This window comes from Roseomonas indoligenes, from assembly GCF_017813365.1.
Lineage (GTDB): Bacteria > Pseudomonadota > Alphaproteobacteria > Acetobacterales > Acetobacteraceae > Roseomonas > Roseomonas indoligenes.
Genome location: NZ_JAGIZA010000005.1, coordinates 1 through 53,310, shown reverse-complemented (window position 1 = coordinate 53,310; position 53,310 = coordinate 1). Strand labels below are relative to the sequence as shown.

The window sequence follows — 53,310 nt, the reverse complement described above, 5'->3', positions numbered from 1 at the left end:
GAGCCCGGTCGTCGGGCTGGAGGTGGCCGGCGAGGTGGCGGCGGTTGGGGAAGGGGTGGACCGCTTCCGGATCGGCGATCGCGTCTGCGCCCTGGCGAATGGCGGCGGCTACGCCGAGTTCGCCGTTGCCCCCGCCACCCAGTGCCTGCCCTGGCCGGAGGGCTACGACGCCGTGCGCGCCGCGGCCCTGCCGGAGACCTTCTTCACCGTCTGGGCCAACCTGTTCGGCCATGGGCGGCTCTCGTCGGGGGAGGTGATGCTGGTGCATGGCGGCACCTCCGGCATCGGCTCCACCGCCCTGCAGCTGGCGCGGGAGTTCGGTGCGCGCCCCTTCGCCACCGCCGGCAGCCCGGAGAAGGTCGCGGCCTGCCTGGAGTTCGGGGCTGAGGAGGCCTTCGACTACAGGACGCAGGACTTCGCGGCGGAGATGAAGCGCGCGACGGACGGGAAGGGCGCCGACGTAATCCTGGACATGATCGGGGCGGACTATTTCCAGCGGAACCTGCGCGTGCTGGGGCAGGATGGGCGGCTGGTGATCATTGCGCTGATGGGCGGCTACGAGGTGGAGAAGGCCGATATCCGCCCGATCATGCTCAAGCGCCTCGTCGTCACCGGCAGCACGATGCGTCCGCGCACGGCGGCGGAGAAGGGCGTGATTGCACGGGAGCTGGAGAAGAAGGTCTGGCCCGTGCTCTCGGCCGGGCGCTGCGGGCCCCGCATCCATGCCACCTTCCCGCTGCGCGAGGCGGCGGCGGCGCATCGGCTGATGGAGAGCAGCGCGCATATCGGCAAGATCGTGCTGACGGTGGCCTAGGCCCGGATCTTGAACCCGCGCGATCTTTGGCTGCTGGCCGTCGCCGTTGTCCTCTTCGGCGGCGTCTGGCCCATCGCGAAGGACGCGCTGCGGGACGCCACGCCCGTCTGGTTTGGCGCCAGCCGGGCGGGACTGGCCGCGCTCGCCTCAACCTTAATTCTGCTGTGCCTCGGTCGGCTGCACCTGCCAGGGCGGCGGGACCTGCCATCCGTCCTGGCGCTCGGTCTGCTCCAGATCGGCGGCTTCTTCGCGCTGACGCATATCGCGCTCGGCGTGCTGCCGGCCGGGCGCATCGCCGTGCTCTCCAACGTGACGATCTACTCCCTCGTCCCGCTCTCGGTGCTCGTGCTGGGGGAGCGCGTGTCCCCGCTGCGCTGGGCGGCGGCGGGGCTGGGGCTGGCCGGGGCGCTGGTCCTCGTGGGGCCCTGGGCTGTGGACTGGTCGGATCCGGCGGTCCTCGCGGGGAACGGGCTGCTCGTCGGCGCCTCCGTGCTCTGGAGCATCGCCATCGTGATCACGCGCCGCTTCCCGCCGCAGCGGCCGATGCTGGAGCTGCTGCCCTTCTTCTTCGGTCTGGCGACGCTGCTCCTGCTCGCGCTGGCGGCCTTCCGGGAACCGGATGGCGGGATCGGGCGGGGCGCCCTGCCGCATGCCGCCTTCATCGGCCTGGTCGCCGCGCCGCTGGGCACCTGGAGCGTGATCGAGGCCGGCCGGCGCCTGCCCTCCACCGTGGCCTCCGTCGGGTTCATGCTGGTGCCCGTCCTCGGCGTGACGCTGGGGGCGCTATGGCTGGGGGAGCCGGTGGGGTGGGACATCCTGGCGGGCGGCGCGCTGGTCTTCGCGAGCGTCGTGCTGGCGGTGCGCGGGTGACGGGTGCTGGCGGTGCGCGGGTGATGGGTGCTGGCGGTGCGCGGGTAGGGGAGAAGGCATGATCCTGAACGCGGTCGAGGCCGGCGAGGGGCCGGTGCTGGTACTGCTGCACGGGCTCTTCGGCCAGGCCCGCAACTTCGGGGTGCTGCAGCGGCGTTTGGCGGCGGGCGGGCGGCGGGTGGTCGCGCTCGACATGCCCAATCACGGGGCCAGCCCGCACGCAGCGGCGATGGACTACCGCCTCATGGCCGATGCGGTGGCGAAGACGCTGGCCGCGATGGGAATTCCGCGCGCGGCGGTGATGGGCCACTCCATGGGCGGCAAGGCCGCGATGATGCTGGCCCTGACACGGCCGGAGCTGGTGGCCCGCTTGCTGGTCGCGGACATCGCACCTGTCTCCTATCCCTCCCGCTGGGTGCCGCTGGTGGAGGCGATGCGCGGCGTGCCGCCGGGCATGCCCCGGGCCGAGGTGGACGCCGCGCTGGCCTCCGCGGAGCCGGATGCGGGGGTTCGCGCCTTCATCCTGACGAACCGCAAGCCCGATGCTTCCGGCTGGAGGATCGGGCTGGAGGAGATCTCGGCCACCCTACCGGCGATCATGGGGTGGGAAGCACCGGACAACGCGACCTTTGACGGGCCGACCCTGGTCGTCGCCGGCGAGCACTCCCGCTACATCCGGACGGAGAACCGGCCCACCTTCCGCGCGCTGTTCCCCCATGCGCGCTTCCTGACCTTGAAGGGCGCCAGCCACTGGCTTCATGCGGACCAGCCGGACGCCTTCGCGGCCGTGGTGGAGGGCTTCGCGCCGGTCTGACGGCCGCGCTCAGATCGCGCTCGGCGCCTTGAAGCTGTTCGTCTTGTTCAGGTCCGCCGCGCGCCAGAGATACCATGCGGCCGCGGACCGGAACGGTGCCCAGCGCGCGCCGATCGCGGCCAGCTCCTTCGGCTTCGGCTGCAGTTCCAGCCCGGCCGCGACGCGGTATCCCTCCCGCACGCCGAAATCATCCACGGGCAGGATGTCCGGGCGGCCGAGGGTGAACATCAGCAGCATTTCCACCGTCCAGCGGCCCACGCCGCGCAGCGCCACCAGCCGCTCGATCAGCGCCTCGTCGGAGAGGCGCGCGGCGGCGCGGCGGGTGGGCACCCACCCGGCGGCGGACTTGTGGGCGATGTCCAGGATGGCCGCCTGCTTGGCGCCCGAGAAGCCGCAGGCCCGCAGCGCGCCGTCCGGCAGGGCCAGCACGCGCTCCGGCGGGGGAAAGGGGTGTTCCGGCGTGTGCGCGATCAGGCGGTTCAGCATCGCCTCCGCCGCGCGGCCATGCACCTGCTGATGGGCGATGGCGCGCACCAGCGCCTCATAGGGCTCGCGGTCCTTTACCGGCTTCAGCCCCATGGCCCCGACCTGGGCGATAACGGGGCCGAGCACGGGATCGGCGGAGAGGTGCTTGCGGGCGGCGCGGGCGCTCATGCCACCCGGCTTACGCCAGCGCGCGCAGGATCGCCACGGCCGCCCAGCCGACGAGAAGGGCGATAACGATCAGCGGCCAGACGCCGCGCCAGATCGCCGGCGGGCGCGTGCCGTCCGCCAGGAGCCCGCAGACCATGGCCGTCATTGCGAAGGAGTAGGCGGCGCCGACGCCGGAGGCGAAGTTGTGGATGCCCGGCGCCAGCCAGGGCGGCAGCCCGGCGGCGAGTCCGAGATCCGCCTGCACGCTCATCATGGAGGAGGCGGCGCCGACGCCGCTGCCCGTCAGCAGCCCGCCGATGAAGCCCAGCGGCGGGATCGCGAAGGGCGCCAGGGGGCCGAGCCCGGCAGCGATCCCGTGCGCCAGTCCCGTCGCCGCGCCGGAGCCCGCCAGCCAGCGCCCGAGCAGGACATAGAGCAGCATGGCGGCCGCGGGGCGGCGCATCCGGCGCATCGCCTCTCCAAAACGGGAGGGACCGTCCTGGCGCAGCGCCAGGAAGCCGAGGGAGACGCACCAGAGCACCACCGCCACATGGGTCAGCCCAAAGGCCGGGAGGTCGGCATAGGGCCGCCAGCCCGGCGCGGACTGCCAGGCGCGGGCGAGGAGGAGCACGAAGGTCAGCAGCGCCCAGGGCCCGATCGCCGCCAGCGCGTGGTCCCGCGACACCGCGTCTCGCGGCGGGGCGAAGCGCCAGAGCGCGGGCAGCAGGACGATCCCGGAGGAGAGAAAGCCCACCGTCTCGGCGGGCATGAACCGGCCGAGGAGCACGACGAGGGCGGCGACGGCGGCCTGCATCCCGAACTGCACCAACCGCTCCGCCCGCGGCACCGGCAGCCCGGCCCGGGCCAGCAGCGCCCAGAGCACGGGCGGCGCGGCGAGCATCCAGGCGGCGTGCGGCATGGCAGTCACGAAGGAGACCTCGTGCGACGGCCGGTGTGCCAGGGCCGCGCCGAGCGCCAGCCCCGGACCCAGCCCGCCCCAGGGCGCGAGCCAGAGGGAGAGCACGGCCATCCCGCCCGCCGGGGCGGCGGCGATCCCCATGGCCCGGAGCGCGCCAACGGTGAAGACGGCGCCGACGCCGAACCCCGTCACGCTCTCCACGAAGGAGCCGGCGAGGATCATCAGATAAGCCCGGCGGGGGGACGGGGGGACGGCCTCCGTCGCGCGGGGGGCGGCCGCGAGGCTGAAGAGCAGGCCGCCCGAGAGGGTGGCCACCGGCAGCAGGCCGAGGAAAAGGGCGCGCAGGCTCTCCGTGCCGAGAAAACGGGGCAGTGGTAGGCCCGGCGGCAGCGCGGCCGAGACGGCGGGCAGGGAGGCGGCGAGGGCGGCCAGGCAGGCCGGCACCGGCGCCACCCGCCCGGAACCCAGGAGGGCAAGCAGCACCAGCAGGGGTAGGGCCTGGAGGAGGATGTCCATGCGCGCCCGTGCAACCCCTTCCCTGCCCGTGGCGGCCCGGCGGGGCCGTGACCGTCCGGCCACGGCCCTGCCACATTGCAGTGCGAGAGGAAACCATCCCCGCCCACCCCGTTCTAGGCCCGACGCCCAACCTTCGTTAAGGCGCCCCCTTTAGGAGATCCTCTTGCACCGCCGCGCCCTGATCGCCGGACTGGCCATGGCCGGGCTCATGCCCCGCATTCCCGGCACGCTCTACGAGCGCGCGGAGGCCGCGGACGACCCCGTGCGCCCCTTCGACGACACCACCGTCCGCACCATGGCGCGCGAGTTGGCCGCCAAGCCCTATGCCGCGCCGGATGAGCGGCTGCCCGCCCCCTTCGCGGATCTGAGCTACGACGCCTACCGAACCATCCGCTTCGCTCCGCAACGGGCCATGTGGCGGGCGGAAGGATTGCCCTTCCAGATGCAGCCCTTCCACCGGGGCTTCCTGTTCAAGGCGAAGGTCGGCCTCTTCGAGGTGGCCGACGGCCGGGCGACGCCGATCCCCTACGACCCGACCGCCTTCACCTTGTCGGAACTCGGCGGCGCCCCGCCCATCCAGGCGCCCGATCTCGGCTTCGCGGGCTTCCGGCTCACCAACCCGATGAACCGGCAGGACCACTACGACGAGGTGGCCGCCTTTGTCGGCGCCTCCTACTTCCGTGCCATCGGCAAGGGTCATGTCTACGGCCTCTCGGCTCGCGGCCTGGCGATCGCAACGGCGGAGCGGTCCGGGGAGGAGTTCCCGCTCTTCCGCGCCTTCTGGCTGGAGCGGCCGCGCGCTGGGGTGAATTCCACCGTGGTCCACGCGCTGCTGGACAGCCCGAGCACGACCGGCGCCTTCCGCTTCACCATCCGCCCGGGCGAGGAGACGGTGTTCGACGTCGAATCCCGCCTCTATCCGAGGGTCGAGATGCCGACCGTCGGCGTGGCGCCGCTGACGAGCATGTTCCTGCACTCCGCGCTCGACCATGTTGGGGCGGACGACTACCGCCCGGCCGTGCACGACTCCGACGGGCTGATGCTCTCGACCGGCCGCGGCGAGGCGATCTGGCGGCCGCTGGCGAACCCGCGTGAGCTGCAAATCAGCGTCTTCGGTGACGTCAATCCGCGCGCCTTCGGCCTGATGCAGCGCGCCCGCAGCTTCCGCGACTACCTCGACCTGGAAGCGCATTACGAGCGCCGGCCCGGGGCCTGGGTGGAGCCGATCGGCGACTGGGGCGAAGGCGCGGTGCATCTGGTGGAAATCCCGACGCGGGAGGAGATCCACGACAACATCGCCGCCTTCTGGCGCCCCAAGGTGCCGCTGAAGCCCGGCCAGGAATATAGTTACGTCTACCGCCTGCACTGGACCGGCGGTGCGGCCTTCGGCGCGCCCAACACCCCGCCGCCCGCGCAGTTCACCGGCGGGCGCCAGGGTGCGAAGCCATCGGTGCAGGGCACACGCCTCTTTGTCCTGGAGGCGGCCGGCGGACGGCTGGCGGCCTTGCCGGCAGGCGAGATGCCGGTGCTGGACGTGACCGCCAGCACCGGGCGGATCGAGAACGCCGTGCTGCAGCGCAACCCAGAGACGGAGGGCTGGCGCCTTTCGTTCGAACTGGTCCCCGGCGGGGAAAAGCTCGTCGAGCTGCGCGCCCTGCTCAAGAACAATGCCGGCCCGCTGACTGAGACATGGCTGTTCCGCTGGACACCCTGACCCGCCCCGCCACGGCCCCCGGGATGCTTCCCGGCCGCCTCGCCGCCCTGCCGCCGGAGGTGCCGCTGGACATGCCCGTCCAGGACCTGCGCGCGCGACCGCCCCGCGCGCGCCGGCCGGACACCGCGCCGCGTGGCATGGCGTGGCGCAGGCTGTTCGTCTTCGGCGCGGCGATCCTGCTGACGATCTTCGGCACGCGCGAGATGGCGCTGGTGCTGGACGTCACAACCCCCCTCACGCCCGGCGTGGTGGTGCTGGTGCTTTTCGTGCCGCTCTTCGCCTGGATTGCCCTTTCCTTCGTCTCCAGCCTTTGCGGCGCGGTGAGCACGGCACTCGGCGGGGGCAGGGGGCTGGGCATCGACCCCGAAGCGCCGCTTCCCGCCCTTACCGGCCGCACCGCACTCCTCATGCCCGTCTACAACGAGGACCCGCGCCGCGTGCTGGCCGGCCTTGAGGCCATGGAGGCGGCGCTGCGCGAGGCGGGCGCGGCGGATGCGTTCGACATCTTCATCCTCAGCGACACCACCGATCCCGATGCCTGGGCGCGCGAGGAGGACGCGTTCCTGGCGCTCCGCGCCCGGGCGGGGGAGCGGGCGCGGATCTTCTACCGGCGCCGCGCGAAGAACACTGACCGAAAGGCCGGCAATATCGCGGACTGGGTGCGGCGCTTCGGCGGCGCCTATCCGCAATTCCTGATCCTGGACGCGGACAGCGTGATGTCGGCCGAGGCGCTGATCCGCCTTGCCGCCGCCATGGAGGCGCATCCCGGCGTGGGGCTGATCCAGAGCCTGCCCGTGATCGTGAACGGCCGCTCCCTCTTCGCGCGGATGCAGCAGTTCGCCGGGCGGCTCTATGGGCCGGTGATCGCGCACGGCATCGCCTTCTGGCACGGGGCGGAGGGGAATTACTGGGGCCACAACGCCATGATCCGCACGGCGGCGTTCGCCGAGGCGGCGGGGTTGCCCCACCTGCCCGGCCGCAAGCCCTTCGGCGGCACGATCATGAGTCACGACTTCGTGGAGGCCGCGCTGATGCGGCGCCAGGGATGGGCCATCCATTTCATCCCGGCCCTCCAGGGCAGCTACGAGGAAAGCCCGCCGGCGCTCTCCGATCTCGCGATCCGCGATCGGCGCTGGTGCCAGGGGAACCTGCAGCACATGGCGGTGCTGCCGACGCGCGGGCTGCATCCCGTTTCCCGTTCCCACCTGCTGGTCGGGATCGGGTCCTACATCACGGCACCGCTCTGGCTTCTCTTTCTCCTCGCCGGCGTGCTGCTGGCGCTGCAGGCACGCTTCGTCCTGCCCGTGTACTTTCCCCAGGGACCCGCGCTGTTCCCGAACTGGCCGGTTGTCGATCCGGTCCGCGCGAAGTGGGTCTTCATTGGCACGATGGGGCTGCTGCTAGTGCCGAAGCTCCTGGCCTGGGGCGCGATGCTGCTGAACGGCCCGTGGCGGCGCGGCCATGGCGGCGGCTTGCGCGCCCTGGTCAGCATGGTCGTCGAGACGGTGCTGGCGGGCCTGCTGGCCCCGGTGACGATGCTCACGCAGTCCGTGGACGTGTTCTCCATCCTGCGCGGGCGGGATTCCGGCTGGTCCGCGCAGACGCGGGACGATGGCAGCCTGCCAATGGGGCAGGTGGCGCGTCTCTACTGGCGGCACACGGCTTTCGGGCTCGCCTTCGGCGTCGCGGCCTTCCTCGTCTCGCCCTATCTCGCGGCCTGGATGTCGCCCGTGGTGGTTGGGCTCGCCCTCGCGATCCCGCTCGCGGCCTGGACCGCGAAGCGGGGAGCGGGACAGGGGCTGCGCCGCGCCGGCCTGCTGCTGATCCCGGAGGAGCGTGACCCCCCGTCGATCCTGAGCCGTACCCTCGCTCTTCGTGCGGAATGGGAGGCGCTGGCGCCGGAGGGCGAGGCGCTGGCACGGCTTCGCGCCGATCCCGCCCTGCTTTCCGCCCACCGCGCCATGCTGCCTCCCCCCGGGCCGGCACGGCCGAATGCGCTGGATGCCAGCCTTGTCATGGGCCGGGCGCGCGTGGCCGCCGCCGGTTCCGCCGAGGAGGCGCTGGCGGCACTGACCCGGGCCGAGAAGGCCGCGCTGCTGGCCGACCCGGCCGGGCTCGACGCGCTGCTCGCCCTGCCGGTGCGCTGATGGACGCGGCGCCGCTCATCCTGACACTGCGCTTCGACGACCTGTCCTTCGCGCGCCTGGACAGGCTGCGCCGTGCCCATTTTCCGCCGGAGCGGAACCATATCCCCGCGCATCTCACCCTGTTTCACGCTCTTCCCGGTGCAGGGCGGGCGGAGATCGAGGAGAACCTGCGCGTCGCCTGCGCCGGGACCCCGCCGATCCCGCTACGGATCACAGGCACGCGCTCTCTGGGCCGCGGCGTGGCGCTGGAGGTCGAGGGACCGGCGCTGGTCGCCCTGCGGCGCTTCCTGGCCTCGCACTGGCGGGAATGGCTGACGCCGCAGGACGCGGGCGGCTTCCGCCCGCACGTCACCGTGCAGAACAAGGTGGCGCCCGAGGCTGCGCGAGCACTCCAGGCGCAAATGGCCGCGGGATTCGAGCCTTGGGAGGCGCGCGGCGAGGGGCTGCTGCTCTGGCACTACCGCGGAGGCCCCTGGGAGGCTACCGCCGAATTCCCATTCTTGGGACGGGCCGCCTAGCGGCGGGTGCGGCGGCGCGGTTGGGCCGGTGCCGCCTGGCCCCGGGCAGCGGCGGCGCGCTGGCGGACCGCCTCGTTGCGCGAGAGCGGCGTCCCCTGGGCGTTGAAGTCGGAACTCGGCGCCTGCCCGCGGGACCAGCCGGGACGCGAGATCGACCCCGTAGCCCCCTGAGCCATGGCAGAACCCGCGGCGGCCATTCCGCCGAGGGCGAGGATGGCAAGGGCGAAACGCTTCTTCATGGACATGCCTCTCTGCATGAGACGGCGGATTGATTGCGCGACGGAACGTCTCGCGCAAGGACCGTTCCCGTTTTTCCTGATGCGCCGTTTCAGGATCGGCCCGCGCGCGTCCTCGCCGCCTCGCGACGCTCCTCCGCCATTGCGGCGGCCGAGCGGCGCCGGATGATCTCGGCGCGGGTCAGCGGGCGCCCGTCGCGGCCGACCGGCATGCCCTGGCGATCGAAATCGGAGGTCGGCGCCTGGCCCATGGTCCAGTCGCCGCGCGACTCGGCGCCGGTCGCGCCGCCGGCGGGGGCACGGCTGGTCTCGAAGATGGATTGGGCCCGGGCATCCGACGTGGCGGTGAGGAGCAGGCCGGCGAAGGTGCCGGGAAGAGCGAGGAGGCGGACCGAACGGCTGGTCATGCCCGCCCTAACACCCACCTGCCCCGCCCGTTCCGTCAGACGCTCGCGAGGAGACCAGCGAGCAGCTTCGCCCTCGGCACGAGACTGTCCTCGCGAATGTATTCGCCGAGGGTGTGGTACCCAGCGCCGAGCACGCCCAACCCGTCCAGCGTTGGGATTCCCAGCGCGCCGGTGAAATTGCCGTCCGAGCCGCCCCCGGCGCTCTCATGCGGAAGGGGGTGGCCGAGCCGGGCGGCGAGAGCCCGGGCGCCCTCGTAAAGCTTTATCGCCCCTTCGTCGGGCTCCCAGACCGGGCGGGTGACGCCGCGGTGCACCTCCACCAGCACGTCCGACGCGCTCGCCTTCAGCGCGAGCATCCGCTCCACCGCCTCGTCCAGGTCCGCCTGGCGCTTGGCCATGCTCAGCGCCTCGGCGTCGCAATGGGTGGCCACGCAGTTCACCCACTGCCCGCCCTGGATCACGCCGACGGAATAGGTGGCGGCCTCCGTCGTCATGGCCTCGATCGCCAGGATCTGCCGGCACATCTCCCGGATGGCGGACCTACCGTCGGACAGGCGCGCGCCGGCATGGCTGGGGCGGCCGGTGGTCCGCAGGTTGAAGCGGGCGATGGCGTAGCGGCCGGTGACCACGCCGCCCATGGGGCTCGCCTCATCGGTCGGCCTCCCGGGCTCCGGCACCAGCACCACGGCGTGGCGCGCCGCCTCGGCCTCGATCACGTCGCGGGTGGAAGGGGTGCCCACCTCCTCGTCCGGCGTCAGCAGCACCGTGACGGGGCGGGAGGTGGCGATACCGGCGCGTGCGAGCTCCCGGATCGCCTCCAGCGCCAGCAGCGTGCCGCCTTTCATGTCGCAGATGCCCGGGCCGTAGCAGCGCCCGTCCTGCCGCCGGAAGGGCAGGACCTCCAGCGTGCCCAGCGGATGCACCGTGTCCAGGTGGGCGAGGACGAGAATGCCGGGGGCATCGCCATCGGCGTGCGGGAAACGGGCGCGCACGCAGCCGCCGAATCCCATGCGGCCGGGGATGCGGTCGATCCGGGCCCCCATCATCGCCAGGTCCCGCGCGGCCAGGTCCATCATGCGGTTCACGGCGGCGGCGTCGAAGGTCGGGCTCTCGCACTCCACCCATGGACGCAGCCGGCCGAGGATGGCCTCCGCATCGAAGGGCAGGTCCAGGCCGGGGTGGGAGGGCAGGGCATCCATGGCGAGCGGTCCTTTCCTGGGCGGGGGGGGACAGCCTGCGCCGCCGCCGCGCGGGGGTGAAGAGTTGCGCCATGTTTTTGCGCCGGCCGTCCGGGGCGCTACCCTGGCGGGGATGAGTGATCCCCTGAACATCGCCCCGCGGCGCCTGGTGCCGCTGGCCGGCCCCATCCTCTGGTCCGCGGCGGAACTGGCCCCGAACGAGCAGATGATCCCGCTGGGCGCGGATCACGCCGCCGAACTCGCTGCGCCCGGCGGCGCCACCCCGCTTCTGGACGCCCTGGCCCAGGAGCTGCGGAGCCGGCTGGACCACGGCCGCGGCTTCGCCCTCCTGCGCGGCCTTCCTCCCTCGGGCGACGCGGAGGCGCCGCTGCGCGCCCTGGCTTCCCGGCTCGGGCAGGCCGTCTCGCCTGCGCCCGCCATGGGCAACCGCCACACGGAAGCCTGCGACGCGCTGCTGCTGCGCGTGGCCGAGCCCGCCGTCGCGCGCCTGCGCTCGGCGGCCTGCATCCACAACGCCTTGCTTCGGGCGGACCGTCCCGGACTGGCGGCCCTTTACGAGGCGCGTGGGGAGCCGGCCCTGCCCGTCTTCTCCTATGAGGGTGGCGTCTTCGCCGCGCGCTGGGACGATGCCGCCCTGCCCGAGGACCGGGTGCCCGCCGCCATTGCCGAGGCGCTGGGCGAGCCGCTGACCCTCAGCCTGCGCGGCGGGGACATCCTGGCCTTCAACCCCTTCCTCGTCTGGGTGGACCGGCTGCCCGGTGCGGCCATGGCGGCCGCCAGGGAGGAACCCTCCCGCCTGGACAGCCCGGGCTTCGCCGGGCTCCGCTAGCCTCCATGCGAATCCTCGTCGCCAACGCGAACACCACCGAAGCCATCACCGCGCGCTGCGCGGAGGCCGCGCGCGCCGCCGCCTCGCCGGGCGTTGAGATCGTGCCGGGCACGCCGCGCTTCGGGCCGGCCGTGATCTCCTCCGGGCTGGAGAACGCGATCGCGGCGCACGGCATCCTGGACCTGCTCGCGGAGCATGCGGGGAAAGTGGATGCCGTGGTGCTCGCCGTCTCGCTGGACACGGCACTGGAGGCGGCGCGGCAGCTGATGCCCTGCCCGGTGGTGGGCATGACGGAGGCGGCCTGCTTCGCCGCCTGCATGCTCGGCAACCGCTTCGGGCTGGTGACCTTCGGAGGGACGGAGTCCTACCGCCGCCTCATCGACAACCACGGCCTGACCTCGCGCTGCGCCGGCCTGGTCGGCGTGGATTTCACGCCGCAACGGGCGATGGTGGACGCCGAAGGCGCGGTCCGCGCGGTGGGTGAGGGCGTGGCGCGGCTGGTCGCGGGCGGGGCGGATGCCGTCGTGCTCGGCGGCGCGGCTCTGGCGGGGATGGAACGGGCGCTGCGGGACGCCTCCCCCGTGCCGCTGCTGGACGGAATGGCCTGCGGCGTGCGGATGGCCGAGGCCCTGGCGGCGATCGGGCCCGCCCGCGCCCGCCAGGGGCCGCTGGCCCCGGTGCGCGGCCGGGAATCCACCGGTCTCTCGCCGGCGCTGGCAGCGCTGCTGCGGGGAGATTAGCGCGGCCCGAACCTGGCCCGGCGCGGCGCGTTGCGCTCGCTCAGGTGGAGGTGGAGCCCATGGGCAAGGTCGTCGTCGTTACTGGGGCAGGGGCCGGCATCGGGCGGGCCACCGCGACGGCCTTCGCGCGCCAGGGCTATGACCTGGCCCTGCTCTCCCGGGATCCCGGCCGGCTTGGGAGTGCGGCGGAGGAGTTGCGGTCGCTGGGTGTGCGCGTCCTGCCGGTGCCGACCGACGTGGCCGATGCCGCGGCCGTGGAAGCGGCGGCGGAGCAGGCGGAGCATGAGATGGGCCCGATCGACGTCTGGGTGAACGTCGCCATGGCGACGGTCTTTGCGCCGGTCTCCGAACTCACGCCGGAGGAGGTGCTGCGCGCCACCCAGGTCACCTATCTCGGCCAGGTGCACGGGATGATGGCGGCGCTGAAGCGGATGCGCCCACGCGACCGCGGCACCATCGTCAATGTCGGCTCCGCGCTCGCCTATCGCGCGATCCCGCTGCAGGCCGCCTATTGCGGCGCCAAGTTCGCGACGCGCGGCTTCACGGATTCCCTGCGGTCCGAATTGATCCACGACGGCAGCAAGGTCCATGTCACCACCGTGGACCTGCCGGCCTGCAATACCCCGCAGTTCGACTGGTCGCTGAACAAGATGGGGCGGAAGGCGCAGCCCGTTGCGCCCATCTACCAGCCTGAGGTTGCCGCCGCCGCCATCGTCTACGCGGCCACGCATCGCCGCCGGCAGGTCTGGCTCGGCCTGCCCACGATCGTCACCATCGCGGTGGACCGGATCGCGCCGGGGCTGGTGGACCGCTACCTCGCCCGCACCGGCTACAGCGGACAGCTGACGGAGGAGCCCCAGGCGGCGGACGCGCCGGCAAACCTGTTCGAGCCGGTGCCCGGCCCCTACGGCGCGCATGGGCGCTTCGACGATCGCCAGCCCCGGACGACGACATGGGAGGTTTTCACCAGCCGCCAGCGCGACGTTTTCTGGCTGGGGGCGCTGGCGGCCGCGGTCGGGTTCGGCGCCATCATCCGGCACCTGCGCCGCTGATCAGGCCGGCAGGGCCTCCAACTCCCGCGAGAGAAGGGCTAGGTCCTGCGGGCGGGACAGGCGGTGGTCGCCGTCCTTGACCAGTGTCAGCACCGTGTCTGGACCTGGAAGCGCCTCCACGATCCGCAGCGCGTGGCGCCAGGGCACGTCCGGGTCCGCCATGCCCTGCAGCAGCCGCACCGGGCCTTCGTAAGCGATGGGGCCGGGCAGGAGCAGGTGGTTGCGGCCGTCCTCGAGCAGGCGGCGGGTGATCGGGATAGCCTCGCCGTACTGGGAGGGGCGCCGCAGCACCCCGTCGCTCGCCAGCGCCTCGCGATCCGCTTCCGTGAACTCGCCGGGCATCAGTGCCTCGGTGAAGTCCGGCGCCGCCGCGATGCCGACCAGGCCCTTCACGCGTCCCGCCCCCCAGCGCTGGGCCAGGAGCAGCGCGATCCATCCCCCCATCGAGGAGCCGACCAGGACCAGGGGTCCCGGCGCCCGCGCCTCGATCACCTGAGCGGCGTCCTCCGCCCAGATGCCAATGGTGCCGTCCTCGAAGGCGCCGCCGCTGATGCCGTGACCGGAATAGTCCAGCCGCAGGAAGGCACGGCCCCGCTCGGCGCAATGGTCCCGCAGGTGAACTGCCTTGGAGCCCTCCATGTCCGAGCGGAAGCCTCCGAGGAAGACCACCGCCGGTCCCGTCCCGGGCAGGGCTGCCCAGGCGAGGAGAGTGCCGTCGGGGCGGGTGAGGTTGCCGCGGGTCTCGTTCATGCCGCTGGCCTAGCCCTAGCGGCCGGTGGTGGACAACCCGCCACCGCGTGACGGAGCCGCCGTCGCGCGGTAAGGGGCGGTGGCCATGCCAGCCCCTCCGCCCGCCATCCTGCAGGTGCTTCCCGCCCTGGGCCAGGGCGGGGTGGAGCGGGGCACCGTAGAAATTGCCCGCGCGATCGCTGAGGCCGGTGGGCGTGCGGTCGTCGCCTCGGCCGGCGGGCCGATGGTGGCGGAGCTGGAGGCGGCGGGCGCGCGGCACGTCACCCTTCCGCTGGATCGGAAGAACCCTGCGGCGCTCCTCGCCGGCGCCGTTACCCTCTCGCGCCTCATCCGGGCGGAGGGCATAGGGATCGTTCACGCGCGCAGCCGTTTCCCCGCCTGGTCCGCGCTGATGGCGGCGCGGGCGACGGGGGCGCGCTTCGTCGCGACGTATCACGGCAGCTACAACGAGGGCTTTCCGGGCAAGCGCCTCTACAACTCCGTCATGGCGCGGGGGGATCGGGTGATCGCGATCAGCGACCACATCGCCGACCTCGTCCGTGCGCGGCACGGGGTCGGGCCTGACCGGCTGCGCGTGATCCCGCGCGGCGTGGACCCCGCGTATTTCGATCCTGTGGCGATCGAGCCGTCCCGCATCGACGCGCTGCGCCGCGCGTGGGGAGTGCCGAACGATCGCCCGCTTATCCTGCTGCCTGCGCGGCTGACGCGCTGGAAGGGCCAGAGTGTCCTGCTGCGCGCCGTGAGGATGCTGGAGGAGCCGCGCCCCCTCGTGGTGCTGGCCGGCGACGCCCAGGGGCGGGAAGCCTACCGGGCGGAACTGGAGGCGCTGGCGGCGGAGAGCGGCGCGACGGTGCGCCTTCCCGGGCCGGTGGCGGACATGCCGGCCGCCCTGGCCCTGGCCGATATCGTGGTCCATGCCAGCACGGACGCCGAAGCCTTCGGCCGGACGGTGATTGAGGCCCAGGCCATGCGCCGACCCGTTATCGCCTCCGATCTCGGCGCACCGCGCGAGACGGTGGAGGAGGGGGTGACGGGCTGGCGCGTCCCGCCCGGCGATCCGGCCGCCCTGGCCGCCGCTATCGCGCGGGTGCTGACGATGCCGCGGGACGCGCGGGACGCGGTCGGGGAGTCGGCCCGGGCCGCCGTGCTCTCGCGCTACACCACGCGGGCCATGCAGGAAGCGACCCTGGCCGTTTACCGGGAACTGGCATGAGCGACCGGGTGCTCGTCATCAAGCTCGGGGCGCTCGGTGACTTCGTGCAGGCCTTCGGGCCATTCGCCGCCATCCGAGCGCACCATCCCGGCGCCCGCATCACCCTTCTGACCACGCCTCCCTTCGCGGACCTGGCCCGGCGCAGCCCCTGGTTCGACGAGGTGTGGCCGGAAGGACGGCCGCGCTACACGGATTTTCGGACGCAGTTCTCCCTGTTCCGGAGGCTGCGGGCCGGGCGCTTCGAGCGTGTCTACGACCTCCAGACCTCGCCGCGCTCCTCACGCTATCGCTGGTTCGTGGGGCTCGGCGCGGAGTGGTCGGGGGTGGCGCGGGGGGCGAGCCACCCGCATGCCAACCCGCACCGCAACGCGATGCACACGGTGGATCGGCAGCACGAGCAGCTGGAGATGGCAGGGATCTCCACCTTCCCCCTGCCGGAGCTGGGCTGGCTCGATGCGGAACTCTCCTCCGCCGCCCTGCCGCCGCGCTTCGCCCTGCTGATCCCGGGCGCCAGCCCGTCCCGGCCGGGCAAGCGTTGGCCGCACTTCCCGGAACTCGCCACGCGGCTCGGCCTTCCCGCCGTGGTGGCGGGCGGCGCCGGCGAACGGCCACTGGCCGAAGCCATCCGGGCCGAGGCGCCGGGAACGCTGGACCTGACCGGGCGCACCAGCCTCTTCGAACTGGCGGCGATCGCGCGCCGGGCGGCGGTCGCGGTTGGGAATGACACAGGTCCCACCCACCTGGCCGCGGCAGCCGGCTGCCCCACCCTCGCCCTGTTCGGGGAGGAGAGCGACCCGGCTCGCTGCGCGCCGCGCGGCCCCGCCGCCACCTTCCTGCGGCAGGAACCCCTCTCGGCGCTGGCGCCCGATCGGGTGGCAGAATCCGCGCGCGCCCTCCTCCGCCTGCCGTCTTAGGCGGCAGTTCCGGGCCCGCGGGGGCGGATGTGGAGTGCGGGCTCCCTTGCGTCCCGCTTCGCCCGGTGCCGAGATGCGCGCCGGAATCGAACGTCCAACAGGCGGAGCAGGCCCATGTTCACCCGACGGAACCTCCTCGCGGCCGGCACGGCCAGCGCCGCTGCCCTCGGCACGGCTGGCGGCGCCAAGGCTCAGGCCCGCTGGCAGTTCGCCACACCGTACCAGGACACGAACTTCCACACGAAGAACGTGAAGGCCTTCGTGGAGGATGTGGCGAAGGCCACGAACAACGCGGTGCAGGTGCAGCTGCACACAAACGCCTCCCTCCTGCCGATGGCGCAGATCAAGGCGGGCGTGCAGCGCGGCCAGGTGCAGATGGGTGAGATCCTCACCTCCGCCTATGGCAACGAGGACGCCTTCTTCGAGGTGGACGGCATTCCCGTGCTGGCGCCGAACTATGAGGACGTGCAGAAGCTGCAGCGCCTGGCCCGGCCCTACCTGGAGGCGCGCTTCCAGCGCCAGGGCATGATGGTGCTCTACACCGTGCCCTGGCCGCCTGGCGGCTTCTACAGCAACGCGCCGGTGACCTCGCTGGACGTGTTCAAGGGCACGCGATTCCGTACCTTCAACGCGATGACCAACCGCTTCGCCGTGCTGATGGGCGCGAACCCCACCCTGGTACAGGCGACCGAGGTTCCGCAGGCCTTCGCGACCGGCGTCATCCAGGGCATGGTGACGAGTGCGGCGACTGGCGTGGATACCCAGGCCTGGGACTACTGCAAGGTCTATACCCCCGTCGGCTTCAGCTACACGAACAACGCCGTCTTCGTGAACCGCCGCGCCTTCGAGGCGCTTCCCGCCGCACAGCAGGCCGCCATCAAGGAAGCGGCGGCCACGGCGCAGACGCGAGGGCTGCAGATGTCCCGGGATGCGGAGAAGGAGACGACGGACACGCTGGGCGCTCGCGGCATGCAGGTGCTGCAGCCGAGCGACACGCTGAAGCAGCAGCTTGCCGCCATCAGCCGCACCATCACGGACGAGTGGGTGGCCCGGACCGGCGAGGATGGCAAGAAGCTGATCGAAGCCTACCGCGCCTGAGGATCGGGACATGCTGAGGCGGGCGCTGGACGCGCTCTACGCGGCCAGCGCCGGCTTTGCCGCGCTGTCGCTGTTCGGGATTTTCGCCGTGATGATGGCGCAGGTGGGACTGCGCTTCCTGAACATGCAGTTCCCCGGCGCGGACGACATCAGCGCCTATCTCTGCGTGGCCACCACCTTCTTTGCCCTAGCGCTGACCTTCCGGCGCGGGGAGCTGATCCGGGTGGGGCTGCTGATCGAGAAGCTCTCCCCCGGCCCGCGCCGCATCTTCGAGATCGTGGCGCTCGCTTTCGCCGCCATCGGCTGTGCCTACGCCTTTTACTGGACGCTGGACGATGTCCTCTTCTCCCTGGAGATCGAGGATGTCGCCCAGGGGGCACTGGCGGTGCCGCTCTGGATCCCGAAGATTGCCATGCCGGCCGGCGCCGGGATCCTGCTGATCGCCGTGCTGGACGAGCTGGCGACGGTGCTGCGCGGTGGGCGCCCCAACTACGTGATCGCGGCGGAAGACCGGGCCGCGCGCGGCGATTTCTCGGCCGAGGTGTAGCGACATGGGTCTGATCGAACTCGCCGGCCTGCTTCTTCTGCTGCTGGGCCTGTTCCTGGCCGGCGGCCTCTGGATCGGGATGAGTCTGGCCTTCGTCGGCTTCGTCGCGATGACCTTCGTGCACCCGCAGCCCGGCACCTACCTCGCCACCTCCTTCTGGGAAGCGACGGGGTCCTGGACGCTGGCGGCGCTGCCGATGTTCGTGTGGATGGGCGAGATCCTGTTCCGCACGAAGCTTTCGGAGGAGCTGTTCAACGGGTTGGCGCCCTGGGTGCGGCGCATCCCCGGGCGCTTGCTGCACGTGAACATCCTGGCCTGCGGCATCTTCGGCTCCGTCTCCGGGTCCTCCGCCGCCACTTGCGCCACCGTCTCCAAGATCGCGCTGCCGGAACTGAAGCGGCGCGGCTACGACGAGGACATCGCGATCGGCAGCCTCGCTACCTCCGGCACGCTGGGCATCATGATCCCACCCTCCATCATCATGGTGGTCTATGCGGTGGCGGCGGAGGTCTCGATTGTCCGGGTCTTCATCGCGGGCTGCATCCCCGGGCTGATCGTGATGGTTCTGTTCAGCCTTTACATCGCGGTCTGGGCCCTGCTGAACCCGAAGAAGCAGCCGCCGATGGAGCCGCGCCTATCGTTCATGGAGAAGATGCGGCAGTCCGCGCAGCTCATTCCCTGCGCGATCCTCATCGTCGGCGTGATCGGCACGATGTTCGTCGGCTGGGCGACGGCCACGGAAGCGGCGGCCTTCGGCGTTCTGGGCAGCCTGCTGTTGGCCGCCGTCACGCGCTGCCTGACCTGGGAAAGCTTCCGGGACAGCCTAACGGGCGCCACCCGCCTTTCCTGCATGATCATGTTCATCCTGGCCGGCGCCGCCTACCTGACGAAGGCGATGGCCCTGACGGGGATTCCCGCAGCTCTGGCGGCCGCCGTCGCCTCCATGGGATTAGGGCCCTACGGCATCATCGCCATGCTGACCGTGGTTTACGTGCTGCTGGGCACCGCGCTCGACGGAACATCGATGATCGTCCTCACCACCTCCATCGTCATCCCGATGATCCAGCAGGCCGGGTTCGACCTGGTGTGGTTCGGCATCTTCATCGTGCTGCTGGTGGAGATCGCGGAGATCACGCCGCCCGTGGGCTTCAACCTCTTCGTCATGCAGACCATGACGGGGAAGGAGCAGACGGCGGTCGCAAGGGCATCGCTGCCCTTCTTCCTGATGCTCGTGGTGACGGTCGCCATCATCACCGTTTGGCCGGCGAGCGTAACCTGGCTGCCGGACTACTTGCTGAGCCGCTGAAAAAGGTGGGGCGCCGCGGATCGCCGCGGCGCCCCGCCCGCTCACATCGCCGGGCGCAGGGAGCCGTCGGCGCCGCGCTCATAGACGGCGCCGCCGCCCATGTAGGCCGCATCCGAGCCCTGGGCGCGGGAGGCAGAACGGTCACGGCGCATCGGGCGCATGGCCTGGCGGGAACCGCGGTGCATCGGGCGCGCCATGGAGGAGGAAGCGGAGCCGCCCACCGCCGTGCGGCCGGCCGGGGACAGGGCGCCATCCGACATCGCCGGCGCGCGGGTGGAGCCGCCCGGCAGCGGGGCGCCCGGAGGGATCATGTCGCTCTGGGCCTGGGCGAAGGCGCCGGGGGCGGCGCCGAGAACCGCCCCGAAGGCGCAGACGGCGGCGAGAAGCGCGAACTTGCGGGACATGTCTGTCTCCTGAAATCCGATCCCGCTGTCCGGCCGGGTTGGCCGCCGTGGCGGATCGGCAACGCAACGTGGCTTCCCGGCACAGGGTTTCCGGGCACCGTCGCGCGGCAGCAACCCCCGTGGGGGAGCGTCGTTGCGGCAGGCATGTGGGAATCCGTCAAAGCCTTCCTCCGCAGCTGGGGGCTGGTCATCGTCATCACCCTGGCAGGTCTGGCCGTGGCGTGGCGCTTCGTCTCGCCCGCCCCTCCGAGCACGGTCCGCTTCGCCGTCTCCGCCAACCCGCAGAGCGTCTACACAGAGACCGTCGACGCCTATGCGCGGCGGCTCGAGGCCGAGAAGTTCAAGGTGGAGCGGGTGGCGACCCAGGGCTCGGCCGACAACGTCCGGCTGCTCCGGGAGGGAAAGGTGGACCTCGCGCTCGTCCAGGGCGGCGTCGCGCCGGCGGTCGGTGCGGATCGCCTCGTCTCCCTCGGACAGGTTTTCTTCGAGCCGGCCTGGTTCTTCATCCGCGCCCAGCAGGGCGGCGGCAGCCCCGTGCAGGCGCTGCGCGGCCAGCGCGTGGCCATCGGGCCTGAGGGCAGCGGCACGCGCATCCTCGCCCTTGCGCTGCTGGCCGCGAATGGTCTGGGTGCGGACGCGATCCAGGCCGATCCGCTGGCGGGGAACGAGGCGGCAGAGGCGCTCGCCTCCGGGCAGGTGCAGGCGGCCGTCTTCGTCTCGGCCAGGCCGAACGACGCGATCAACAGGCTGATGCGGACGCCCGGCGTGACCCTGCTGAACTTCGCCAGCCGCGCCGACGCCTATGCTGCGAACCTGCCCTACCTGAACCCCGCGCGCCTGCCGAATGCCGGACTGAGCCTGCAGGAGGACCTGCCGCGAGGGGACATCGTGATGATGGCGCCCGCGGCGTCGCTGCTCGCGCGGGACGACCTTAACCCGCAGGTTGCCGCCCTGATGATGACGGTCCTGAAGGATATCCATAAGGCCCGCACCCTCTTCTCGGCGGAGGGACGCTTTCCCGCCGGCCTGAACCACGAGGTGCCGCTTCAAGAAGATGCACAGCGCTACTACGAGCGCGGGCCGAGCTTCCTGCAGAGCTACCTGCCCTTCTGGCTCGCCGTGACCGTGGACCGGCTCTGGGTTCTGATCATCCCGCTAGTGACCTTGCTGCTGCCGCTGCTCCGCATCGCACCCTCCATCTACTCCTGGCAGATGGATCGGCAGATCTGGGCGATCTACGAGAAGGTGCGGAAGGTGGAGGAGGGAAGTGACAAGGGGCTTTCCATGCAGACGGCGGCGAAGCTCGAGGCGCTGGACAAGGAAGCGGAGAAGCTCAAGCTGCCCGATAGCTACGCCGAGAAGATCTACGAGCTGCGCCGCCACATCGCCTTCGTTCGCGAAAAGAAAGCAGAGGCCTGAACGATGGAACTACCCATCCGCAAGCCGGGTTGTTTTGCGGATGGCTGTTCCACCTAGCTTCACCTGAGCCCATTCGAGCCCTATTTTCCTGACTTCCTTGGCTTCGGCTGTGCCATCGAGGTTCACCGGGACCGGGTAGTGCGCGCGGCGAACCGGGTAGATTGCCGGGTATCGGGAGGGCAGGGTGGGAGGGCTGACGGACAAGGAAGTGCGGGCCGCCGAAAAGCGGCCCAAGGCCTACCGCCTGGCAGACGGGCAAGGGCTGCACCTGCAGGTGGAGCCGAACGGGTCCAAGCTCTGGCGCTACCGCTACGAGGTGCCGACGCCGACGGGGCGGAAGGAGAAGATGCTGGCGCTGGGCCGCTACCCGGCAGTCGGATTGCGCGCCGCACGCGATGCCCGGGACGCTGCCCGACGCATGCTGGCCGACGGCAAGGACCCTGGCGTGGAGAAGAGGGTGGCGCGCGCCGTCGAGACGCATGCGGCGGCAGCCACCTTCGAGGAGTTTGGCCGCGCCTGGTACGAGCGGGAGGCGGCGCACTGGGTGCCGCTCCACCGCACCTATGCCCTGGCATCGCTGGAGAACGATGTCTTCCCGGCTATCGGGAAGCTGCCGATCAACCGGATCACCCCTCCCATGGTGTTGGAGCTTCTGCGGAAGGTTGAGGCGCGTGGGGCAGTATCCATTGCGCACCGCGTTCGCCAGCGGATCTCGGCCATCTTCGTCTTCGCCATCGCGGCTGGGGTAGGGGAGAACGACCCGGCCGCAGTGGTTGCCAAGGCCTTGCGGAAGAAGCCCAACGGGCGGCAGCCGGCGGCAACTTCCCTTGCAGAAGCGCAGGGAGTGCTCCGCGCTGTCGAGGCGCAGGGTGCGCAGGCCGTGACCTTTTTGGCCCACCGGTTCCTTGCCCTGACCGCCGTGCGGCACAACGAGATGACGCGCATGGACTGGGCGGAGCTGGAGGGGCTGGATGGGCCCGAGCCGTTCTGGCGCATCCCGAAGGAGAGGATGAAGGGGGAGCAGGACGACCGTCACGAGCATCTAGTGCCCCTATCAAGGCAGGCCGTGGAAATCCTGGCAGCGGTGGCGCGGGTCAACGGCCGGCGGGGCAAGGTGTTCCGCCATGCATGGAAGCCTGCCGAGGGCATGTCCAAGGACACAATCGGCAAGCTGCTGGCGAAGAGCGGGCAGGGCGGGAAGCATGTTCCGCACGGCTGGCGCTCTGCCTTCTCCACCATCATGAACGAGCGGCACCCCAACCGGCACGATCGGGAAGTGATCGACCTAATGCTGGCCCATCGTCACGGCAACAAGGTGGAGGCGGCCTACAACCGCGCGGCCTACATGCCGCGGCGCCGCGAGTTGGCGCAGGATTGGGCGGATTTGCTACTGAACGGGATGCCGGGGACTGAGGGCGTTCCCGGCATCCAAGCTATCTCTCAGCCGCCACGGCCCGCCCTTGCGGGGGCGGCATCAGCTGGGTGCGGGGCCGCTCACGCTTCCAGGCAATGATTTCGGACTGCCACCAGCGGACCTGCCCGCCGCCCAGGTCCACGGCCAGCGGAAAGGTGCCCACGCGCATCCGGCGATAGATGGCGGAACGGGTGAGGGACACCTGCCGCTCCACCTCAGCGATCCGGATCAGAATATCTGCGGCTGTGTCAGCCATGGAGCACCTCCCCCACGATCCCCATGGCCCGCAGCCAAGCGTCGAGAGCAGCCCAGCGATAGACGCCGTCGATCAGAGAATTCGGCATGCCCAGCCTCGTCAAAGATCCTGACAGGCCGGTATGGTCCTGGAACCAACCACGCCCCGGAGCCCCCTCATGCCGCCCAAGCCTCTCCCCCTGGACGACCTCGACAAGGTTGTGGGAGGCGCCGACATCCGGACAGGCTCCGAAGCCAACTACATCGTCGCCGGCGATGGCAATGATTTCGTGGATGCTGGCGGCGGTGGCGACTATGCAGAGGGTGGCGCCGGCAACGACGTTCTGATGGGTGGCGCCGGCGACGACGTCCTTATCGGAGAGGCTGGTGACGACGTCCTTAACGGCGGAGCCGGTTCCGATCTCATGGAGGGCGGCGACGGAAACGACATCATCGGCGGCGCCGGCGACAACGCCGCGGATGGCGCGCTGGGCGGTGCTGGGAACGATGTCTTCGCCTGGAGCCCGGGCAGCGGCAACGACTACTTCGACGGCGGACAGGGCCGAGATATTGTGCTGATCCAGGGCATGAGCCTGTCGCAAGTTCAGCAAGGTCTCCAGGTTCACACGCCTGGGCTGCAGATGCAGGTGAGCGGCGGCAACGTCAGCTTCACCAACGCGCAGGGACAAGCGCAGACCTTTAGCGGCCAGGTCTCCATCGGCGGCGAGACGCTGCGCTTCGACAACGTCGAACGCATCCAACTCCTCTAGCAAATCCGCCAGCGCCGGTAGGGCGGTGGCTCTCGCCCCCGTTCCGCCGTCGGCCACGCATCCAGGCCAGCTCATGCCCGCCCTCCCGCCGCGCGCCGTCGCGTCAGCAGTTCGTCCACGAGCCGGTCCACGGCCTTCCAGCCCGCCTCGCCGGGGCGCTTCTCGCTATCCACAAAAGCTGCGGCCTCCAGGGTCACGTTTAGGCTCCGGCGCCGGCGGTCGGGCTTCGGCGTCCGCATCGCCAGCATCGCCCGCTCAACCTTGTCCAGGTCGAGCTCCAGCGTGGCAGCGATCTCCGGCGCCTCCATCTTCTTCCGGCGCATCTGGCGGATGCACTCGATCTGCAGCGGAGTGAGGTCCAGAGTGGGGCGCAGCGCCACCGTGCGCCGGCTCATGTCCTCGGCGTGAAAACCAGGCGGGGTGCCCTGGAAGGTCATGGCTCGACCTCCCTGGGCAAGGACGCGACCACACGCTCGACAGCCTCACCGATGCTGACGAAGTGGTCAGGCGGCGCGCCGGCGAACTCGCAGTGCCGATGCAGGAGATGCTCCCCTGTCACCAGGGACGCGATCCGGTCCTTTGTGGCCGGCACATGCCGGAGAGGTACCTTCCCAGTGCTGATGCGCTGGCGCAGCCGATAAGCCTCATTTCGGCATGCCCTCGCCATGCGCGAAGCGTCGAGTGGGTGAAGTGTCGCCAGGCTTTCGGCTGGAGGCATGTGGTTCACGTGCGCCCTCCCGTCGTCCGGCGGATCGGGCGAGCCACGTCTGGGCAAAGGGTGAGCGGCTGAACGCTCACCTCCACCAGCGCATCATCTTCCTCCTCCGGTTCCAGGTCGGCAAAGGGTGCATCCAGCGCGTCGAGCTCCGCGATGATGCGGTCCGCGGTGTCCAGCAGCCGGGCCTCGTGCCGTGCGGTCAGGAAGAGTTCGGCGGCCCGGTAGGGCGCGCCGACGAGCAGGGCGAGGCTGAGCGCCCAGGTGAGGTGACCCGCCATCAGTGCACCTCCTGCGGGCTGGAGGGCGCGGGATGCTGGTGGCCCGGCGGCGGAACGATGTTCAGCACCGGCAGCCTCGGCCGGCGCTTAGAGATCAGCTCCAGCCAAGCCGGGTGGTGGTGGAACCCCGTCTCGATCAGGAGGATGCGCCCGTGCAGCGGCGCCATCGTCGCGACCAGGGCGTAGTGCTCTGCCTGCCCGCCGGTGGCGTGGATCACTGCGGAGACCGCCCAGTCGACCAGCTTGCGCGCCTGAGGCCAGCTCGCAGGGCCGTTGTCCTCCGGGTGATCGCCGTGCAGGACGATCACCGTCGGACCTGGCAGCTTCAGGTAGCGGGACCGGATCGGCTCGCCATAGGTCGCGAGCAGCAGGCCGAGCTCCTTGTTCCGCGCGGCCCGAAGCAGCGGGATGCGATAGCCCTCGCCAAGAGCATCCAGCATGCTGATGATCTGGTCGATCTTCTCGACGTTCGTCAGCTCGGCCGAGTTCGGGAGGTGGCTCATGCCACGGCCCTCCCATGCTGCAGCACCAGAGCATCGGCCACGCGCTCGGCATCCTCGCGGGTGCCGCCGGCTTCCATCCAGTAGGTGACGCTAGCCTCCCGGAGCGGCATGCCGCCGGCAATATTCTCGACGTAGCGGAGCGCCGCCGGCCGGTGTCCTTCGGGGAGGCTCCGGTATAACAAGATGAACTCCACCTCACTCGGCTTCGTGATCTTCTCGCCGCCCACCATGACGAAGGAGGGACGAGCAGCGGTCTCCCGCGCGGCGGGGCTCGGCCGGAAGCTGGACGCTCCGACCTGCCGGGTAGTGGCGCGGCTCACGAGGCGAACCCCGGCTCATCCACCTGGACCATGACTGAACCGTCGTCAGGCGGCAGCGGGAGCCCGTGCTCCTTCTGCACCCGGCGGAGCTCGCGCAGGTTGCCGCGCACGATGGCGCGCATCGTGCGCACTTGCATGGCCTGATGCTCGCGATACTCCGGCGTGCCCGGGACCAGAGGGGCTTCCTTCGGTCGAACATCCGTGTTGATGGCGTACTGCACGTCCAGCTCGCGCATCTGCTCGTGAACCGCAGCGGAGGCTGCCATCAGCAGATTGTGGGCGCGAATGTCGTTGTGGGCCTCCTGCGCCCGCTGCGCTTCCAGGATGCCGGCGGTCGACAGCCGGTAGCCCTGAACCGGCAGGTGCGCGATCGCGTGGGCGGCGTTGCTCCACATCCACGGGATGTCGGGGACCGCCGGTAGCACGACGGGCGGCGGCATGCTGGCCGCTGCCGCCAGCTCGTCCGTCTCCGTCCAGGCCCGACGTGGCGGCGGCACGGGCGCCAGCTCGTCGGCGCCGAGGATGTCGCGCATGAGGCTCCAGGCGACAGCGGTCTCCCGGTCACAGGAGAAGCCGGGACCGGTGCGCCTGTCCTGACCCGCGAGCCAGTCAGCCACCGTCTCGGCCTTCGCTCGGATGCCCGCCTGTGAGGTGGCGGGGATGCCGGCCGCGGCGTGCAGCGGTGCTTCCCAGGGCTTGGGCGACAGGAGGCTGGCCAGGGTCGGGAAAGGGTCGCACGGCTCCGGGGCGCGCATCATCGCGCGCGCTTGCTGGAGCAGGACGATCATCTCGCCCTCAGCGTTGATCGCCGCGATCTCGTCCCCGGAGCGTTGCTCCGCGGCGGCGGTCTGCTTGGGCATCCGGGCAGGCCGGAAGCCCTGCGCGCCGGACACACTTCCCCGTTCCGCCCTCGGGCGGGTATTTGTCGTCGTAGCCATTGGTATCTGGCTCCTCGGCCTTCATTGCGTGGTGGTTAGGGGGGTGCTGGTGGTCAGGCCGGGTTGAGAGGGTGGTAGCTCTCAGCTCGGCCGCTTTGCCCGGGTCGTTCTCATCCGATCGAAGGAGAACACCCGCCGGGCGCGGGATCTCAGGTGCGACCCGGCGGGTCAGGCACGAAGCAGAGGGCGACGCCGAAGGTTGTGGCGCCAGGGTGATCCGGGTTCCACTCGATGGCGCGGTAGAGCCAGCCGCCGGTGACGCGGATGCGGTCCAGCTGACTACCGTCGTCGGTGTCCACAATCTCGCTCGCGTGGAACGGCACGTTGTTCGGGTTCGCGCTCATGCCGAGGCCTCCAGCGCGGCCACGATGCCGGCGGACCAGCGGAGCTGGCGGACGGGCGTGCCGTCGCCGTGGCGCTTGCCGGTGTCGGAGAACACGGCGAAGGGGCGGCCGCGCTCCGTCGGTTCCCAGGCGCCGTCGCCGGCCTTGGCCTGGAAACCGCCCGCGAGCAGCGCCTTGTTCGCCTGTATCGCGGACCGCCCGCCCAGGCGCTTGCCGATGTCGGTGGGCGTCAGCAGCGCGTCCTGCTGGGGCGCCAGCAGGTGAGTGACGCCCAACGCCGCCAGCGGGTCCTGCCCGACCTCGTTGCGGGTAGCGCGCGCGGCGGCAAGGGCGGCTTGGTTCGTGTCCAGCCCGATCGCGCGGCCGATGGAGAGATAGGCCTTGAACGTGGTGGCGAGCGCCGGGGCGCGGAGCATGCGGGAGGCGGCGGGCGCAGTGTAAGTGCCGGTGCGGCGGATGGAGGGCAGCACCTCCTCGAACACCCAGCGCTCGAAGCGCTCCGCCGCAGGGAGGGTGCTGCCCATGATAAGGCGGAGGACGTCGGGCTCGGAGAGGACGCGGAGGTTCTGCATCCCGCCGGTCGTCTGAAGGGGGTGGTGTTTCGCCACCCCCTTGCAGTGCTGCTTCAGCGCGCTGGTCGGGTCGGCGTAGCCCAGGCGCTCGGCCACGTCCCGGCCGACGAAGTGAGGCTCTTCCCCGATGGTGACGACCCGGACCTCGGCGCCCTCGAAGACGAGGGACAGCGGGGCGGGGGTGAGCTGGTCGGACGCGGCTTCCATGCGGGCCTCCGGGTTGGTGGAGGCAAGTTAACCGCACGAGCCGGTAACTTCAACCGCTATTATCGTTCTGATCGTTTTTCCCACCCTTCCTCTGCGCTGCGTAATCGGCGGCAGCACCTAAGGAGCTCTCGAACATGGCTAAGGCAGTATCGATGCGCTGATCCATCGGCAAAGTGTCTGGCAGTTGCATGACAATCCGCCAGACTAAGCGTTGAGTGCCGGCTAGGCTGCTTCCGGTGGGAACCGAAAGAGGGAAGTGCCGCTTCCAGGCTGCCGCGAGGGCATGGCTCATCTTGATGTACGCGACATCATTGTCGGAGTTATCCTGGTAGGCAAAGCTGGGAGTGGTCGAGCGGATCTGGTCGTAAAGCTCTTCCCTCGGCTTGCTGTTATCGAAGGGGCCGTAAACGAGTTCGAGAGCGTCAACGCCAAGAGCTTTGGCGATGACTTCTAAAACCCTACGGGATGGTTCGGTCCGCCCAACTTCGTAGTCGGCGATAGTGGACTGCGCCAATCCTGTTTGAGATGCCAACTCGGCTTGGCTCAGGCCCTTGTTGAGCCGTGCAGCTTGCAATCTCTGCGACCACGCTGGTCGTTCGGAGAGAGGTTTACGCGCAGGGCGGCCGACTGACTTCATGGTGCAGTGATACCGAGTTTCGTGGTTGACCTCTAACCGCATGTCGCGGCATTAATAACCGCCATGAGCGGTCATCAACGCGCGGTGCAGTCGGTTGTCTCTCGCTTCGGTGGGCAGAACGCCTTGGCACGCCAACTCGGCCTTCGACAGTCGACCGTTTGGGGTTGGGTGTCCAAGGGTCGAGTGCCTTCCTGGCGCATCCCAGAGATCATCGCGGCAGGGGCGGCATTGCACGATCCGGTGCGGCTGACCCCCGCCGACTTCTTCGACCTGCCAAGTCCGACGCCGCGGGTGGCCTGGGCTCGTCGGTCGGCGCCGGCCCTCATCACCGACCAGGCGCCCACCTGATGCGGGCGCCTACACTCCGGACCCTCAGCGCCCTGGCGGCTCGGAGAGCTTGGCGGCCAATCGCCGTTCAGTCGCCCCGCAGACGCTTCCTGAGCATTGCATCGGCCATGTCGAGCGCCTTGGTCACCTCGCTCGTGACGGCCACACTCACCGGAGATCGGAGTTTTCCATCCTGCATCGCGCCTGACAGCGTCCCGGACAGCGTCTCTGAAATCGTTGCAAGCGCGGTCGGTGGGTCGGGGCGTGTCAAGGCCAGTTCCGTGAGCAGCGCTGCGCAAAGGGTTTGCAAGGCCAAGGTCTCGCCCGCTCGGTCGTGCATCGCCGCTTCGAGCTTGGCCACACGATCTTCCAGGGAAGGCAACTCGTCTCTCCTCAGATTTCCGGTCGGCCGTATGGTGAAGGCGGAGGGGCAGATCGGCAACGGTCCGGCTCCTGGCGCCCTGGTGCGCGCCTCTCACTCTCGCACCTCCGCCCCGACCCACCCCGCCCCCGGCAGGTGCACGCAGGCCAGCCGCCGCCCCTCCGCGTCCACCGTGTGCGAGAACCCGTCCCCCAACAAGATCGGCACCCCGTCGAACAGCACCGGGAAGCGCCGCGGCAGCATCGCCGCCCGCGCCCCGAGCAGCGCGCGGGCCAGCGCCTCCACCTCCGCCGCGTCCATCAGCGCGTCGCCGATCTTCGCGAGCCGGCCGTCCAGGCTGACGAGGCACGGGGGAGGAGCCGCCACCGCTCAGCCCACCACGCCGGCAGGCCCGCCGCGGATCTGCTTGACGAGGTCGGACACCATCAGCCGGGCGAAGGTCTGCACCGCGACGTCGTCGTGGATCGGCGTCTCCATCACCAGCAGGTCGGCCACCTCCTGCGCGTCGAGGTCACCCGCCTCGTCCAACACGAGGACGACGATGCGGAGCGCGATCACGGTCGCCATGCCGAGGGCCACGACCATCGCCTCGTCCATCCGAGGGCCGCGCACGATCCGCAGCCGGCGCTCCGATCCCTCCTTTCGCCCTGCCGCATCCGCACCGACCACGCCCGTCTCCCTGCCTGACGGGCGGACCATCGCGCGCCTCCCTCAACCCCGTCACCTGGAAGCGATCCAGCCATGAGCCCGAGCAGTCCCGACCTGGCCTTCAAGACGCTCGTGCGCGCCCTGGTGGAGAGGGTGGGCGGCCTCGACGCCGCGGCCGCCTGCACCCGCGTGCGGCGCGCGCAGCTCAGCAATTACCAGAGCCTCAACGTGGACGACGCCTTCGTGCCCGTGGACGTGATTTGGCGGCTGGAGCGGATCGCCGGCGAGCCGCTGATCACGCAGGAGCTGGCCAACCGCGCCGGCTACACCATCGTCGCCGTCGAGCCGATCGCCGAGGGTGAACTGGCCGCGCTGCTGGCGAAGGTGGGCGCCGAGAGCGGGCACGTCTTCTCGGCCTTCGCCGAGGCGATGGCCGACGACGGCCAGGTGAACGCGCAGGAGCGAGGGGAGATCGCCCGCGAGCTTCAGGACCTCATCCGGGCCGCCTCGCGCGCCCTGGGGCACCTGCAGGCCCCGCTGGCGCCCGTGCCGGCCCAGGTGGAGCAGGCCTGACATGGCGCGGATCCGCAGCATCCACCCCGGCATCTTCACGGACGAGGCCTTCATGGAGCTGACCGTGGAGGCGCCGCTCGCCATCCCGCTGCTTCTCGGCCTGTGGACCGAGGCGGACGACCAGGGCGTGTTTCAGGCTCGCGCGCTGACCCTCAAGGCCCGCATTCTCCCGGCGGCCGCAGTGCCGGTGGAGCCCCTGCTGGCGGAACTGGAGCGTCGTAACTTCATCCGGCGCTTCACCAGCGAGGGCCGTGAGTACGGCGCGGTTCGGAATTTCCAGCGCTACCAGCGCCCCAAGAAGCCGAAGATCACGCACCCGATCCCCACCGAACTCCTCTCATACGTGGGCCGGAACACCACCGGTTCCGAACTCGGCGACGATGAAGGCGGGGATGAGGAGGAACCCGGCGGCGATCAGGTGGGCGGAGTTCCCCACCAGTTCCCCACCGGTGGGGAAATCTGCTCGCAGAGGGAGGAGGGAGGAGGGAGAAAGAAAAAGAGAGCTTCGCTCTCGTCGCCTGGCGGCGACGCGCCCGCGCCCTCGGAGGGGTTCGAAGCCGCACCGCCACCCCCGGAAACGGCCGCCACGGAGCCCACCCCCGTCACGTCCGCGGTCGAGGCCTGGAACACCATCTGCGGCCCGGCCCTGGGCACGGTCCGGAAGGTCACCGACGGGCGTCGCCGTGCCATCGCGGCGCGATTGCGGGAGGACTTCGCGGGAGACCCGGCGCAGTGGGAGGCCTACCTGCGGCGGATCGTCGCCTCGACGTTCCTCACCGGAGGCGGAGGGCGCGACTGGCGGGCGAACCTGGACTGGGCGGTGAAGGCCGGCAGCGTCGTGCAAGTCCTGGAGGGCAAGTACGACGACCGCGGTGGGCAGGCGTCGCCGCCGAAGCCAGCCCGCGCCCTGGACGAGCGGTACTGGGACCGGCCCCCGAGCGCGGTGCGGCAGCTGCCGAAGCCCACGCTGCAGACGCCTGAACGCCTCGCCTGGGACGAGGCCCAGTTCAACCGCTCCGCCCCTCACCCCGTGACCCGCAGGAGCTACGCGGCGGCATGAGCACCCCCGACAACCTGCCCGAGCTCCTGGGCGAGCACGGCATCCGCCTGAAGCGCTACTCCGCCGGCCACACGGAGCGCATGCGGTGCCCGCACTGCGAGGGCGGCAAGAGCCGGGAGGAGTGCCTGGCCGTCACCATCGACCCCGACGGCGAGGGCGCGGTCTGGATCTGCCACCGCGGCCAGTGCGGCTGGACGGATGGCGCGCATCTGCCCCGCCGCGATGGCGACCGGGCTTGGCGGCGCGAGGTAGAGCCGCCGCGCGAGGTGCTCCAGCCCACGCCCCACCGGGAGGACCAGCAGCGGCGGCCAGAGGGCCTGTACGCATGGTTCCAGGCCCGCGGCATCGGACGGGAGACCGTGGACCTCTTCGGCGTCTACGAGACGACAAAGGGCTTCCGGCAGTCCGGCGACGTCTGGCAGGACAAGCCCGCGATCGTCTTCCCCTACCTGTTCGAGGGGCGGCTGGTGAACCGGAAGTACCGCTCGGCCGAGAAGGAGTTGATGCAGGACAGGGCGCCGATGCCGACCCTGTTCAACATCGACGCGGTGACGGCTGACGACGTGCTGATCTGGGTCGAGGGCGAGCCGGACGTGATGGCGGTGCACGAGGCAGGCTACCCCCAGGTTGTCACGCTGAAGGACGGCGCGACCGGAAAGGTGCTGGCGGAGAACGACCCCAAGCGCCTGGAGCAGAAGCGCTACCTCGCCCTCGGCACTCACGCGGAGCGCCTGGACCGGATCCCCAAGCACATCCTGGCCGGCGACATGGACGAGCCCGGCAAGGCGCTGCGGGAAGAAATGGCGCGCCGGCTGGGCCGGCACCGCTGCTGGTACGTGACCTGGCCGGATGGCTGCAAAGACGCCGGCGACGTGCTGCGCCTCCACGGGGCCGGCAAGGTGCAGGAGTGCATTGAGGCGGCGCAGCCCTACCCAATCGAGGGCGTGCACCGCATCCAGCCGGGCGACCTCATCGCCCTGCGCAACCAGGGCCGCCCGCCGCTGCTCTCCACCGGAGCCGGGGCGACCGACGCGATCCTGTCCCTGCCCAGCGAGGGTAGGCTGATCGTCGTCACGGGCATTCCGAACCACGGCAAGAGCACCTGGGTCATGTTCGTGCATGGGTTCGCGCATGGAAGGCACCCGTGGCGGCATGATCCGCGACGGCTTGGCGGCCCTGCCGGTCTTCGGGCCTATCTTCCCGCGGGCCTCCTCCATGGGTCTGTCCAGCGGCGGCACGAGCCTGGATCTGCTGGCGGCCGACCTGCGCACCATCCAGGCCAGCGCGGCGGTGGATCGCATCCTGCTGGTGATGGACACCCCCGGTGGCGTGACCACGGGTGTTGGCGAGATGGGCGGGCTGATAGCCGCGTCGCCGAAGCCGGTCACGGCCTACGTCGCTGGCATGGCCTGCTCAGCCGGGTACTGGCTCGCCAGCCAGGCGGGCGAAATCGTCATGGACCCCTCCGCCCTGGTCGGGTCGATCGGCGTCATCTTCTCCACCTCGCGCCAGGAAGGACCGGACACCTCCGGCCGCCGGACGCACGAGGTCGTCAGCTCCGGCGCGCCGAACAAGCGCCCGGACCTGTCCAGCGAGGAGGGCAGGGCCGCAATGGTCCCCGCCCTCGACGCGATCGAAGCCGAGTTCATCGGCGCCGTCGCTCGCGGACGCAAGGTCAGCACTGCCACCGTCCGCTCCAAGGCCTGGGGCCAGGGCGGCGTAAAGGCCGGTGCAGACGCAGTCGAGGCCGGCATGGCCGATCGCCTCGACACCCTGGAGGCCACCCTATCCCGTCTTGCCCGGCGATCCCCGCCGAGCGGCGGCAGCCGCGCGCTGGCCGAGCGCGACCACGACATGCGGCAGCGCCGCGCGAGGAGCACCTGAAATGGACCGCATCACCGCCCTCCGGGCAGCCCAGGCCGCGAACCTGGACCAGATGGAGGCCTTGCTGGCCACGGCGCATGCCGATGGCGAGCGGGACCTGACCGCCGAGGAGAAGGCGGCCTATGCCGCAGCCCAGGCCGAGGATGACCGCCTCGTCGCAGCCATTGGCCGTGAGACCGATGCCGAGCGCCGCCGCGCCGCCGCCGCGAAGCCGCTCCCCGGCCTGCCGGGCGGGACGCGTATCACCCCGACCGGCGCCACGGTGCCGGCGGCCGCCGCCGAGCCATTGCAGCCGGGCATCGCCTTCTCCCGCATCACCCAGGCGCTGATCCTGGGCGATATGGACCAGCGGGCCGCCGCCAGCATCGCCGAGGAGCGCTGGGGCTCCGACTTCGGCCAGGTCGTCGGCAACATGGAGCAGTCCACCACCACCAAGGGCGGCTTCCTGGTGGACACGCGCTACGCCTCCGACTTCATCGACCTGCTCCGCCCCACGGTGGCCGTGCGTGCCATGGGTGCCCGCGAGATCCCGCTGCCCGGCGGGAACCTGACCACGCGGAAGAAGACGGCCGGTAGCGCCGCCGCCTATGTGGGCGAGCGCCAGGCCATCCCGACCACGGACGTGCGCGTGGGGCAGATGACCCTCTCGGCCAAGAAGCTGGCCGCGATCGTGCCCATCATGAACGAGCTGCTGCGCCGCCCCTCGCGGCAGGTGGACGAGATGGTGCGCGAGGACCTGCGCGAGAGCGTGGCAATCACGGAGGACCAGCAGTTCCTCCGCGGCGTCGGCTCCGCCACGGCCCCGACGGGTGCCCGCTATCTCGCGGCTGCGGCCAACGTCTTCGCGGCGAATGCCACCATCAACCTGCAGAACGTGACCAACGACCTGGCCGCGCTGCGCCTGAAGCTGCTGACGGCCAACATCCCGATGTCCCGGGCCGGCTACATCATCTCCTGGCGGACGGCGATCTTCCTGGAGACGCTGCTCGACGGGAACGGCAACAAGGCCTTTCCGGAGATCTCGCAGGGCCGGATCGGGCCGTACCCCTTCCGCGCCACGAACTCAGTGCCGACGAACCTCGGCGCCGGCTCGAACGAGAGCGAGATCTACTTTGCCGACTGGGCGCAGATGGTCATCGGCGACGAGGACCGGCTGACGATCGCGGCCTCCGACGTGGCCTCCTACGTGGACACGGACGGCGTGACCCGCTCCGCCTTCCAGAACGACGAGACGCTGATCCGCGTCATCGAGCACCACGACACGGGGGTCCGCTACGACCAGGCCATCGCGGTGCTGACCGGGGTGAAGTGGGGCGCCTGATCGGCGCCCCCGCCCTTCCTTCCGCCATCCCGATCCGAGGAGCGAAGCCCGTGTCCCTCACGGCCGTGAAGTTCACCCAGCCGACCCGCGTCGGCACCCTCTACAACACCGGCGAGGTCGCGGGCTTCGAGCCCGAGATGGCGCGGGCCCTGATGGACCAGGGCTTCGCCACCACGCCGGACGCGGACCTCGACGTGCCGGAGGCGCCGCAGCGCTTCCAGGGCGAGGCGCCGGTGATCGCCCGCCCGGTCGAGATCCGGCCGGATACCGCCCCCGTGGTGGGCGCGCTGGCGCAGGTCCCGCCCGCCGCGGTGCTGCGCGACAACAGCGCTGTCGTCATCCCGGAGGGCTGGGCGACCATGCGGCCTTCCGCGTCCTCGGCATCACCGCCGCCTACAAACTGCGCCGCGACACGATGATGAGCCGCCTCCGCCGCCAGCACGGCAGCTGGGACAAGGTGCCGCCCGCGATCAAGGCCCAGGAGCAGGCCAAAATCCTCTTCGAAGAGCTGGTGCGCGATGTGCGCGGCTTCGAGGGCTCGGACGGTCAGCCGGCAACGTTCGAGCAGGTCCGCGGCTTGGCCGCCACGGCGGAGGGCGAGCCTATGCTCGACTTGGCCTTCGCCGCGGTGGACATGGCCACGGCCCGCCGCGAGGCGGATGGAGAGGACGCGGAGGGAAACTCCTCCAGCTCGTCCAATACGAGGACGAGTACGGAAGCCTGATCGCCCTCTTCCGGCGCGCACAGGAGGTCGGTGACGAAGACGTGGAGCCGCCGCCGGAAGCGCCGGAGTTGGAGGAGGGCAACAGCTGGCTCTGGCGAGCCTGGGCCGATCTCCAGGGCAGCCGGGCCTATGCCGGCGGCGGGATGGGCCCGCTTCTCCCCCTGCCGCTCTCCTTCGCCACGGTGGATGACTACGCAGACCGCCTGGGCTGCGACCAGGATGCCCGGCAGACCCTACACGAGGTGATCCGGGCTTTGGACCGGGAGTGGCGGCGGCTGGACCGGGAGCGGTCAGCGGCCGCGGCGAACCAGCCGAAGGAGCCGACATGAGCGGCGCGCAGTTCCGGCGGAACATCAGCCTGGCCTTTTCGGCCGACGCGATCTGGGCGGACGTGGCGGTCAAGACGGCCGTCTTCGCCCGCTCGGACCGGGACGAGAAGATCGGCGCCGGGCAGTTCCCCGCGACCTTCAACACCTTCGTTAACGGGCGCGAGGGCGAGCGGGAAGAGCTGATCCAGCCCGGCGGCGTCATCTACTACCAGGGCCTTGTCCTCGGCCCGGCCCTGACGATGGCCCTGGAAGAGCTCCAGCGTCGCGCCCCGCGGCTCACTGGCACCTACGCCAAGTCGTTCCTGGTGGCGGTGGGCCGGGGAGGGGAGGGACGGCCCATCGCGGCGGACGCCTTCCGGCCCGACGCGGTGAGCGCGGATGCGGATGTGGGCTGGGTCTTCTCGGCCGAGCCCTACTCTCGGCTGCTGGATGTGCAGGTAGAGGGCGCCCGGCCGATCAAGGTCCGGGTGCCCGCCGGCTTCTTTGCCGAGGCCGCTGCCGCGGTGCGCCGGGCCTTCCCGACGCTCAACGTGACCCGGGAGAACACGATCCGGATCCCCTGGGCGCAGCAGCGCGGGCGCTTCACTGGGCGCCGCATCGACTACCCGGCGATCAGGGTCGGTCGGGCATAGGGCTGGAAGGAGCGGCGAAGCTGGCGCATATAGGGGCTCTCGTGACCATGACGCGGCATCAGCCGCCCGGAGCATCCAATGCCCGCCTTGGACGCGGTGATCCTGACCCCACCACCAGCCGTCACTCGCTTCGAGGCATCCCGCGCCGGAAACTCGCGGATGCAAGTTGATGTGCTTGGCGCTTTGGAAAATCTTGATCGTATCCGGAAGTACGTGCAGGGCCAGAGATTGGCTCTCAAACCCTTTGTGGAGACGCCTCGAGATTATATCCTTGATGGGCAAAACGATGGCATTGAGAATTCCGCCGAGGATCTAATTCTACTTGATCAAACCATCAGTGCGATGCTTGAGGCCGAGGAGAAAGTCGCGCGAGAACTGAAATATCTGCGCTTCCATCTTCCTCGGTGGCCAAAGGGAACTAACCCGGCATTTCTCGGCGCTGGTCGTGAGGCTCATAACTTGCTCGTTGGTTGGGCCGAGGATCTTCGCGATGCCCGCTGGAACGTTATGGCGCTCAGGGCAGAATTGAGACCTGGAACTGATGTTTCCGGTGAGGGTTCAGTCTCCGACTTGCGGCGGGCTGTGAACGCAATGCGTGCGTGACACGGTGCAAGTGGACGGATGGCTTCCTTAGGGCAACGTCCAAAGAAGACCGCAGGATCCGAGAAGCGGTCTACGAAACAGTAGATAAATTCCAAGGCAACCCTGATTTACCCGGGCTGAATTTGGAGAAGCTGAAAGGCGACAGCGGGATGTACTCCATCCGATGCGCCTCTGGGCACCGCATCTTAATGTCGAAGCGAACCGACGCTCGCGGTGAGTTTTGGCAACTCGAAGATGTCGGCAATCACAATATCTACCGTCGGTATTAACTAGCGGGCCGGCGAAGAAGGGCGATTAGAGCCCGTAGGCCCGGTAGCATCCCTGCCGCGCCTGCTCCTCCGCGGCGCTGGACGTCATCGCGCCGGCCAGCGCAGATCCGAGGATCCCGGCGCGGGGCGAGTAAGGGGTGTAGGTGCCAGCCCCGACCCCGGACGCCTGGGCATCGCAGGCGGCGCGTGCGGCGGCCCGGGCGGCGATCGTTTGTGACGCTTGGGCAGAGGCCGCGTCCGATGCCAGGCGCTCCCGGCGGCGCTTCTCGACGGCGTCGGACAGGCGGGCCACCTCGGCGTCAATGCGGGCCTCGCGTGCCGCGCGGGTCTGCCGCACCACCGGGCTCTCCTCGCTGATGTTCGCCTCTGCGGCTCGGCGAAGGGCAGCGGTGTAGTCGGGGCGGCCGGAGAGAGCATCTTCCAGGAGCGAGTTCTCACGGGCCTGGGCGGGTGTGGGGAGAGTGGAGGTTCCGCTTGCGAGCGCAGGCCCCCCGTTGGCGGCCCTGAACTCACGCAAGACCCGAGCGTCTCGATCAGCGTCACTCTCGCCCGGCTGGAGGGCGTAACGGTCTCCATGCTGGTCAACCCAGCGCTGACCGGGCCGATCTGGTGAAGTGGGCGCTTCGCTAACCCGAGCAGCGCCTGTGCGGGCGCTTGCAAGAAGAACACAGGCGATTGCGATCCGGCGCATGACGCTCCTTCCCCTGGCTAGGAGGGAGAATGGCCCATTGGCCGCCGGGGGCAGAGGGGCGTCCCATCCGGGGCGCCCTTCTCATATGGAGGGTAGAGCATGACGGCCTTGGCCAGCCTGACCTACGCGCCCGAGGTGGTCGCGACCCAGGCTGCCCAAGGGCTGGCCCAGATCGAGGCGGCTGCCCAGGGGGCCGGCGTCGCCATTGAGCAGGCCGACCAGCGCATCACCCGTACCAACCGCACCTTTGATGACCTGGCCCGGTCGCTTTCGCCCATGGACCGGGCGATGCAGAACATCGAGCGGGCCACTGCGCGGGTCACGGAGCGCATGACCCAGGCCGAGGAGGCCGCCCGCCGGGAGGGTGTCTCCCAGGAGCGTCTCGCCACCATCCTCGCCCAGGGCGCGCGGGCACGTGAGCTTGCGGCCGAGCGCGCCGTTCAGGGCCTGAGCCGCGAGGAAAGGGCTACCGCCCTCGCTGCGGCCGGCTACCAGCGCCTAGCCGACCAGATGCAGTCCGTCGTTGCCCCTGCCGCAGCGGTTGCGGCGGCGAACGACAACGCCGTGAACCGGATGGACAAGCTTCGGAGCGGCCTCGGGCAGGCCTCCTTCCAGATCCAGGACCTCGCCACCCAGATCTCGATGGGTGGCGATGCGCTGAACGCGTTCGGCGTGCAGGGTGCGCAGCTGCTCGGCGCCTTCGGCCCGACAGGTGCCATCGCCGGCGCCGTACTGATGGTGGGCACGCTCGCGGCGAAGTTCCTGGGAACCGGTGACGCGGCCGACGAGGCGCGGCAGCGCGGCCAGACCGCCCTGGACGCCATGTCGGCGAGCGCCAAGGTGACCGCTCAAACGCTCCAGCAGGTCAACGACCTGTTCCTGACCGCGGCCGAGCGCGCGGCGAACCTGGCGAACATCCAGCGCGGCGAGTTGCGCCTGCGATCCCAGAACCGCCTTGAGGAAATCTCGGCAGGCCGGCAGGAGCTGGCGCGGCGCCTCGCTGACGAAGAGCAGTACCTCGGCGACATCAACCGCCCCAACGGCCCCTATTACCGCGCCGAGAGCGACGCCGACCGGGACCGCGAGGCGCGCGCGATCGTCACGGTGCGGACCCTCCGGAGCGAGATGCAGGCGGCGGACCGCGAGGCTGGTCAGCTGCGTGACGCGCTCGGCCGGCTGGACCGCGCCGGCGTGGTGGGAACGGAGCAGTTCGGCCCCGACGCGCCCCGTGTGTCGCCAGGAAGCGTCGATGACATCCGCGGCCTCGACAAGGCGGCCCAGGCCCGCGAGCAGTACGCGGCGCGGGTAAACGTCATCAACAGCGCGCTGGCGCGGGGCGAGATCGAGCAGGCCGAGGCCACCCGCCTGACCCGCCTCGCGGAGGATGACCGCAACGATGCGCTGAAGAAGCTGACCGACAGCTCCACGCGCATGACGGCCGCGCAGCGCGAGGCCAACAGGGAGTTGGAGGCGGCGCGCCGGGTCCAGGCGGAACTCTACAGCGACGCGACGCTTAACCCCCGCACGGGCCTCTATTCCATTGGCACCTTCGATGATCGGCTGGCGGAGCGGCTGAAGTCAGGGATCGACCAGCGCCAGGCGGCCGACAAGAGGGCCAGCGAGAACTCCGCGCGGGAGTGGAAGCAGGCCAACGAGAAGCAGGAGCGCGACGCCGAGCGCACCTACGAGCGCATCTCTGACTATGCAGGAAACACCTTCGCGGACCTGATGACCAATCAGAAGTCCAGCTGGGAGCAGACCTGGAAGAGCCTGGAAAAGACGGCGCTCGCCACCCTGGCGAAGCTCGTGTTCGAAGCGGCTGCCCGTCCCATCATCATGCCGATCATCGGGGCTGTGCAGGGCGTCTTCGGCGGCGGATCGTCGTCGGGCGGGCTGTTCTCCATTGCCGGCTCCTCGGGGAATTCTATTGGTTCCATCGCGCAGGCCACCGGCGGCGCCGCCAGTAAGACGGGCTATCTCGAGCAGGCTGGCAGCCTGTCGAAGCTCGGCGGGAGCCTGTTCGGCAACGGCGGACCGAGCATCTTGGAGCCGGGGTACTCGTTTCAGGGTGGCATGCTGTCCCGCGTGGATGGTGTCCTTCAGACGAACGTCGCGGGCTTCCTCGACACCCCCGTTTTCACCCAGCAGGCGCCAGCCTTCGGTCCTTTCAGCGCGGCTGACCCCACGGCGGCCTTCACTGGCAATGCGAACACGCTCACCATCGGTCAGGCCGGCCTCGGCGCCCTGGGTGTCGCTGGCGGCGCATTTGGCATTTACTCCGGCATCCAACAGGGCGGCCTCAAGGGCGCGGCAAACGTTGTCAGCGGCACCGCTGGCATCGTGGGTGGAGCGGCGAGCCTTGCTGCAGGCAGTGCTGGTACGCTTGGGCTCAGTGCTGGCGCGACGGCTGCCCTGGGCTCCGTCGCGGCGGTGGCTCCCTACGTCGCGGCGATCGCGGCCGTCGTGGCCATGCTCCTTCCCGCCCAGAAGCCCTCCGACCGGACGGGCACGGCCTCACTCGACTTGTCGGACAACTCCGCCGAGTTCGGCGGCCTCACTGGCGCGCGCTACAGCGAGGAAAATCGCAAGGCCGCGGATCAGATCGGCCTGCAGCTTCAGGGGGTGGCCGACAAGATCGGTCAGACCTTCGGCTTCAACGCTCGTGGCTCCTTGGTGGTGTCCGTGGGCGACCGCGACGGCATCAAGCTCGGGGATGGCAGCACCGAGTACCGCTACGACCGCGACGACGACGGGATTGCCAAGCTCGTGGAGCAGGCGACCCGCTACACCATTGCTCAGAACAAGGACCAGTTCACCGGCAACCTCTCGACCGTCATCAACACTCTGGGTACGGGCAGCGAGAGCAAGGGCCTGCTGGACGCGCTGCAGTGGACCAAGGACGTGTATAACGTCTTCGACAAGGCACTGGACCCGGTCAAGGTCACGGCCTACGAGCAGTCCATCGACGCGCTGAACCAGTCCTATGCCGACGCGATCGACAAGGCGACCAAGTACGGGCTTTCGCTGAAGCCGATCACCTCGGCCAAGGACGAGCAGCTCGCCGCGCTGGAGAAGGCCCGCAGCGCGAGCTACGCCAACATCCTGCAGGGCTTCGACGTGACCGCCGCTGGCCTGCGCGGCGACGACATGACCAGCGTCTCCCTCAAGCAGTTCGACCTGCAGCGCGCCTCCGGACTGACCACCCTGCAGCAGCAGATCAAGGATCTCGGCTACGGCAGCACCGAGACCGCGAAGGCCGAGGCCGGGTACAACGCCGTGCAGGACATGCAACGGCTCGCGCTGGAGCGCCAGACCACTCGGGCGTTCGAGGACCGCGAGGCGTCGAAGGGCGCGATCAACGACAACCTCCGGCTCTCATACCTTCAGGCCACCAAGGACCCGGAGGCCGAAATTGCGGGCTACGCCGTCCAGCGCTTCGGCGAATGGCGGACCATGCAGCGCGCGCTGGAGGACACGAACGCCAGCTTCGGGGAGATCGCGGAGAGCTCTCGCATCTTCAACCAGGTGACGCAGCTCAACATCGACGCGATGCGCGCGAAGACCCAGGCGGAGAAGGACGCGGCGGCGGCCCAGGAGGCTGCCACGAAGCGGCAGAACGAGCTGGACAGCCTCGGCAAGCAGCAGAGCGCACTGTCGCGGGTCAGCTCGGTCCAGGGCACGCTGGTGGACTACATCAACGGCCTCAGCGTCTCCGGGGCCTCGCCTCAGAACGCCTTCCTCTCCGCCCAGCAGGGGTTCGCGGACGAGCTCTCCAAGGCGCGGGCGGCGGGGATCGGTGGCGTCGACATCGGGCGGGTGACGGGCGCGGCTGATACCCTGCTGTCCGCGGGATCGGCCCTCCTCGGTGACGGAGCGCAGGGCGCGTTCTTCCGCCAGTCTGTGACCGGGCAGCTCCGTGGCCTGGGTGCATCCCTCGACCTGCCGGCCTTCGGTGGGTCGCTGGACCGGGTGGTCTCGGCGCTGAACCCGCTGACGGATGAGGTGGCAGCGCTGCGCGGCGAGGTCACGCGGCTCCGTGACGAGCTGGTCACCACCCGGCTGCGCGCGGCATGACGCTCGGCCTCGCACCGGTCGCGGCGGCCCCGATCGGGGCGCTGTGGCAGCCCGCCATCCCAGATCCCGTGCCCGGCACCGTGCTGGTTGGCGCCGGCGCGGTAGACCCGATCTGGGCCATCGCCGTGGAGCGCCCCGCCGCGGGGCCGCCCACGCCGGTCCCCTTCGCCATAACCGCCGGCCTGCCGGTCGGAGCCTTCGCCCTGCCAGTGACCGCCGAGCCGGTCCTGCCGATGCTGCGCTACAGCGACCGGGGGTGGATCGGGGAGCCGACCGACCCGGACGCCCCGAACCAGCTCTGGCCGGCGCGGCTGTTGGAGCCGCCCACGATCGAGCGGGCGATCCCGATCTATCCGACGGAGGTCCGCCGGGCGGAGGTGAATGCGGGCGAGATCCTGCTGGCCAACGGCGACGGCGCGCTGGACAGCCTGACGACGGACTGGCGCCTTGCGGGCCGCCGCCTGACGGTGCTGCGCGGCCCGTACCGTGCCGGCCGACGGGCAGCCCGGTTAGAGTTCTCGACCGTCGGCGCCTTCAGGGTCGATCGCCTGGCCCAGGGCACCGCCCGCCTTCGCCTACCCCTGGGCGGCGCGGCGGCAGACCTGACCATGCCGGCGTCTTCCACCTACGCCGGCACCGGCATGTGGGAGGGCACGGCGGAGATGGCCGGGCAGGCCAAGCCCCTCCGCTACGGCATCCACCGCAACGCCCAGCCCTCGATCATCGTGCCGAGCTTGTTGGCGGCGCACCTGCACGACGGGCCGATCAGCGGGGTGCTGGCGGTGCGCGGGCGCGGCGGCGCCTACGGTTATGCCGGCGATCTGCCGACCCTTGCGGCGCTCGCCGCTGCGGTGGTGGCCGCCGGCACCTATGTGACCTGCAACGCGGCCGGCTGGCTCCGGCTCGGCAGCACCACCTCGTCCCTCACGGTGGACTTCCGCGGCGCGACGCCTGCCGGGGTCTACCTCGGCACGGCCGCCGCGATCGCGGAGGACCTGCTGCGGACCCGGGGCGGGGTGACGCCCGACCGGGCCCAGGCCGTCTCCTTCTACGACTGGCCGGTGGGCGAGGTTCGGCTCGATGCCACGGGGCAGACGGTCGCCGCCGCCCTGGAGACCCTGGCCGCCGGCGTGGGTGGCTGGTGGGGCGCGGACACCCTGGGCCGGTTCCGTGGCTCGCAGCTGCTGCCACCGGAGATCGTCGGCCCCTCCATCCTGCTGGAGCCCTTCATGCTGGCGGGGCCGCCCGAGGAGGTGGACGCCGCACAGGCGCCGTGGTGGCGGGCCCAGGTGGGCTACCGCACGCTCGGGGTGACGCAGGACGGCGAGGCCCTGGCCGGAAGCGTGAGCGACGCGGACCGCGCGATCTACGGGCAGGCTTCGCAGACGGCGACCGAGTACCGGCCGGTGGTCCAGAGCGCCTATCCGGGCGCACAGGACGGGCCGGTGGTGGCCAGCGCCTTCGATGACGTGACGGACGCGCAGGCCTTCGCGGTGCGGCTCATGGACCTGCACGGCACGGCGCGGCGGTCCTGGCGGGTGGCGATCCGCCCGGATCAGGCCTGGCGCTTCTGGTCGGTGATGGAGCCGGGCCAGCCCGTGCGGCTGACCTGGCCGGGCATTGCGGCACTGCGCGGTGGGCGGACGCTGATCCTGCGGGGCATCTCGGCCCGCGGCGACCGCCTCACGTTGGATCTCTGGGGGTAGGCATGGCGGTGATCGCGTGGCGCAACGCGGCCGAGGCCGCGGGCGTGAGCTTGTCCGCGTCCTCGGAGGCCTCGGGGCTGGGCGTCCAGTCGCTGCTGACGCCGACCATCGGCGAGGTGTGGCGCAGCAACACGGGCGGGGCGGTGACCCACTCAGTGGGCCTCGACCTCGGCACGCAGGTTCCGCTGCGCCTCTTCGGGATCGGCGCGCCGCGGGACGGGGTCCTGCCCGGCACGGGCGCGGCCTGGCGCGTGCGCCTCAGCAATGTGGGCATCGGCAGCAGCGAGGTGCTGAACCGTGGCTCCCTGTCGCTCGACCTTCGCCGGGGTGTGGTGGGCCTCCTTCTGCCGGCGGCTCTGACCGCCCGCTACGTGCAGTTCTCCTTCAGCGGGGTGGCCGGCGACCCTTACTTACAGCTGGGCCGCATCTGGGCGGGCGACGCGCTCGTGCCGGCAAAGGGCATTGCCTTCGGATGGCAGCGTGGGGTTGGTGATGCGGGAACCATCGAGCGCGCGCCGGTGTCCGGAGTGTCTAATGCCCAAAGGGGCGCGACCTATCGCACCCTGGATTTTGACCTCGCCTATCTCACGGAGGACGAGGCCTTCGCACTGGATGATGCCGGCCTCGCTCTCGGCACCACCCGACAGGCCTTCATCTCGCCTCTGAATAGCGACTTCCGGCACGCGATGTTCGGCAAGTTCGCGACCCCGCCGCCGCCCGCGCAGCCCAGCCACCGCCTGTTCACGGCACACATCACCTTCCAGGAGGACCTCTGAATGGGTATCGCGCTGCGGACCGGCAACCGCGTCCTGCTGACGACGACGACGACCGGGACCGGGACCTACCAGCTCTCGGGCAGCGCGGCCGCGGCCACCTTCCGCACCTTGGCGGAAGCAGGCATCGCATCCGGCTCGCGCGTCATGATCGAGGTGGTGGACAGCCTTACGGCGCCGACGATGTACGAGGAAGCGGAGGGCATCTACACCGCGGGAAGTCCGGCCACGATCACCCGCGCGCAGATCAAGGGCGGTTCAAACGGCACCTCGGCCGTGAACTGGCCGGCGGGTACGCGCTTTATCTACCTGACGGTTCACGCGGACCGCACGCCGATCTTCGAGACGGACGGCAGCCTGGCAGTGCCAGGCACTCTCCGGGTGAACACCGTCCAGGATGTGCCGGGGTCGCAGGGGCTTGGTGACCAGAAGGGCGCCACGCTGACCTCGCAGGGCTCGGCCTTCCTCTCCTCCAGCACGACCGCGCCACTCAACGTCAATGTGGCCCTCACCGCTGGCGGCAACGCGGCGCTGTTCACCAGCTACGGCGGGCTCGTCGGCACCATCACCACCACGGCCACGGCGACCTCCTACAACACCACCTCCGACCGGCGGCTGAAGGATGAGGACGGTGACGTGGATCCTGCGCTGCTCCTCCAACTGCGCCCCCGTCGGTTCCGCTGGAAGAGCAACGGCGAGAAGGCCACCGGCTTCTTCGCCCAGGAGGTCTACGCCGTCTTCCCGGAAGCGGTGACGCCCGGCGACAGTGACGTGGACGGCCAGGGCGGCCCGGAATTTCGCATGTGGGCCATGGACCTATCGAAGATGATGCCGCTGGCCGTGGCGACCATCCAGGCGCAGGCCAAGACCATCCAGGATCAGGGTAAGGCCATCCTCGATCTGCAGGTATCGCTCGCAGCGCTGACCAAGCGCGTGGCCTCGATCAAGATCCTCTAGCCCACCCCACAACTTGGAGTGCAAGGCATGTCGGGAGCCCTCCCGGTGCATGTGACGCTGCGCGCGTTCTTCGGTGCGGCCTACACGGGGCTGCCCTTCAGCTGCTCCACCGGCACCACCCTGCTGCTCACCATTGAGGCGCGGAACACGGCCACGGGGCAGCCCGTGGACGTGTCCGGCCTGCGTGTGCGCCAGTACCGGCCGGACGGCGCGGCCATCACCCTGGACGAGGACGAGATCGGCCATGCCGCCACGGGGCGGTACAGCGCCGAGATCTTCGTGGGGCCGTCCGGCGACTGGACCATGCACGTCGAGTGCGAGGAGCCGCGCCCGGCGGAGACGGTGGCCTGGCTGCGGGCGAGCGGGCCGAACGTGGCGTCGCCGACGCTGGGCGGCTCCGAGGGTGTCCTCGCGGCTCCGGGCAACCGGCCCTTCGACGTGACCCTGTTCAAGGACGTGCAAGCGGCCGCCCCGCGCACGGGCACCGAGGGCCTTCTGATCGGGCAGGACGATGAGGACGGGGTGACGCAGCCCCGCTTCATACCGGTGGAGGAGTTCTGGGAGGACAACCGGCAGGCCGTCGCGCCGCTGGTTGAGCAGGTGGACAACGACGCTCAAGCCGTGGAGCTATCCCGGCAGGAGGTGGCGGATACCGCCGCGGGGCTGCCGGCCGCTGTGGCCGGTCAGGTCGGGGCGCAGGTGCCGCCCGCGGTCGAGGGTGAACTTGCCGTCCAGGCGCCGCCTGTCGTCGCTGGCCTCGCGCAGCCCTATGTCGCCGCCGCCCAGGACGCCGCCAACAACACGGCCGCCGCGGTGGTCAACGCCGCCCGGATGGCGCTGACCCTCACCGCGCTTCAGGCGAGCACCCCAACGCCGGCAGCAGGCGCCCTGGGTAACGTCTACGGCACAGGGACCGACCGCGGGCTCTACCAGTACCTATCGGGGGCCTGGACCTACCAGGGCCTCACGTTGGCCGACCTGCTGGCGATGGTCTCACGGTCGAACAACGACCCTGCCAGCCTCGTCGTGAAGGACGTGAACGGCAACGTCGGCCTGGAGCTATCCGGCGATGGGAAGCTGTTTTACATGGCCGGCGCCCTGATCCAGCAGGCCGCGGACGGCACCGTGACTGTGGGGCGGTTTGGCAGCGGCGGCGCCGTCGAGCTGCTGCCCAGCGGCCGGGCGCGCATCGGCGGTGTCACGCTCTCTCAGAACGCCGCGACGGATTACCAGATCGGCCTCTCGGACGAGTTTGGGAACATCATCCCGATTTCCCTAGGCGGCAGCTCCGGCGGGTCCGGTGGTGGGAGCAGCACCACCTTCACCTTCGGCGAGATTGCCGCTTTTGACGCCACAGCCCTGGGTCGGGCCGAGACGCTGCGCGCAGCTCCCAAGGCGCGGACCCAGCCAATCCTCAACGGCGCGGTGAACTTCATTCCCGGCGACGGGCAGAGCTTCGCCAATGGCGGGGGCTCCGGGCCGGGCATTACCCGGACGGTTACCCCCGGCTGCCTAATGGTGGGCACGAGCCCCCGCTTCACCCTTGGCGGCCCAACGGCAGTGCCGGCGACCGACGCCGCCTTCCACGATCTCGTATCCACGCCAGCGTCCGAGTTCTACCAGGTGGGCGCGATCCATGCCCTGCGCCGCCTCGACTGCGCCATGCGTGGCGTGCCGCTCACCAGCACGGAGCGGGTGCTCGCCTCTCAGGCACTCGGCTTCCCTGGTGTCTCGCTGGAGCAGCTTGCCTACGGGGCGCCGCCCCGGCCGGGCGACGAGCAGAACCTTTGGACCTACAACAGCCAGATCTATGCCGCCGCCCGGGCTGCCGCGAGTGCGCAGGGCAAGCCCCTCGTCGTGCCAGCGGTCCTGCAGGATCAGGGGCAGGCGAACGTCGCCGGGGCAGGGCTGGCCAACACGGCGGAAGCGTACTGCGCCGGTGTTCTCCAGCGCGTGGCGAACTGGATCACCTACCAGATGCCACTCACGGACAACGCCTATCCACCTCTCTTCGTGTTGCACCAGACCTCGGGCGGCTACCAGCAGGACACCTTCCAGAACGGCGTGTCTCAGGGGCAGATGCTGGCGGCAGAGCGCTCGCCCTATGTCGTCGTCAGTCAGCCTTTCGGGAACTACCAGCAGTCCGGCACCGACGAGCACCCCGCGGCAAATGGCCACGGCACCGGCGGCGAGAAGGATGCCGAGGTGCTGCACGAGGTGCTGAACCTTGGGCGCGGCTGGGAGCCGCTGCGCCCGGTCTCCATCGCCTGGCGCGGCCGCGAGATCCTGATCGGCCTTTCGCCGCGGCGTGCCCCGATCCGCTGGGCGCGCCCGTTCGACAGCTGGACACGTGTCAATCCCGCAAACTACCCGAACAGGGGCTTCGCGGTCAGCGACAGCCTTGGTGGCCTGACCATCTCCGCTGTGGAGATCGTCGGCGCCGCGACCGTACGCCTCACGGTGAACCGCACGCCGAACGAGGCGCCCTGGGTTACTGCGGGTTCGGCGGCTGCGGCTGGTGGGCTGACCTTCATCGAGGACAGCGACGACGGGCTGACCCTCGCCTCGTACCGCTACGTGGCCGGCATGGACCCGGCCGAGAACCTGCCGGACGAGGTGGGCAAGCCGTACCGCAGGGCAAACCAGCTGGTGACGTTCCGCCAGCAGGCCACCGCTGCCTGATCCCCGGAGAACAGAGATGGCCATCAACCTCGCCGGCACCAGCGCCGGCATCGATTTCAGCGGTGCCCCGCGGGTAGCCCTGCCGGACAGCCTTCCCGCCCCCGTGGGGGTCTTCTACCTCGGCGGCGACGCCGAGAAGTCCTGCCTGAACCGGGCCTCGCTGAAGGCGGCACCGGGTGCCGTCGTGGGGACGCCGACCTTCGCGCAGAACTACGCCACCCTCACCGGCAACCAGGTCGCAGCCATCAACACGCTGCTGGCAGAGCTGGACGCCATCACCATCGCCGTGGTGGGCCGGGCCAAGTCTTCGGACGTGACCCCCACCTCCAACCGGCCGGTATTCGCCGGCACCTTCGGCTCGGATCCCACCCAGAACATCGCCTCCGCTTTCGGCCTGATGTTCGGGACCAACGGCGTCCCTTCCGGCCAGGCCGCCCCGCATGCGAGCGCGGGGATGCTCTCCTACAGCGTGACCGGGAACACCACGCCGCCGACGCCCGCCAGCAACGGCTGGCCGACGCCGGACGTGCCCGACCTGACGACCTGGCGCTTGCTGATCGCCTCCCGCACCCCAGGGGTGGAGGTCCGCACCTGGGACAAGACGGCGAACACCTCGGCCGCCGTCTCCCTCGTGGGCAAGACTTCGCTGCTGAACCTCACCCGCCGCATCCTGCTCGGGTCGGACTACGGCGGCACGCGCCTGGGCAGCTGCGAGGAGGCCGCGGTCTTCATCTTCCCGGCCTCGTTCACCACGGCCATGACCGACACCCTGGCGGCCTTCTCCCGCGCTGCCATCGGCGCCCGCGGCGTGAGCGGCTTCTGATGCCCAGCAGCCCCAACCTTCGCCCCCTGGGCAACACGGGCGCGAGCGATGCCGCTCTGGGCGCCGCCGCGCGAGTGGCGGCCGAGGCCGCTGCCGAGACCACCTCCGGCTGGTTCCGCGACCCGTTCCGCTACCCGCAGTGGCTGGAGGCCACCTTCGCCATCACCTGGCTGAGCTGGTCAGTGGCGAACCTGCTCTCACCCGATGCGCTGACCGAGCGGCCGGGCCTGGCCATCCTCAACGCCCTCGGTGGGTGGCTGTGGCCGTGGGTGGGGTTCCTCCTCTTCCCCTGGCAGATCGGGGCTCTACGGGCGGGGAGCCTGCGGCAGCGCGCGCTCGTGCAGACGGCGGGCTACGTCATCCTGTTCCACGTCACGCTCTCGGTCGGCGCGATGAGCCTGGACCCGTTCTCGCCCATCATCACCCTGCTGCTCGCGCTCACCACGATCGCGGGCATCCTCTCGTGGAGGCTGTGGCGCCGTTATGCCTAGCCTCACCCCGGAGCAGATCATCGCGATCGGCTCCATGTTCTTCGCCGGCCTGGCCGGCCTGCTCACCGCCTTCGGTGCTCTCCGCTCTCGGCGGGACACCATCAACAGGGAGGACGAGGAGGAGCTGGAGGCGGAGAACTGGCGGCTGCGGCGGCAGCTCGCCCACGCCCGCACCTTCATCAGCGAGGTCGTGCTGGCTGCGGTGGACATTCGTCATGTCGCGGCCGAGCGGCTGATCGTGCTGGGCGACCGCCGGCCGCTGCCCGAGGTGCCGGTGTTCAAGGACGTCGAGTAACCCCGGGAACGACGGGTTAACTGATTGGAAGCGTAACAAGCTCCTTCCGCTGAAGCGCCACGTACAGGCCCTTTTCCACCGCTCGGGTGACGGGGAGGAAGACGATGCCAGAGCCGGTCGAGGTCTCGTACCCGACCGCGACCTGTCGGACCTTGTCGTGGGGCGCCCGCGTCTCAGAGATCTGTCTGATCCGGGCAAAGCCGGTGGGAAGGTCACTCATCAGCGACGCCCTGGGATGATGGGGCAGCGCATTTAGCCGCGGCTCCTTTCACCTTCCTTACAGGGCCGCAACCCGCGTATGGCCGGACAGCCAATTGGAAGAGGGAGCAAGCTCCGGACTTTCCATGCGGAGGTGAGGCCAAGTGCGGCCGCTCGGTCGGCCATAACGATGACGACTGTTGACCTGGCCGAGGTTGTGACTTCGGCCGCCACCTTCTGCACACCGTCACATGGATCGAGCAGCGAGGTCAGGCGTGCGGTACGACCGTAGCTTGCGGGAACATCGATCATGAGCCCGAACCCAGGATCAAATGTCAGCCCCGAACAGCCTGTTGCTTTTCGGAATATCTTGCGTGGAGTTAAAGCCGTGCGGGATTACTTAGTCAGATTTCTGCATCGGTTCCGCTTCGAGCCGAATAGCTTCTCTCCAGCGTTCCTCCCATCTCGAACTGTGCACCTCGGCCACGCTTGGGTGTGCGAGATGCCTGATCAGTGCCAGCCCGACGTCACGGAGCAGAACCCTAGGCAGGTCCCGGTTATTGAAGCGAGTGACCAAGTCATCAAGGATTGCCTCCATACTCAGGAGTTCGTTCGTGTCTGTCACTCGATCGCGAGCCATCGAACCGGCCTAAAGGGTGTAGGCGCGCCACCCATTTCTATCTGGGATCTCGCAAGTGCGCCGCTTGATGGTCAAACCCTTACAAGCTGGTAAGGTTGCCCATCTTGGGCTCGTGCGTTCAGGGTCGTATTTCCCAGGTCAATCACCTTTGATCGGGTTCTGAATAAAGACGGAGGTTTCTACGCCGTCGTAGAAAGCGACAAGCGTGAGCCGGCCAGCAGCTGTTTCGATCTGGATGACAAGTTCCTGGATGCCGTCGGGGAGCCCGGGCGTCACCGCGAAATGCACAATCCGAGGCGGACGATCTTCAGGCGGTTCCATGCCTAACATTCCACCCGATGAAACCGGCGGAACTGCGCGAATATCGTGTCAACTTCCTGGCGAACGGCCTCCTGCGCATCCAGAACGGGGCAGGGGTAATTTCATTGTCCCTAAGAGCCCACTCCATAAGTGCTTGCCGGCCTGGCTCAGGAAGCGCCGAGTGGCGGGACACCCTTAACAAGGAGGACGACGAGGAGCTGGAGATGGCGTTGGCGCATGCCCGCCGCCGGCTTGCGCACGCCCACGCCTTTATCAGCGTCCTGACACTGGCCGCCGTGGCGATCCGCCATGTCGCGGCCGAGCGGCTCATCCGTGCCAACGACCCAGCGCCTCTACCTGAGGTGCCGGTGTTCAAGGACATCGAATAGCCCTGTGCGGGTCTACCTGCTGGTCGGTCGCTGGAGGAGCTGATGGAGGAGAGCATTCGTCTCCTTCTGCGCCTTCACCATCTCGGCCATGTGGTGGACCAACTCAGCGAGCATGGTTTCGGCCGTCCGGCCGCCAAACTGGGACATGCACAGGCTCCAAGGATCAACGGGGCCATAAGTCTCCTCTGAGATCATGGTTGCTGCAATGCACCATGGAGCGTGTCGCAGCTTCCGGAGATCCGCGCCCGGCCGGTTAGCCGGGCACCTCTGAAAATCTGGAGTACCCCATGTCCGACGCACCCGCGCCGGCTGCCGATCCCGTCGTGCCTCCTGGCCGGCCGGTCAGCTCGGATTGGGTTTGCGCAGTGGCACGGCTTCCAGTCGCACCGTCTCGCACCAACGCTTCCGCCACAATGCAACCCGCTCTTCAGCCTCACCTGCGTCTGCCAGGCGCCGGATGAGCACCACACCGGCGTCGCTCAGCAAGGCTCTGGGCAATTCCTTCCAGTTGAAGGTCGCGATCAGCTCGTCCAGCAATTGGTCCAGATTGTCGCGGGCGTCATCCGCGGTCGGGCAAGTAGACGACGCCATTCTGGTCCTTTCGGTGCACAAATCAAAGGAAGGGAGGTTCTCCGCCGCCCTTCAGAGATGGTTAGAGGTCCAACGATTTTGTTGCGGAACAAACCTGCATTCCAGGTTTGCCGCAACATGCATCCGCGCCCGGGCGGCTAACCGGGCATTTTTCTTTTTTGGAGAGTGAAATGGACGACTGGACGCAAGTCCTGGCGGCACTCGGCGTGCCCGCGCTCTGGGTGACGCCGCTGGTTCTGCTGGCCCGGGCCGCTTGGCCCGAGGTGCTGCACGCGCTCCGCGTGTGGCGGGTAGACCGCGGGCTGACGCGCGCGGCCGGCTTCATGCATAGCCTGCGCGTGGCCGCGGGCAACACCTCGGCGCCGCTCACCGACCCCGAGCTGCAGGCGCTGGTGACGCGCGGGGCGGCCTACATGGTGGCGCGTCTCGGCGGCACGCTGGATGCTCTGAAGATCCCGCCCATGGACCTGCGGGACATGGTGCAGGGACAATACGGTGAGTTGCTGGCGGGGCTGGTGCCAGCCGGGAAGGTGGCGGCATGACCCCCGCCCGCACCGCAGCCCTGACGGACGGGGTGATCGGCCGCGAGGGCCGGTACTCGAACCACCCCTCCGACAAGGGTGGGGAGACGATCTGGGGCATCACCGTCGCCCGTGCCCGTGCTGCGGGCTACATGGGGCCAATGATCGCCATGCCGCGGCAAACGGCGGTGGACATCTACGCCCTGTTCTACATCCGCCAGCCCGGCTTCGACCTGATCGATGACGTGCTGCCGGATCTCGGCGCCAAGCTGATCGACATCGGCGTGAACATGGGCACTGCCATCGCCGGCCGTTTCCTGCAGCGCGCGCTCAACCACCTGAATGGGCGGGCCAGCCTCTACGGCGACCTAGTGGTGGACGGGGCCTGCGGTGCCATGACCCGGGCGGCGCTGGCCTCGCTGATCCAGAAGCGCGGGAAGGCGGATGCCAGCCGGGTGCTGGTGGCGATGGTCACCGCCCAGCAGTCGGTCCGCTACGTCGAGATCACGGAGGCCAACCCCACGCAGGAGGACTTCGCCTGGGGCTGGCAGCTGAACAGAGTGGCGTGATGCACTGCCGCGCCTTCTTTCAGTGGGCCGGTTTGAGCTCTGCCACTGCAGGGCCTCCAGGCGGATCCGGCACGAAGCACATGGTCTCTCCTACCGGCTGAGCCTTGATATAGATCCAGCCACCTTCCACCCGAAGCCGCTTCAGATCAAACGGCTGACCAGCGAAGCTGGAATGAACATGCTCCACGGCATGGAGCGGGATTAGTGACATCCTGCTCGCTCTCCCCAAAGTAAAAAAGGTCGGGCTGGCAGGGAGATTTTCCACCCCTGGAAGGGCGCTTTTTGGCCGAGGGGGACCGGCACTCTCGTGCCGGTCCAGGCCTGTGCTGCAGCTGACAATTCTCCAAGGAGCAAATCGTAAGTGAGGCCCTCTCGGCAGCGGCCCAACTTGGGAAAGCCGAAGGCCGCCGTGGCACAGCCTGCGATCTCGGGCGGCACGGGCGCAACACGCATGCGCTGCTCGGGCCCGCTCCCCGCGACATCGTGACGACCTGTGCCCGCATCATCAACAGCGGACGGAACGGGCTGGCCAATTGGCTGGCGCGGCTCCGACCCATGAGGACACCCCCATGACCACCTACAAGCCGACCAGCCGCAAGCTGGCCGAGGACACCGCTGCGGGCGTCGAGGCGCTCGGCAGCCGCATGGACCGGATCGAGGCGCTGCTGGCCGGCATGGTCCAGCCCGCCACCCCGGCTCCGATCGAGCAGGCTCCCGCGCCGGCTCCAACGCCAGACCCCGCGCCGCAGTCCACGCCCGGCGGCGCCATCTGCTCCCTCACGATTGAGGGCCGCCCCGGCGGGCACGCGGCCGGCGCGGTGGTCAGCTTCGGCCACGTCTTCGCGGACGGCGACCTGCCGGCCG

Annotated in this window: 62 protein-coding genes and 1 pseudogene (1 of these 63 only partly in view); 40 read left to right on the top strand and 23 right to left on the bottom strand. The window is 69.9% G+C overall.

Annotated features, from left to right (window positions below):
- The 3 genes in view from J5Y10_RS09880 to J5Y10_RS09870 are tightly spaced (at most 58 nt apart) and all read left to right on the top strand, a layout consistent with a single transcriptional unit that may run on beyond the window.
- Positions 1-814 carry the 3' portion of an NAD(P)H-quinone oxidoreductase gene (locus J5Y10_RS09880; RefSeq protein WP_209373134.1) on the top strand. 191 nt of this gene lie to the left of the window's left edge, so 814 of the gene's 1,005 nt are visible here — the last part of the coding sequence; its start codon lies off the left edge, out of view; the stop codon is at positions 812-814.
- A gap of 9 nt (positions 815-823) precedes the next feature.
- Positions 824-1,684, top strand: coding sequence for a DMT family transporter (locus J5Y10_RS09875; RefSeq protein WP_245214517.1), 861 nt, complete (start codon positions 824-826; stop codon positions 1,682-1,684).
- A 58-nt stretch (positions 1,685-1,742) separates the two neighbouring features.
- A complete protein-coding gene (locus tag J5Y10_RS09870) occupies positions 1,743-2,498 on the top strand; it encodes an alpha/beta fold hydrolase (RefSeq protein WP_209373132.1) in 756 nt (251 codons plus the stop codon).
- A 9-nt stretch (positions 2,499-2,507) separates the two neighbouring features.
- Here J5Y10_RS09870 and J5Y10_RS09865 read toward each other — a convergent pair whose 3' ends face one another.
- Both J5Y10_RS09865 and J5Y10_RS09860 read right to left on the bottom strand, forming a co-directional pair.
- Entirely contained in the window at positions 2,508-3,152 is a 645-nt protein-coding gene (locus tag J5Y10_RS09865; protein ID WP_209373130.1) for a DNA-3-methyladenine glycosylase family protein, read from the bottom strand.
- A 10-nt stretch (positions 3,153-3,162) separates the two neighbouring features.
- A complete protein-coding gene (locus tag J5Y10_RS09860; protein ID WP_209373128.1) occupies positions 3,163-4,566 on the bottom strand; it encodes an L-lactate permease in 1,404 nt (467 codons plus the stop codon).
- Positions 4,567-4,729: 163 nt separating this feature from the next.
- On the opposite strand from J5Y10_RS09860, the gene J5Y10_RS09855 reads away from it, so the two are divergent.
- From J5Y10_RS09855 to J5Y10_RS09845, 3 genes are read left to right on the top strand one after another with little or no spacing between them, the layout of a single operon-like run.
- Positions 4,730-6,280, top strand: coding sequence for an OpgD/OpgG family glucan biosynthesis protein (locus J5Y10_RS09855; RefSeq protein ID WP_245214516.1), 1,551 nt, complete (start codon positions 4,730-4,732; stop codon positions 6,278-6,280).
- A complete protein-coding gene (mdoH, locus tag J5Y10_RS09850; RefSeq protein WP_209373126.1) occupies positions 6,256-8,427 on the top strand; it encodes a glucans biosynthesis glucosyltransferase MdoH in 2,172 nt (723 codons plus the stop codon). The genes J5Y10_RS09855 and mdoH overlap by 25 nt, the downstream gene beginning before the upstream one ends.
- Positions 8,427-8,945, top strand: coding sequence for a 2'-5' RNA ligase family protein (locus J5Y10_RS09845; RefSeq protein WP_245214515.1), 519 nt, complete (start codon positions 8,427-8,429; stop codon positions 8,943-8,945). Before mdoH ends, J5Y10_RS09845 begins: the two co-directional genes overlap by 1 nt.
- Here the strand turns inward: J5Y10_RS09845 and J5Y10_RS09840 are convergent.
- From J5Y10_RS09840 to J5Y10_RS09830, 3 genes are all read right to left on the bottom strand, one after another.
- Positions 8,942-9,184, bottom strand: coding sequence for a hypothetical protein (locus J5Y10_RS09840; protein ID WP_209373125.1), 243 nt, complete (start codon positions 9,182-9,184; stop codon positions 8,942-8,944). The genes J5Y10_RS09845 and J5Y10_RS09840 overlap by 4 nt on opposite strands.
- Positions 9,185-9,273: 89 nt before the next feature.
- The gene (locus tag J5Y10_RS09835; RefSeq protein ID WP_209373124.1) at positions 9,274-9,588 is read right to left on the bottom strand and encodes a hypothetical protein; all 315 of its coding nucleotides are present in this window, start codon (positions 9,586-9,588) and stop codon (positions 9,274-9,276) included.
- Between the two features lie 35 nt (positions 9,589-9,623).
- A complete protein-coding gene (locus tag J5Y10_RS09830) occupies positions 9,624-10,787 on the bottom strand; it encodes a M20/M25/M40 family metallo-hydrolase (protein ID WP_209373123.1) in 1,164 nt (387 codons plus the stop codon).
- Between the two features lie 112 nt (positions 10,788-10,899).
- On the opposite strand from J5Y10_RS09830, the gene J5Y10_RS09825 reads away from it, so the two are divergent.
- From J5Y10_RS09825 to J5Y10_RS09815, 3 genes are read left to right on the top strand one after another with little or no spacing between them, the layout of a single operon-like run.
- The gene (locus tag J5Y10_RS09825) at positions 10,900-11,616 is read left to right on the top strand and encodes a hypothetical protein (protein WP_209373122.1); all 717 of its coding nucleotides are present in this window, start codon (positions 10,900-10,902) and stop codon (positions 11,614-11,616) included.
- Between the two features lie 5 nt (positions 11,617-11,621).
- Positions 11,622-12,356 (top strand): aspartate/glutamate racemase family protein, encoded by a 735-nt coding sequence (locus J5Y10_RS09820; protein ID WP_209373121.1) that lies wholly within the window; start codon positions 11,622-11,624, stop codon positions 12,354-12,356.
- Positions 12,357-12,415: 59 nt separating this feature from the next.
- The gene (locus tag J5Y10_RS09815; protein WP_209373120.1) at positions 12,416-13,408 is read left to right on the top strand and encodes an SDR family oxidoreductase; all 993 of its coding nucleotides are present in this window, start codon (positions 12,416-12,418) and stop codon (positions 13,406-13,408) included.
- Here the strand turns inward: J5Y10_RS09815 and J5Y10_RS09810 are convergent, their stop codons facing one another.
- Positions 13,409-14,158: an alpha/beta hydrolase gene (locus J5Y10_RS09810; protein WP_209373118.1), complete on the bottom strand. Its 750-nt coding sequence runs from the start codon at positions 14,156-14,158 to the stop codon at positions 13,409-13,411.
- A gap of 85 nt (positions 14,159-14,243) precedes the next feature.
- Here J5Y10_RS09810 and J5Y10_RS09805 point away from each other — a divergent pair, with 85 nt between their 5' ends.
- From J5Y10_RS09805 to J5Y10_RS09785, 5 genes are all read left to right on the top strand, one after another.
- Entirely contained in the window at positions 14,244-15,371 is a 1,128-nt protein-coding gene (locus J5Y10_RS09805; RefSeq protein WP_209373116.1) for a glycosyltransferase family 4 protein, read from the top strand.
- Positions 15,368-16,285, top strand: a complete 918-nt coding sequence (locus tag J5Y10_RS09800) for a glycosyltransferase family 9 protein (protein WP_209373114.1) — start codon at positions 15,368-15,370, stop codon at positions 16,283-16,285. Before J5Y10_RS09805 ends, J5Y10_RS09800 begins: the two co-directional genes overlap by 4 nt.
- A gap of 114 nt (positions 16,286-16,399) precedes the next feature.
- Positions 16,400-17,383 carry a TRAP transporter substrate-binding protein gene (locus tag J5Y10_RS09795; RefSeq protein ID WP_209373112.1) on the top strand — a complete coding sequence of 328 codons (984 nt, stop codon included), beginning with the start codon at positions 16,400-16,402 and terminating at the stop codon, positions 17,381-17,383.
- A 10-nt stretch (positions 17,384-17,393) separates the two neighbouring features.
- The gene (locus J5Y10_RS09790; protein WP_209373110.1) at positions 17,394-17,930 is read left to right on the top strand and encodes a TRAP transporter small permease; all 537 of its coding nucleotides are present in this window, start codon (positions 17,394-17,396) and stop codon (positions 17,928-17,930) included.
- 4 nt (positions 17,931-17,934) lie between these two features.
- Positions 17,935-19,236, top strand: a complete 1,302-nt coding sequence (locus tag J5Y10_RS09785; RefSeq protein WP_209373108.1) for a TRAP transporter large permease — start codon at positions 17,935-17,937, stop codon at positions 19,234-19,236.
- Between the two features lie 41 nt (positions 19,237-19,277).
- On the opposite strand, the gene J5Y10_RS09780 is transcribed toward J5Y10_RS09785, so the two are convergent.
- Positions 19,278-19,640, bottom strand: a complete 363-nt coding sequence (locus J5Y10_RS09780; RefSeq protein ID WP_209373106.1) for a hypothetical protein — start codon at positions 19,638-19,640, stop codon at positions 19,278-19,280.
- A gap of 144 nt (positions 19,641-19,784) precedes the next feature.
- Here J5Y10_RS09780 and J5Y10_RS09775 point away from each other — a divergent pair, with 144 nt between their 5' ends.
- Positions 19,785-21,059 carry a TAXI family TRAP transporter solute-binding subunit gene (locus tag J5Y10_RS09775; protein ID WP_209373104.1) on the top strand — a complete coding sequence of 425 codons (1,275 nt, stop codon included), beginning with the start codon at positions 19,785-19,787 and terminating at the stop codon, positions 21,057-21,059.
- A 184-nt stretch (positions 21,060-21,243) separates the two neighbouring features.
- Entirely contained in the window at positions 21,244-22,572 is a 1,329-nt protein-coding gene (locus J5Y10_RS09770; RefSeq protein WP_342452887.1) for a tyrosine-type recombinase/integrase, read from the top strand.
- Here J5Y10_RS09770 and J5Y10_RS09765 read toward each other — a convergent pair.
- Positions 22,493-22,729 (bottom strand): helix-turn-helix transcriptional regulator, encoded by a 237-nt coding sequence (locus J5Y10_RS09765; protein ID WP_209373101.1) that lies wholly within the window; start codon positions 22,727-22,729, stop codon positions 22,493-22,495. The genes J5Y10_RS09770 and J5Y10_RS09765 overlap by 80 nt on opposite strands.
- A gap of 157 nt (positions 22,730-22,886) precedes the next feature.
- Between J5Y10_RS09765 and J5Y10_RS09760 the strand changes: the two genes are divergently transcribed.
- Complete coding sequence (locus J5Y10_RS09760) at positions 22,887-23,477, top strand: calcium-binding protein (protein ID WP_209373099.1); 591 nt, start codon at positions 22,887-22,889, stop codon at positions 23,475-23,477.
- A 71-nt stretch (positions 23,478-23,548) separates the two neighbouring features.
- On the opposite strand, the gene J5Y10_RS09755 is transcribed toward J5Y10_RS09760, so the two are convergent.
- The 8 genes from J5Y10_RS09755 to J5Y10_RS09720 all read right to left on the bottom strand — a co-directional run bounded on the left by J5Y10_RS09755 (position 23,549) and on the right by J5Y10_RS09720 (position 27,994).
- A complete protein-coding gene (locus J5Y10_RS09755) occupies positions 23,549-23,914 on the bottom strand; it encodes a hypothetical protein (RefSeq protein ID WP_209373097.1) in 366 nt (121 codons plus the stop codon).
- 286 nt (positions 23,915-24,200) lie between these two features.
- Positions 24,201-24,473: a hypothetical protein gene (locus tag J5Y10_RS09750; protein WP_209373095.1), complete on the bottom strand. Its 273-nt coding sequence runs from the start codon at positions 24,471-24,473 to the stop codon at positions 24,201-24,203.
- Positions 24,473-24,976, bottom strand: a complete 504-nt coding sequence (locus J5Y10_RS09745) for a hypothetical protein (protein WP_209373093.1) — start codon at positions 24,974-24,976, stop codon at positions 24,473-24,475. The genes J5Y10_RS09750 and J5Y10_RS09745 overlap by 1 nt, the downstream gene beginning before the upstream one ends.
- Entirely contained in the window at positions 24,973-25,296 is a 324-nt protein-coding gene (locus tag J5Y10_RS09740; RefSeq protein ID WP_209373091.1) for a hypothetical protein, read from the bottom strand. Before J5Y10_RS09740 ends, J5Y10_RS09745 begins: the two co-directional genes overlap by 4 nt.
- On the bottom strand, positions 25,293-26,189 hold the full coding sequence (locus J5Y10_RS09735; RefSeq protein ID WP_209373089.1) for a hypothetical protein: 897 nt from the start codon (positions 26,187-26,189) through the stop codon (positions 25,293-25,295). Before J5Y10_RS09735 ends, J5Y10_RS09740 begins: the two co-directional genes overlap by 4 nt.
- Before the next feature lie 194 nt (positions 26,190-26,383).
- Positions 26,384-26,578 carry a hypothetical protein gene (locus J5Y10_RS09730; RefSeq protein WP_209373087.1) on the bottom strand — a complete coding sequence of 65 codons (195 nt, stop codon included), beginning with the start codon at positions 26,576-26,578 and terminating at the stop codon, positions 26,384-26,386.
- Positions 26,575-27,357 (bottom strand): BRO-N domain-containing protein, encoded by a 783-nt coding sequence (locus J5Y10_RS27815; RefSeq protein WP_245214513.1) that lies wholly within the window; start codon positions 27,355-27,357, stop codon positions 26,575-26,577. Before J5Y10_RS27815 ends, J5Y10_RS09730 begins: the two co-directional genes overlap by 4 nt.
- A 49-nt stretch (positions 27,358-27,406) precedes the next feature.
- Entirely contained in the window at positions 27,407-27,994 is a 588-nt protein-coding gene (locus J5Y10_RS09720) for a helix-turn-helix domain-containing protein (protein WP_209373085.1), read from the bottom strand.
- 63 nt (positions 27,995-28,057) lie between these two features.
- Here J5Y10_RS09720 and J5Y10_RS28895 point away from each other — a divergent pair, with 63 nt between their 5' ends.
- Positions 28,058-28,342, top strand: a complete 285-nt coding sequence (locus J5Y10_RS28895) for a carph-isopro domain-containing protein (protein WP_209373083.1) — start codon at positions 28,058-28,060, stop codon at positions 28,340-28,342.
- Between the two features lie 67 nt (positions 28,343-28,409).
- Here J5Y10_RS28895 and J5Y10_RS09710 read toward each other — a convergent pair whose 3' ends face one another.
- From J5Y10_RS09710 to J5Y10_RS09700, 3 genes are read right to left on the bottom strand one after another with little or no spacing between them, the layout of a single operon-like run.
- The gene (locus J5Y10_RS09710; RefSeq protein WP_209373081.1) at positions 28,410-28,763 is read right to left on the bottom strand and encodes a hypothetical protein; all 354 of its coding nucleotides are present in this window, start codon (positions 28,761-28,763) and stop codon (positions 28,410-28,412) included.
- A 33-nt stretch (positions 28,764-28,796) separates the two neighbouring features.
- Positions 28,797-29,069 carry a hypothetical protein gene (locus J5Y10_RS09705; protein WP_209373079.1) on the bottom strand — a complete coding sequence of 91 codons (273 nt, stop codon included), beginning with the start codon at positions 29,067-29,069 and terminating at the stop codon, positions 28,797-28,799.
- Positions 29,070-29,072: 3 nt separating this feature from the next.
- The gene (locus J5Y10_RS09700; protein ID WP_209373077.1) at positions 29,073-29,402 is read right to left on the bottom strand and encodes a hypothetical protein; all 330 of its coding nucleotides are present in this window, start codon (positions 29,400-29,402) and stop codon (positions 29,073-29,075) included.
- 42 nt (positions 29,403-29,444) lie between these two features.
- Between J5Y10_RS09700 and J5Y10_RS09695 the strand changes: the two genes are divergently transcribed.
- The 10 genes and pseudogenes from J5Y10_RS09695 to J5Y10_RS09650 all read left to right on the top strand — a co-directional run bounded on the left by J5Y10_RS09695 (position 29,445) and on the right by J5Y10_RS09650 (position 36,477).
- Positions 29,445-29,924 carry a phage regulatory CII family protein gene (locus J5Y10_RS09695; protein WP_209373075.1) on the top strand — a complete coding sequence of 160 codons (480 nt, stop codon included), beginning with the start codon at positions 29,445-29,447 and terminating at the stop codon, positions 29,922-29,924.
- Between the two features lies 1 nt (position 29,925).
- On the top strand, positions 29,926-30,984 hold the full coding sequence (locus J5Y10_RS09690) for a hypothetical protein (protein ID WP_209373073.1): 1,059 nt from the start codon (positions 29,926-29,928) through the stop codon (positions 30,982-30,984).
- Positions 30,981-31,742 (top strand): annotated as a pseudogene (locus tag J5Y10_RS29030) (hypothetical protein); the annotation flags it as partial. The gene J5Y10_RS09690 and the pseudogene J5Y10_RS29030, both read left to right, overlap by 4 nt.
- Positions 31,743-32,115: 373 nt before the next feature.
- Positions 32,116-32,868: a S49 family peptidase gene (locus tag J5Y10_RS09680; RefSeq protein ID WP_209373071.1), complete on the top strand. Its 753-nt coding sequence runs from the start codon at positions 32,116-32,118 to the stop codon at positions 32,866-32,868.
- A gap of 1 nt (position 32,869) precedes the next feature.
- On the top strand, positions 32,870-34,189 hold the full coding sequence (locus J5Y10_RS09675; RefSeq protein ID WP_209373069.1) for a phage major capsid protein: 1,320 nt from the start codon (positions 32,870-32,872) through the stop codon (positions 34,187-34,189).
- A 50-nt stretch (positions 34,190-34,239) separates the two neighbouring features.
- Positions 34,240-34,608, top strand: coding sequence for a hypothetical protein (locus J5Y10_RS09670; protein ID WP_209373067.1), 369 nt, complete (start codon positions 34,240-34,242; stop codon positions 34,606-34,608).
- Positions 34,608-34,913, top strand: a complete 306-nt coding sequence (locus J5Y10_RS09665; RefSeq protein ID WP_209373065.1) for a hypothetical protein — start codon at positions 34,608-34,610, stop codon at positions 34,911-34,913. Before J5Y10_RS09670 ends, J5Y10_RS09665 begins: the two co-directional genes overlap by 1 nt.
- Positions 34,914-34,954: 41 nt before the next feature.
- Complete coding sequence (locus J5Y10_RS09660) at positions 34,955-35,242, top strand: phage tail assembly chaperone (RefSeq protein WP_209373063.1); 288 nt, start codon at positions 34,955-34,957, stop codon at positions 35,240-35,242.
- Positions 35,239-35,874, top strand: coding sequence for a hypothetical protein (locus J5Y10_RS09655; RefSeq protein ID WP_209373062.1), 636 nt, complete (start codon positions 35,239-35,241; stop codon positions 35,872-35,874). Before J5Y10_RS09660 ends, J5Y10_RS09655 begins: the two co-directional genes overlap by 4 nt.
- Before the next feature lie 78 nt (positions 35,875-35,952).
- Positions 35,953-36,477 carry a hypothetical protein gene (locus J5Y10_RS09650; RefSeq protein WP_209373060.1) on the top strand — a complete coding sequence of 175 codons (525 nt, stop codon included), beginning with the start codon at positions 35,953-35,955 and terminating at the stop codon, positions 36,475-36,477.
- Between the two features lie 294 nt (positions 36,478-36,771).
- Here the strand turns inward: J5Y10_RS09650 and J5Y10_RS09645 are convergent, their stop codons facing one another.
- Entirely contained in the window at positions 36,772-37,263 is a 492-nt protein-coding gene (locus tag J5Y10_RS09645) for a hypothetical protein (protein WP_209373059.1), read from the bottom strand.
- A gap of 273 nt (positions 37,264-37,536) precedes the next feature.
- On the opposite strand from J5Y10_RS09645, the gene J5Y10_RS09640 reads away from it, so the two are divergent.
- The 8 genes from J5Y10_RS09640 to J5Y10_RS09605 are packed head-to-tail and all read left to right on the top strand — an operon-like array spanning position 37,537 to position 49,238.
- A complete protein-coding gene (locus J5Y10_RS09640) occupies positions 37,537-41,511 on the top strand; it encodes a coiled-coil domain-containing protein (protein WP_209373058.1) in 3,975 nt (1,324 codons plus the stop codon).
- Positions 41,508-43,217 (top strand): hypothetical protein, encoded by a 1,710-nt coding sequence (locus tag J5Y10_RS09635; protein ID WP_209373057.1) that lies wholly within the window; start codon positions 41,508-41,510, stop codon positions 43,215-43,217. Before J5Y10_RS09640 ends, J5Y10_RS09635 begins: the two co-directional genes overlap by 4 nt.
- A gap of 2 nt (positions 43,218-43,219) precedes the next feature.
- Positions 43,220-43,993 carry a hypothetical protein gene (locus tag J5Y10_RS09630; RefSeq protein ID WP_209373056.1) on the top strand — a complete coding sequence of 258 codons (774 nt, stop codon included), beginning with the start codon at positions 43,220-43,222 and terminating at the stop codon, positions 43,991-43,993.
- Entirely contained in the window at positions 43,994-44,947 is a 954-nt protein-coding gene (locus J5Y10_RS09625) for a tail fiber domain-containing protein (RefSeq protein ID WP_209373055.1), read from the top strand.
- A gap of 27 nt (positions 44,948-44,974) precedes the next feature.
- Positions 44,975-47,629 (top strand): hypothetical protein, encoded by a 2,655-nt coding sequence (locus tag J5Y10_RS09620; RefSeq protein WP_209373054.1) that lies wholly within the window; start codon positions 44,975-44,977, stop codon positions 47,627-47,629.
- Between the two features lie 16 nt (positions 47,630-47,645).
- On the top strand, positions 47,646-48,452 hold the full coding sequence (locus J5Y10_RS09615) for a hypothetical protein (RefSeq protein WP_209373052.1): 807 nt from the start codon (positions 47,646-47,648) through the stop codon (positions 48,450-48,452).
- Positions 48,452-48,943, top strand: coding sequence for a hypothetical protein (locus J5Y10_RS09610; protein ID WP_209371303.1), 492 nt, complete (start codon positions 48,452-48,454; stop codon positions 48,941-48,943). Before J5Y10_RS09615 ends, J5Y10_RS09610 begins: the two co-directional genes overlap by 1 nt.
- Positions 48,936-49,238, top strand: coding sequence for a hypothetical protein (locus J5Y10_RS09605; protein ID WP_209373050.1), 303 nt, complete (start codon positions 48,936-48,938; stop codon positions 49,236-49,238). Before J5Y10_RS09610 ends, J5Y10_RS09605 begins: the two co-directional genes overlap by 8 nt.
- A 976-nt stretch (positions 49,239-50,214) precedes the next feature.
- Here J5Y10_RS09605 and J5Y10_RS09600 read toward each other — a convergent pair.
- Positions 50,215-50,397, bottom strand: a complete 183-nt coding sequence (locus J5Y10_RS09600) for a hypothetical protein (protein ID WP_209373048.1) — start codon at positions 50,395-50,397, stop codon at positions 50,215-50,217.
- Positions 50,398-50,414: 17 nt separating this feature from the next.
- Here J5Y10_RS09600 and J5Y10_RS09595 point away from each other — a divergent pair, with 17 nt between their 5' ends.
- Entirely contained in the window at positions 50,415-50,765 is a 351-nt protein-coding gene (locus J5Y10_RS09595) for a hypothetical protein (protein WP_209373046.1), read from the top strand.
- Between the two features lie 12 nt (positions 50,766-50,777).
- On the opposite strand, the gene J5Y10_RS28410 is transcribed toward J5Y10_RS09595, so the two are convergent.
- Both J5Y10_RS28410 and J5Y10_RS09590 read right to left on the bottom strand, forming a co-directional pair.
- Positions 50,778-50,912, bottom strand: a complete 135-nt coding sequence (locus tag J5Y10_RS28410) for a hypothetical protein (RefSeq protein ID WP_280855187.1) — start codon at positions 50,910-50,912, stop codon at positions 50,778-50,780.
- A 195-nt stretch (positions 50,913-51,107) separates the two neighbouring features.
- On the bottom strand, positions 51,108-51,356 hold the full coding sequence (locus J5Y10_RS09590) for a hypothetical protein (RefSeq protein WP_209373044.1): 249 nt from the start codon (positions 51,354-51,356) through the stop codon (positions 51,108-51,110).
- A gap of 170 nt (positions 51,357-51,526) precedes the next feature.
- Here J5Y10_RS09590 and J5Y10_RS09585 point away from each other — a divergent pair, with 170 nt between their 5' ends.
- The 3 genes from J5Y10_RS09585 to J5Y10_RS09575 form a co-directional block, all read left to right on the top strand.
- Positions 51,527-51,898, top strand: a complete 372-nt coding sequence (locus J5Y10_RS09585) for a hypothetical protein (protein ID WP_209373042.1) — start codon at positions 51,527-51,529, stop codon at positions 51,896-51,898.
- Entirely contained in the window at positions 51,895-52,446 is a 552-nt protein-coding gene (locus J5Y10_RS09580) for a glycoside hydrolase family 108 protein (protein WP_209373040.1), read from the top strand. The genes J5Y10_RS09585 and J5Y10_RS09580 overlap by 4 nt, the downstream gene beginning before the upstream one ends.
- A gap of 569 nt (positions 52,447-53,015) precedes the next feature.
- Positions 53,016-53,310 (top strand): hypothetical protein (locus J5Y10_RS09575; RefSeq protein ID WP_209373038.1); only part of this gene is annotated, 295 nt, incomplete at its 3' end.

Bases quoted from the DNA above. Each gene is read 5' to 3' on its own strand.
- J5Y10_RS09870 (WP_209373132.1), top strand. From the start codon at position 1,743: ATGATCCTGAACGCGGTCGAGGCCGGCGAGGGGCCGGTGCTGGTACTG.
- J5Y10_RS09785 (WP_209373108.1), top strand. From the start codon at position 17,935: ATGGGTCTGATCGAACTCGCCGGCCTGCTTCTTCTGCTGCTGGGCCTG.
- J5Y10_RS09700 (WP_209373077.1), bottom strand. From the start codon at position 29,402: ATGGTCCGCCCGTCAGGCAGGGAGACGGGCGTGGTCGGTGCGGATGCG.
- J5Y10_RS09825 (WP_209373122.1), top strand. From the start codon at position 10,900: ATGAGTGATCCCCTGAACATCGCCCCGCGGCGCCTGGTGCCGCTGGCC.
- J5Y10_RS09790 (WP_209373110.1), top strand. From the start codon at position 17,394: ATGCTGAGGCGGGCGCTGGACGCGCTCTACGCGGCCAGCGCCGGCTTT.
- J5Y10_RS09820 (WP_209373121.1), top strand. From the start codon at position 11,622: ATGCGAATCCTCGTCGCCAACGCGAACACCACCGAAGCCATCACCGCG.
- J5Y10_RS09780 (WP_209373106.1), bottom strand. From the start codon at position 19,640: ATGTCCCGCAAGTTCGCGCTTCTCGCCGCCGTCTGCGCCTTCGGGGCG.
- J5Y10_RS09865 (WP_209373130.1), bottom strand. From the start codon at position 3,152: ATGAGCGCCCGCGCCGCCCGCAAGCACCTCTCCGCCGATCCCGTGCTC.
- mdoH (WP_209373126.1), top strand. From the start codon at position 6,256: ATGGCTGTTCCGCTGGACACCCTGACCCGCCCCGCCACGGCCCCCGGG.
- J5Y10_RS09690 (WP_209373073.1), top strand. From the start codon at position 29,926: ATGGCGCGGATCCGCAGCATCCACCCCGGCATCTTCACGGACGAGGCC.
- J5Y10_RS09675 (WP_209373069.1), top strand. From the start codon at position 32,870: ATGGACCGCATCACCGCCCTCCGGGCAGCCCAGGCCGCGAACCTGGAC.
- J5Y10_RS09750 (WP_209373095.1), bottom strand. From the start codon at position 24,473: ATGGCGGGTCACCTCACCTGGGCGCTCAGCCTCGCCCTGCTCGTCGGC.
- J5Y10_RS09745 (WP_209373093.1), bottom strand. From the start codon at position 24,976: ATGAGCCACCTCCCGAACTCGGCCGAGCTGACGAACGTCGAGAAGATC.
- J5Y10_RS09595 (WP_209373046.1), top strand. From the start codon at position 50,415: ATGAAACCGGCGGAACTGCGCGAATATCGTGTCAACTTCCTGGCGAAC.
- J5Y10_RS09730 (WP_209373087.1), bottom strand. From the start codon at position 26,578: ATGAGCGCGAACCCGAACAACGTGCCGTTCCACGCGAGCGAGATTGTG.
- J5Y10_RS09845 (WP_245214515.1), top strand. From the start codon at position 8,427: ATGGACGCGGCGCCGCTCATCCTGACACTGCGCTTCGACGACCTGTCC.
- J5Y10_RS09605 (WP_209373050.1), top strand. From the start codon at position 48,936: ATGCCTAGCCTCACCCCGGAGCAGATCATCGCGATCGGCTCCATGTTC.
- J5Y10_RS09765 (WP_209373101.1), bottom strand. From the start codon at position 22,729: ATGGCTGACACAGCCGCAGATATTCTGATCCGGATCGCTGAGGTGGAG.
- J5Y10_RS09775 (WP_209373104.1), top strand. From the start codon at position 19,785: ATGTGGGAATCCGTCAAAGCCTTCCTCCGCAGCTGGGGGCTGGTCATC.
- J5Y10_RS09795 (WP_209373112.1), top strand. From the start codon at position 16,400: ATGTTCACCCGACGGAACCTCCTCGCGGCCGGCACGGCCAGCGCCGCT.
- J5Y10_RS28410 (WP_280855187.1), bottom strand. From the start codon at position 50,912: ATGTCCCAGTTTGGCGGCCGGACGGCCGAAACCATGCTCGCTGAGTTG.
- J5Y10_RS09590 (WP_209373044.1), bottom strand. From the start codon at position 51,356: ATGGCGTCGTCTACTTGCCCGACCGCGGATGACGCCCGCGACAATCTG.
- J5Y10_RS09680 (WP_209373071.1), top strand. From the start codon at position 32,116: ATGGAAGGCACCCGTGGCGGCATGATCCGCGACGGCTTGGCGGCCCTG.
- J5Y10_RS09840 (WP_209373125.1), bottom strand. From the start codon at position 9,184: ATGAAGAAGCGTTTCGCCCTTGCCATCCTCGCCCTCGGCGGAATGGCC.
- J5Y10_RS09810 (WP_209373118.1), bottom strand. From the start codon at position 14,158: ATGAACGAGACCCGCGGCAACCTCACCCGCCCCGACGGCACTCTCCTC.
- J5Y10_RS09640 (WP_209373058.1), top strand. From the start codon at position 37,537: ATGACGGCCTTGGCCAGCCTGACCTACGCGCCCGAGGTGGTCGCGACC.
- J5Y10_RS09650 (WP_209373060.1), top strand. From the start codon at position 35,953: ATGCCCGCCTTGGACGCGGTGATCCTGACCCCACCACCAGCCGTCACT.
- J5Y10_RS09610 (WP_209371303.1), top strand. From the start codon at position 48,452: ATGCCCAGCAGCCCCAACCTTCGCCCCCTGGGCAACACGGGCGCGAGC.
- J5Y10_RS09815 (WP_209373120.1), top strand. From the start codon at position 12,416: ATGGGCAAGGTCGTCGTCGTTACTGGGGCAGGGGCCGGCATCGGGCGG.
- J5Y10_RS09760 (WP_209373099.1), top strand. From the start codon at position 22,887: ATGCCGCCCAAGCCTCTCCCCCTGGACGACCTCGACAAGGTTGTGGGA.
- J5Y10_RS09860 (WP_209373128.1), bottom strand. From the start codon at position 4,566: ATGGACATCCTCCTCCAGGCCCTACCCCTGCTGGTGCTGCTTGCCCTC.
- J5Y10_RS09755 (WP_209373097.1), bottom strand. From the start codon at position 23,914: ATGACCTTCCAGGGCACCCCGCCTGGTTTTCACGCCGAGGACATGAGC.
- J5Y10_RS09800 (WP_209373114.1), top strand. From the start codon at position 15,368: ATGAGCGACCGGGTGCTCGTCATCAAGCTCGGGGCGCTCGGTGACTTC.
- J5Y10_RS09695 (WP_209373075.1), top strand. From the start codon at position 29,445: ATGAGCCCGAGCAGTCCCGACCTGGCCTTCAAGACGCTCGTGCGCGCC.
- J5Y10_RS28895 (WP_209373083.1), top strand. From the start codon at position 28,058: ATGAGCGGTCATCAACGCGCGGTGCAGTCGGTTGTCTCTCGCTTCGGT.
- J5Y10_RS09600 (WP_209373048.1), bottom strand. From the start codon at position 50,397: ATGGAACCGCCTGAAGATCGTCCGCCTCGGATTGTGCATTTCGCGGTG.
- J5Y10_RS09580 (WP_209373040.1), top strand. From the start codon at position 51,895: ATGACCCCCGCCCGCACCGCAGCCCTGACGGACGGGGTGATCGGCCGC.
- J5Y10_RS09835 (WP_209373124.1), bottom strand. From the start codon at position 9,588: ATGACCAGCCGTTCGGTCCGCCTCCTCGCTCTTCCCGGCACCTTCGCC.
- J5Y10_RS09720 (WP_209373085.1), bottom strand. From the start codon at position 27,994: ATGAAGTCAGTCGGCCGCCCTGCGCGTAAACCTCTCTCCGAACGACCA.
- J5Y10_RS09630 (WP_209373056.1), top strand. From the start codon at position 43,220: ATGGCGGTGATCGCGTGGCGCAACGCGGCCGAGGCCGCGGGCGTGAGC.
- J5Y10_RS09615 (WP_209373052.1), top strand. From the start codon at position 47,646: ATGGCCATCAACCTCGCCGGCACCAGCGCCGGCATCGATTTCAGCGGT.
- J5Y10_RS09805 (WP_209373116.1), top strand. From the start codon at position 14,244: ATGCCAGCCCCTCCGCCCGCCATCCTGCAGGTGCTTCCCGCCCTGGGC.
- J5Y10_RS09655 (WP_209373062.1), top strand. From the start codon at position 35,239: ATGAGCGGCGCGCAGTTCCGGCGGAACATCAGCCTGGCCTTTTCGGCC.
- J5Y10_RS27815 (WP_245214513.1), bottom strand. From the start codon at position 27,357: ATGGAAGCCGCGTCCGACCAGCTCACCCCCGCCCCGCTGTCCCTCGTC.
- J5Y10_RS09620 (WP_209373054.1), top strand. From the start codon at position 44,975: ATGTCGGGAGCCCTCCCGGTGCATGTGACGCTGCGCGCGTTCTTCGGT.
- J5Y10_RS09665 (WP_209373065.1), top strand. From the start codon at position 34,608: ATGAGCCGCCTCCGCCGCCAGCACGGCAGCTGGGACAAGGTGCCGCCC.
- J5Y10_RS09625 (WP_209373055.1), top strand. From the start codon at position 43,994: ATGGGTATCGCGCTGCGGACCGGCAACCGCGTCCTGCTGACGACGACG.
- J5Y10_RS09585 (WP_209373042.1), top strand. From the start codon at position 51,527: ATGGACGACTGGACGCAAGTCCTGGCGGCACTCGGCGTGCCCGCGCTC.
- J5Y10_RS09635 (WP_209373057.1), top strand. From the start codon at position 41,508: ATGACGCTCGGCCTCGCACCGGTCGCGGCGGCCCCGATCGGGGCGCTG.
- J5Y10_RS09830 (WP_209373123.1), bottom strand. From the start codon at position 10,787: ATGGATGCCCTGCCCTCCCACCCCGGCCTGGACCTGCCCTTCGATGCG.